Genomic DNA, 57,671 nt, shown 5'->3' with positions numbered 1-57,671 from the left:
TATTCACGCCCGCAAAGCCTGGCTCTCCGGCCTGAGTCCAAAAGAGAACCGCGAGATCCCGCCGCTGGATTACCCCCGCGTCTGGCAGCTGAAGCGCGATTTCCCCCACCTTACGATGGCGATCAACGGCGGCATCAAATCGCTGGACGAAGCCAGAGCACAGCTTGAGCATATGGATGGGGTGATGGTCGGGCGTGAGGCCTATCAGAACCCGGGCATTCTGGCCTCGGTCGACCGTGAAATTTTCGGCGTCGCCGGCGCGGATGCCGATCCGGTAGCGGTGGTGCGAGCCATGTACCCCTATATTGAGCGCGAGCTCAGCAAGGGCACCTATCTGGGCCATATTACCCGCCATATGCTGGGGCTGTTTCAGGGGATCCCCGGCGCTCGCCAGTGGCGTCGCTACCTGAGCGAAAATGCGCATAAAGCCGGCGCCGATATTGCAGTGCTGGAGCATGCCCTGAAGCTGGTGGCAGATAAACGTTAATTTCTGACCAAAACCTGGTGAAATTGACCACGCCTCGCGCACCGTCGCGGGGCGTTTTGTTTTAAAGTCAAAAGCTTATGGTTGGCATGCTTTTTGTAATACCTGCAGAGTGAAGTATTCATTCTTTGGGGAGAGAACCATGCTGGAACTGCTATTTGTCATTGGATTTTTTGTCATGCTGCTGGTCACCGGCGTATCGCTGCTGGGGATTATCGCGGCAATCGTGGTGGCGACGGCGCTGATGTTCGTCGGCGGGTTGTTCGCCTTGATGATCAAATTACTGCCGTGGCTGCTGCTGGCGGTGGCGGCGGTGTGGATTATTCGGGCGCTGAAATCCCCGAACGGAAACGCTTTTCGCGACAATAACCGTTGGCGTTACTAAGGTATTGAGGGGTGCGTCACAACCTGAACAATTTTGCAGACAACCGCGTAGGCATTGCTGCGCAAATCTGTCACTATTAGCGCGTTAACGAATTCATCGCGCTGTACCCTACATACAGCCGAACTAAAAAAAGTAAGGGCTTCCCAGGTGGAAGCCCTAAACTTTTGCCCCTTCTGCCAACTTATGGCAGCAGCAAACTCGAACCCTGCGTCACCCGGCTCTCCAGAACTTCATGCGCCCGCCGCGCTTCGCTCAGCGGATAGATCTGACTTTCAGCCACGTCCACTTTAATCACCCCGCTGGCGATCAGCGAAAACAATTCACTGCAGGCTTCCTCCAGTTCTTCCCGGTTGGTGATATAGCCCTGCAGCGATGGGCGAGTGACGTACAGGGAGCCTTTTTGATTCAGGATCCCCAGATTAACGCCGGTCACCGGACCGGAGGAGTTACCAAAGCTGACCATCAGGCCGCGGCGCTGCAGACAGTCCAGAGAGGCCTCCCAGGTATCTTTCCCCACCGAGTCGTAGACGACGGCCACTTTCTTACCGTCGGTGAGCGCCTTGAGCCGCTCCACGATAGACTCCTCGCGATAGTTAATCACCTGCCAGGCGCCCGCCTCTTTGGCGCGCTGCGCTTTCTGCGCGCTGCCGACGGTACCGATAAGTTTCGCCCCCAGCGCTTTCGCCCACTGACAGGCTATCAGCCCCACGCCGCCAGCGGCCGCGTGAAACAGGAACATCTCATCAGGCTTAATTTCATAGGTTTTGCGCAGCAGATACCAGACCGTTAATCCTTTGAGGAACGACGCGGCGGCCTGTTCGAAAGAGATAGCGTCCGGCAGGACCGCCGCTTTGTCGGCCAGCACATTGTGTACCGTGCTGTAGGCGCCGAGCGCCGACTGGGCGTACACCACCCGATCGCCTACCTTAATATGCGTGACCCCATGGCCAACTTTACTGACGATGCCGGCCGCCTCGGTGCCCAGGCCGCTCGGCAGCGACGGCGGCGGATAGAGGCCGCTGCGAACATAGGTGTCGATATAGTTGATGCCGATGGCTTTGTTTTCGACCTGAATCTCATGTTCTGCGGGATCGCGTGGCGTGAACTCAACCGCCTGAAGCACCTCCGGTCCCCCGTGTTTCGAAAATTCGATGCGTGTTGCCATGTTCGCTCCTGTGTTGTTCCGAGATTATTCAGTAAGCTTAACAGCCTGCGCCGGCGGCGACGGATTTTCTTACCCGCCTCAGGCCTGCCACGCTTAATGGGTTCTTTAGCGGCAATGGCTTTCTCGCTATACTGTCACGCTCTTTTCCGGATCGGTGAAATGTTAGGCTATGGCAGGAAATAAACCCTTCAACAAACCACAGACAGAAACCCGCGAACGCGATCCGCAGCTCGCCGGGCTGAAAGTCCCGCCGCACTCGATTGAAGCGGAGCAGTCGGTGTTGGGCGGTTTAATGCTGGATAACGAGCGCTGGGACGACGTCGCCGAACGCGTCGTTGCCGACGACTTTTATACCCGTCCGCACCGTCATATTTTTACCGAGATGGCGCGCCTGCAGGAGTCCGGCAGCCCGATTGACCTGATTACGCTCGCCGAGTCGCTGGAGCGTCAGGGGCAGCTGGACAGCGTGGGCGGCTTCGCCTATCTGGCCGAACTGTCCAAAAACACGCCCAGCGCGGCTAACATCAGCGCCTATGCCGACATCGTGCGCGAACGCGCGGTGGTGCGCGAAATGATTTCGGTGGCCAACGAGATCGCCGAAGCCGGCTTCGACCCGCAGGGGCGAACCAGCGAAGATCTGCTCGACCTCGCCGAATCCCGGGTTTTCAAAATCGCCGAAAGCCGGGCCAACAAAGACGAAGGGCCGAAGAACATCGCCGATGTCCTCGATGCCACTGTCGCCCGTATCGAACAGCTGTTCCAGCAGCCCCATGACGGCGTCACCGGGGTCAATACCGGCTACGACGACCTCAACAAAAAGACCGCCGGCCTGCAGCCGTCGGATCTGATTATCGTCGCCGCCCGTCCATCGATGGGTAAAACGACCTTCGCGATGAACCTCGTGGAAAACGCGGCGATGCTGCAGGACAAACCGGTATTAATCTTCAGTCTCGAGATGCCCTCGGAACAGATCATGATGCGTTCTCTGGCCTCGCTGTCGCGCGTCGATCAGACCCGCATTCGTACCGGTCAACTGGACGACGAAGACTGGGCGCGGATCTCCGGCACCATGGGCATCCTGCTGGAAAAGCGCAATATCTATATCGATGACTCCTCCGGCCTGACGCCGACGGAGGTGCGCTCCCGCGCGCGGCGTATCGCCCGCGAGCACGGCGGCATCGGACTGATTATGATCGACTACCTGCAGCTGATGCGCGTGCCGTCGCTCTCCGACAACCGTACCCTTGAGATTGCCGAAATCTCCCGCTCGCTGAAGGCGCTGGCGAAAGAGCTGCAGGTGCCGGTGGTGGCGCTGTCGCAGCTTAACCGCTCGCTGGAGCAGCGCGCCGATAAGCGCCCGGTCAACTCCGACCTGCGTGAGTCCGGCTCTATCGAACAGGATGCCGACTTAATCATGTTCATTTACCGTGATGAGGTCTATCACGAGAACAGCGATCTTAAAGGCATCGCGGAAATTATCATTGGTAAACAACGTAACGGCCCGATCGGCACCGTGCGACTGACCTTTAACGGCCAGTGGTCGCGTTTCGATAATTATGCCGGTCCTCAGTATGATGATGAGTAATCCTTCCGCCTTCTTTTATTAAGGAATTCAAATGCAAGCGGCAACTGTAGTTATCAACCGCCGCGCTCTGCGACACAACCTGCAACGTCTGCGTGAACTGGCGCCCGCCAGCAAACTGGTTGCGGTAGTGAAAGCGAACGCCTACGGACACGGTCTTCTCGAGACCGCGCGAACGCTGACCGACGCCGACGCCTTTGGCGTCGCCCGCCTGGAAGAGGCGCTGCGCCTGCGAGCGGGGGGCATCGCCCAGCCGATCCTCCTGCTGGAAGGCTTTTTTGCTGCGGAAGACCTGGCGGTGATCGCCGCCCAGCGCCTGCATACGGCGGTGCATAGCCCCGAACAGCTGGCGGCGCTGGAGCAAGCCGATCTCCCCGAGCCGGTGACCGTGTGGATGAAGCTGGATACCGGCATGCATCGCTTAGGGGTGCGCCCGGAGGAAGCCGAGGCGTTTTATCAGCGTCTGAGCCAGTGTAAAAACGTCCGCCAGCCGGTGAACGTGGTGAGCCACTTCGCGCGCGCCGATGAGCCGACCTGCGGCGCCACCGAACGCCAGCTGGACATCTTCACCACCTTTACCGAAGGCAAGCCGGGCTTGCGCTCTATCGCCGCCTCGGGCGGCATTCTGCTGTGGCCGCAATCGCATTACGACTGGGTGCGCCCCGGAATTATCCTGTATGGCGTGTCGCCGCTGGACGATCGCTCCACCGGGAAAGATTTCGGCTGCCAGCCGGTGATGACCCTGACGTCCAGCCTGATTGCGGTGCGCGAGCATAAAGCAGGGGAGCCCGTCGGGTACGGCGGCACCTGGATCAGCGAACGCGATACCCGTCTCGGCGTGGTGGCGATGGGCTATGGCGACGGTTATCCGCGTGCGGCACCGTCGGGCACGCCGGTACTGGTCAATGGCCGGGAAGTGCCGATTGTCGGCCGGGTGGCGATGGATATGATCTGCGTTGACCTCGGACCGCAGGCCCAGGATAAGGCCGGCGACGCGGTAGTGCTGTGGGGAGAGGGGCTCCCGGTAGAGCGCATCGCCGAGATAACGAAAGTGAGTGCTTACGAACTTATTACGCGACTGACCTCCCGCGTCGCCATGAAATACCTCGACTAAGCCTCTGGCGTACCGGATAGCACAGAGGCTGATCCGGTACGCACCAGGCCTGCGGCGCTCAAAAAAGCGGTTTATACCGCTGCGCGGTCACTTTCCCCTCAACATCCTCTCGACCTGCCGTCATATCCGGTTTATTGTGTAAGAACCTGCCCCATGTAAACCTGGAGATACATCGCGTGTTTCAAAAAGTTGACGCCTACGCCGGCGACCCTATTCTTTCTCTGATGGAACGCTTCAAAGAAGACCCGCGAAGCGACAAAGTCAACCTGAGTATCGGGCTGTACTACAACGATGACGGCATTATCCCGCAGCTGCAGGCGGTGGCGGAAGCGGAAGCACGCCTGAACGCCGAGCCGCATGGCGCCTCGCTGTATCTGCCAATGGAAGGGTTGAGCGGCTACCGTCAGGCGATTGCGCCGCTGCTGTTTGGCGCAGAGCATACCGCGCTTAAGCAAAATCGCATTGCCTCTATTCAGACGGTCGGCGGTTCGGGCGCGCTGAAGGTCGGGGCCGACTTCCTCAAACGTTACTTTCCTGAGTCTCATGTCTGGGTCAGCGATCCGACCTGGGAAAACCACATCGCCATTTTTGAAGGGGCTGGCTTCGAAGTAAGTACTTACCCCTGGTTTGATAAAGCCACCAACGGCGTGCGCTTTGAGGACCTGCTGGCGACGCTGCAAACGCTGCCGGCCCGCGATATTGTGCTGCTGCACCCTTGCTGCCACAACCCGACCGGCGCCGACCTGACGCCAGCCCAGTGGGACCGCGTGGTTGAGGTATTGAAAGCGCGTCAGCTGATCCCCTTCCTCGACATCGCCTACCAGGGCTTTGGCGGGGGGCTGGAAGAGGATGCCTACGCTATTCGCGCCATCGCCAGCGCCGGGATGCCGATGCTGGTCAGCAACTCGTTCTCCAAAATTTTCTCGCTGTACGGGGAGCGCGTCGGCGGTCTGTCCGTGGTCTGTGAAGACAGCGAAACCGCGGGCCGCGTGCTGGGTCAGCTGAAGGCCACCGTGCGCCGCAACTACTCCAGCCCGCCAAGCTTTGGCGCGCAGGTGGTGGCGACGGTGCTGAACGATGCAGCTCTGAAAGCCACCTGGCAGGCGGAAGTGGACGCCATGCGCGCGCACATCCTGACCATGCGCCAGGCGCTGGTCGACGCGCTGCAGCAGGTTGCCCCGGGTAGCAAAGTGGATTACCTGCTCAAGCAGCGCGGGATGTTCAGCTATACCGGATTTAGCGCGGCGCAGGTGGATCGTCTGCGCGACGAGTTTGGCGTCTACCTGATTGCCAGCGGACGCATGTGCGTGGCGGGGTTAAACTCACGTAATGTTCAGCAGGTAGCGAAAGCTTTTGCCGCGGTAATGTAAGCCGCTCTCCAGCAGGTTGTCTCTGCCGGTCAACGGGCAGGGGCAACCCCCTCGGATGTGATCATCCTCTTTTTCTATGACATCTGCGCGAAAAAGGCTTTTCATCCATGCCGCCGGCGGGTAAGGTCGGGACGTTGATAAGCATGCACATTATTGAAAACAATAATGATTGATAGATTTAGGGATAAATATGCGCAAACTTACTCTCGCCCTTGCGGCGGCTTCTCTCCTGTTCACGCTGAACAGCGCCGTTGTGGCGCGCGCCTCCACGCCGCAGCCGCTGTGGGTTGGCACCAACGTGGCCCAGCTGGCCGAGCAGGCGCCGATCCACTGGGTTTCGGTGGCGCAAATTGAGAACAGCCTGCTGGGGCGGCCGCCGATGGCCGTCGGCTTTGATATCGATGACACCGTCCTCTTCTCCAGTCCGGGTTTCTGGCGCGGGCAAAAAACCTTCTCTCCCGGCAGCGAGGATTACCTGAAAAACCCACAGTTCTGGGAAAAAATGAACAATGGCTGGGATGAATTCAGCATGCCGAAAGAGGTGGCGCGCCAGCTGATTGCGATGCATGTGAAGCGCGGGGACAGCATCTGGTTCGTCACCGGCCGCAGCCAGACCAAAACCGAAACCGTTTCTAAAACCCTGCAGGATGATTTTCTCATCCCGGCCGCCAATATGAATCCGGTGATTTTCGCTGGCGATAAGCCTGGCCAGAACACCAAGACCCAGTGGCTGCAGGCGAAGCAGATAAAGGTTTTCTACGGCGATTCGGATAATGATATCACCGCCGCCCGCGAAGCGGGCGCCCGTGGCATCCGCGTGCTGCGGGCCGCCAACTCCTCCTATAAGCCGTTGCCGATGGCTGGCGCGCTGGGCGAGGAAGTAATCGTCAATTCCGAATATTGATGACCGCCTGAACGCGATAAACGGCAGCGACGGCGCTGCCGTTTTTTTATGCAAAATCAGGGGTGGAAGGTTTTACCTTTTCACGTATTGCTGCACACTTAGAAGGATTCATTCGCAAAAGGAGTCAATGATGTGGTATCAGCAAACCCTGACGCTTGGGCCAAAATCCCGCGGTTTTCATCTGGTCACCGACGAAATCCTTGGCCAGATCCGCGGGCTGTCCGGGGTGAAGGTTGGCCTGCTGCACCTCCTGCTCCAGCATACTTCCGCTTCCCTGACGCTCAACGAAAACTGCGATCCCACCGTCCGCTATGACATGGAGCAGTATTTTCTCAACGCCGTACCGGACAATGCGCCGTATGAACATGACTATGAAGGCCCTGACGATATGCCGTCGCACATCAAATCATCGATGCTTGGCGTGTCGCTAATGCTGCCGGTCGAGGACGGGCGCGTCAGGCTGGGAACCTGGCAGGGCATCTGGCTGGGGGAGCATCGGATACACGGCGGTTCGCGGCGCATCGTTGCGACGCTCATGGGGGAATAAAAGATGACAATTTCGGAGTTATTACAGTACTGCATGGCGAAACCGGGAGCAGAGCAGAGCGTCCACAGCGACTGGAAAGCCACGCAGATTAAGGTCTCAGACGTGCTGTTTGCCATGGTGAAGGAGGTTGAGGACCAGCGGCCGGCGGTCGCGCTGAAGGCGAGTCCGGAGCTGGCTGAGCTGCTGCGTCAGCAGCATCGCGATGTCCGGCCCAGCCAGCATCTCAATAAAGCGCACTGGAGCACCGTCTATCTGGATGGCTCGCTGCCGGATTCGCAAATCTACTACCTGGTCGATGCGTCTTATCAGCAGGCGGTGAAAATGCTGCCGGAGCCGGTCCGGCAGCAGCTTACCCGCTAATTATTTCAGCATGGGCTTGAGGAAGCGCGCGGTGTGCGAGGCTTCGCACTCGGCAACGGTTTCCGGCGTACCGGAGACCAGGATTTCGCCGCCGCCGCTGCCGCCTTCCGGGCCGAGATCGACAATCCAGTCGGCAGTTTTAATCACATCGAGGTTGTGCTCAATCACCACGATGGTATTGCCCTGATCGCGCAGCTGGTGCAGGACTTCCAGCAACTGCTGGATATCGGCGAAGTGCAGACCGGTGGTCGGCTCATCGAGGATATACAGCGTCTGGCCGGTACCGCGCTTGGACAGCTCGCGCGCCAGCTTCACGCGCTGCGCCTCGCCGCCGGACAGGGTCGTCGCCGACTGGCCAAGGCGGATATAGGTCAGGCCGACGTCCATCAGGGTTTGCAGCTTACGCGCCAGCGCCGGTACGGCATCAAAGAATTCACGCGCCTCTTCAATGGTCATATCCAGCACTTCGTGGATGGTCTTACCCTTGTACTTAATCTCCAGCGTTTCGCGGTTATAGCGTTTGCCTTTGCACTGGTCGCACGGCACGTAGATATCCGGCAGGAAGTGCATCTCAACCTTAATGACGCCGTCACCCTGGCAGGCTTCGCAGCGCCCACCGCGAACGTTAAAGCTAAAGCGCCCCGGCGTATAGCCGCGTGAGCGAGACTCCGGTACGCCGGCGAACAGCTCGCGCACCGGGGTAAACACCCCGGTATAGGTTGCCGGGTTGGAGCGCGGCGTCCGGCCGATCGGGCTCTGGTCGATATCGATCACTTTATCGAAATGTTCCAGCCCCTGGATATCGCGATACGGCGCTGGTTCAGCGATGGTCGCGCCGTTGAGCTGGCGCTGGGCAATCGGGAACAGGGTATCGTTGATCAGCGTGGATTTACCCGAGCCGGAGACGCCGGTGATGCAGGTAAACAGGCCCACTGGCAGGGTCAGCGTTACATCCTTCAGGTTGTTGCCGCGCGCGCCGGTCAGCTTGAGGACTTTCTCCGGGTTGGCGGGCACGCGCTGTTTCGGCACTTCAATTTTGCGTTTACCGCTCATGAACTGGCCGGTCAGGGATTCCGGGACCGCCATAATGGCCTCCAGCGGCCCTTCCGCTACTACCTGGCCGCCGTGAACGCCAGCGCCGGGACCGATATCGATCACATGGTCGGCGGCGCGAATGGCGTCTTCGTCGTGCTCAACGACGATCACCGTGTTGCCTAAATTACGCAGGTGGATCAGGGTGCCGAGCAGGCGTTCGTTATCGCGCTGGTGCAGGCCGATAGAGGGTTCATCCAGCACGTACATCACGCCAACCAGCCCGGCGCCAATCTGGCTTGCCAGACGGATACGCTGGGCTTCGCCGCCGGAGAGCGTTTCCGCCGAGCGGGAGAGCGTCAGGTAGTTGAGGCCGACGTTGACGAGGAATTTCAGACGATCGCCAATCTCTTTCAGCACTTTTTCGGCGATTTTCGCCCGCTGTCCGGAAAGCTTCAGATTGTTGAAGAAATCCATCGCATGGCCGATGCTCATATCGGAAATGGTCGGCAGCGGGGTGTTTTCCACAAACACGTGGCGCGCCTCGCGACGCAGACGCGTGCCGTCGCAGCTGGCGCACGGACGGTTGCTGATGAACTTCGCCAGCTCTTCGCGCACCGCGCTGGATTCCGTCTCTTTGTAACGGCGCTCCATGTTATGCAGCACGCCTTCGAACGGATGGCGGCGCACCGAGGTATCCCCGCGGTCATTCATGTATTTGAATTCAATACTTTCTTTACCTGAACCGTACAGCACCACTTTCTGCACGTTGGCGCTGAGGGTGCCCCATGGCGCTTCGACGTCGAATTTATAGTGCTCCGCCAGCGACTTCAGCATCTGGAAGTAGTAGAAGTTACGCCGATCCCAGCCGCGGATGGCGCCGCCCGCCAGCGACAGCTCGGGATTTTGCACCACGCGATCGGGATCGAAATATTGCTGCACGCCGAGGCCGTCGCAGGTCGGGCAGGCGCCCGCCGGGTTGTTAAAGGAGAACAGACGCGGCTCCAGCTCGCGCATGCTGTAGCCGCAGATCGGGCAGGCGAAGTTGGCGGAAAACAGCAGTTCTTCCGCTTTCTCATCATCCATATTAGCCACAATGGCGGTCCCGCCGGAGAGCTCCAGCGCGGTTTCGAACGACTCGGCCAGGCGCTGCGCCAGATCGTCGCGCACCTTGAAGCGGTCGATGACTACCTCAATGGTGTGCTTCTTCTGCAGCTCCAGCTTCGGCGGATCCGACAGATCGCAGACCTCGCCGTCGATCCGCGCGCGGATGTAGCCCTGACTGGCGAGGTTTTCCAGGGTTTTAGTGTGCTCGCCTTTGCGCTCTTTAATAATGGGCGCCAGCAGCATCAGGCGCAGGCCTTCCGGCTGGGCGAGGACATTATCGACCATCTGACTGACGGTTTGCGCCGCCAGCGGCACGTCGTGATCCGGACAGCGCGGTTCGCCGACGCGGGCGTACAGCAGACGCAGATAGTCGTGAATTTCGGTAATAGTACCCACCGTCGAGCGGGGGTTGTGAGAGGTTGATTTCTGTTCGATGGAAATCGCCGGCGACAGCCCTTCGATATGGTCGACGTCCGGCTTCTCCATCAGCGACAGGAACTGTCGCGCATAGGCGGAGAGCGATTCGACGTAGCGACGCTGGCCTTCGGCATACAGGGTGTCGAAAGCGAGTGAAGATTTGCCAGACCCGGAAAGCCCGGTGACGACAATGAGTTTGTCGCGCGGGATAACGAGGTTGATGTTTTTGAGATTATGGGTGCGGGCGCCCCGAACTTCGATCTTATCCATTCACCTTTCCCGGTAGGTAGATACACGGATTGCCTGGTTTGCTTGAAGGACAAACGGCAGAAACGGCTAATTATGACACAATTTAACCTGAATGAATATACAGTATCGGAATGCAAATTCGGGTCGAGTGTGCAACAATGCCGTAGCCGGGTACTATCTCTGGAATCAGCCTCGCAGCTATTAAAATGCTACGTGGAAATGGTACACTCGCGCGTTTACACTATTAAGAAACGTATTCAGGAGACACGAACATGGCCAGCAGAGGCGTAAACAAGGTGATTCTCGTCGGTAATCTGGGGCAGGACCCGGAAGTACGCTACATGCCAAGTGGCGGCGCTGTCGCCAACTTCACGCTGGCAACTTCCGAATCCTGGCGTGACAAGCAGACCGGCGAAATGAAAGAGCAGACCGAGTGGCACCGCGTTGTGCTGTTCGGCAAACTGGCGGAAGTCGCTGGTGAGTATCTGCGTAAAGGCTCTCAGGTGTACATTGAAGGCCAGCTGCGTACCCGCAAGTGGACCGATCAATCCGGTCAGGACAAATACACCACCGAAGTGGTGGTGAACGTGGGCGGCACCATGCAGATGCTGGGCGGCCGTCAGGGCGGCGGCGCACCGGCAGGCGGCGGCCAGCAGCAGGGCGGTTGGGGTCAGCCGCAGCAGCCGCAGGGCGGCAACCAGTTCAGCGGCGGCGCGCAGTCCCGTCCGCAGCAGCAGGCCCCGGCAGCGCCTTCCAACGAACCGCCGATGGACTTCGACGACGACATCCCGTTCTAAGGCTTGCCTTAGGCGCACTGTCTGCGCAGTCGAAAACAGAAAGCCCCGGTTTCGCCGGGGCTTTTTCTTTGTTATTCCTGCACCGTCATTTCAGGATGGAATTTGACCTACGGTAACGAGCGATTCAGATGACGGGCACCTGAGCGGTGGCGGCTGTCGCCACGCTGGGCTGCGGTTTGGCTGGCTGCGCCACCGGCTCCTGCCGCGGTACGGCCGTCGCTTTCTGTTTGCGGGCCATGTCATCGACGATCAGCCGATAGGCGATGTAATACTTATAGATATTGCTGACGTAGGTTACCGTCTCGGCGCCAATTTTTTCTGCCGCCATATTTTCGACGTTACCGAACCAGACGTTCGGGTCAAATCCTCGCTGTTTAGTCATGGTGCGCAGGCGGGCGATACGCGCCGGACCCGCGTTATAGGAGGCAAAGGTAAACAGCGCTTTATCGAGCCGGGTCATGGGCTCATCGGCATAGTACCGATCCATCATCCAGCGCATGTATTTCACGCCGGCATGGATATTGGGATCCAGCTGTTTAATATCGCCCACCTTCAGCTCTTTTCCAGTGCTGGGCATCACCTGCATAACGCCGATGGCGCCGACGTGGCTCCGTACCGACTGATTCAGCCGCGACTCCTGGTATCCCTGGGCCGCCATCAGCAGCCAGTCGACGTCGTAACGATCGCCGTACTTGCGGAAGACATCTACCATCGCGAGGAATTTGCGTCGTTCCTTACTCGCCGCGGCATTTTTGACATATTTAGCATTTTTCAGGTAACGCAGCAGGAGAGTATTGCCCAGCGTGGTGCCCTGACGATTCTTTTTGACGAAGTTGTTCAGTACCGTCAGCAGCTGCGAGCTGTCTTTGCGTACCGCCCAGGCAATGTCGCCGCCGTCGCGCAGCACCACATTGTCATGGACCTGAATTTTTGGAAACACCTGTTTCCAGAACAACGCTTTATGCTGATCGACGACGATCAGCGGAATCAGCCCGGCGTTGAGCATTTCCAGCAGATCTTCATCCTCCAGCGCTTCCGGCGCCGCCTCCAGTATCACCGGTGGGCGCGACTCACCGGCAAATCGGGCGTTCAGCGCTTGCAGGCTGTCGTAATAGCTGGAGGAGCGGCGAACAAAGACGGTTTGACCAGAGAGTTGCTCCAGGCTGTCGACCTTCGGTGAAGCCGGGCCGGAGATCAGTAATTCTTTCACGTTGCTGTAGAGCGGCTGGGCGAAATCGACCTGTGCTTCCCGCGAGGGCGTGATAGTCAGATTGGCAGCCGCAATATCGCCTTTACCTTCATTAAGCGCGATAAAGAGATTATCCCGACTGACCGGCACAAAAACGATATGCAGCTTCAGGTGGCGCTGTTTGAGCTTTTTATCCTTCGCTAGCTGTTTATTCAGCTCGTTTTCCAGCGCGATAAAAATGTCGTGCGTCGCCCCGCGCTGGGTGCCTTTATCAATAAAAAGAAGGTCTTGCTGTAGGTGGTTAATACCCGAATGGTACGACGGTCGATCATGCCAGGCAAATCGCCTCTCCATGGCCGTAGCATATCGTCGATATGAATCGATAGCGTGTTGTCTTCGGCTGCTGCCGGCGGCGCTTTTTCCGCCTCTACTGCCGGCAGCAGAGGAGCGAATAACAGTGTCGCGAGGCAGGTGAGCCAGGCGATAAACAGACGTGATAGCGAGTAGGCGTTCATGGAGGAATACTCCGCAGGGGATGTGATTATTTTAGCAGAACGGCCGCCGTTAGCTGGGAACGACAAGGGCGTAAAAAACATAACAATGCCGACAAATAGTTTTCTCCCATTTTATCGCTTACTATTAATGTGTTTTTATCTTTAATTTAACTATGGAGATAATATGGCGAAAATGTGTGTTTTTAATGATAAATAGAAAATAATGATGATGTTTTTATTTTATTTCTCCCCATCTGTTTTGTTGTAACCTTTTGATTGTTAGTGTTTATTTTATTTTTCTCCGATATTGATTATTATCATCTTGATAATGAATCTCATTTTTATTACCGTAACACGGCACATTACTCTAATGACACGCTGTCTGGATTACGCTATCAAAGAATAGCGCGCAGCGCTTTTTCTCTAATGATGAAACAGGGCACTTAATTTTATTATGTCTCACGCTGTTTTTTTATTCCCATTAATGCCGGGAAGGTGCTGACCTGCGCCAAAATCTGGCGAGGCGCTGAGGCAAGTATTTTATCCCATTGTTTTTTCAATTGGGGAAGGCGTTATGCCCGACAGCAACAGAAAACAGGGCATATTCTATGAAATACACGTCTCACTTCCCGCTGGGGATCGTCATTCCTTTGCTCGCCTGTAGCGTGCCGCTGCAGGCGGCAGAGAACATGACCGAACAATCGACGCCTGACGAGAGCGCCGCCACTGCCGAAAATCACGAGGAGACGATGGTCATAACCGCCGCCAGGCAGAACCTGCAGGCGCCGGGCGTGTCGACCATCACCGCAGAAGAGATCCGCAAACATCCCCCCGCCCGCGATGTGTCGGAGTTAATTCGTACGCAGCCCGGGGTAAACCTGACCGGCAACTCCACCAGCGGGCAGCGCGGCAACAACCGGCAAATTGATATCCGTGGCATGGGGCCCGAGAATACGCTGGTGCTGGTCGATGGTAAACCGGTGACCAGCCGTAACTCGGTGCGGTATGGCTGGCGCGGCGATCGTGACTCCCGCGGCGATACCAGTTGGGTGCCAGCGGAGATGATCGATCATATCGATGTGATCCGCGGCCCGGCGGCGGCGCGCTATGGTAATGGCGCGATGGGCGGGGTCGTGAACATCGTGACCAAACCGACCACGCGAGAATGGCACGGGTCGTGGAATACCTATATGAATGCTCCGCAGCACCGTAAAGAAGGGGCGACGAAACGTACTAACTTTAGCCTCAATGGTCCGCTGTCGGACAGTGTCAGCTTCAATCTCTGGGGTAATCTGAGTAAAACCCAGGCCGATGCACAGGATATTAACGCCGGGCATGAAGCGGAACGTACCGGTTCCTACGCCGGTTCTTATCCCGCCGGACGTGAAGGGGTGGTGAACAAAGATATTCACAGTAAGCTGCGCTGGGAGTTTGCCCCGATGCAGGCCCTGGAGTTTGAGGCCGGTTACAGCCGCCAGGGTAATCTCTATGCCGGCGACACACAAAACACCAATACCAGTACGCTGGTGAAGAGTATGTACGGGAAAGAGACCAACCGTCTCTACCGGCAAACTTACGGCGTAACATGGACCGGCGGCTGGGATAATGGCGTGACCAGCAATAGCTATGCCCAGTACGAACACACCCGTAACTCGCGAATGGATGAAGGGCTGGCGGGCGGTACGGAAGGGATCTTCTCCAGTAGCGAGTTTTCAGATATCGATCTGGCCGATGTCCTGCTACATAGTGAAGTGAATATTCCGTTTACGCTGGGGGTCGATCAGAATCTGACGCTGGGGACAGAATGGAATCAGCAGCGGATGAAAGATGGCGTATCGACAACCCAGGCGCTCTCTTACGGCACTATCGATGGCGTATCGGCTACCGGTCGTAGCCCGTACTCCAGCGCCGAGATCTTCTCGCTGTTTACCGAAGATAATATGGCGCTAACGGACAGCACCATGCTGACACCCGCTCTGCGCTTCGATCACCACAGCATCGTCGGCAATAACTGGAGCCCCTCACTGAACCTGTCTCAGGAGCTGACGGACGACTGGACGCTGAAGCTGGGCATTGCCCGCGCTTACAAGGCGCCTAACCTCTACCAGTTGAACCCGAACTATATTCTCTACAGCAACGGTCAAGGCTGTTACGCCAGTAGTTCCGCCTGCTATCTGATGGGGAATAGCGATCTGAAAGCGGAGACCAGCGTTAATAAAGAGATTGGTCTTGAGTACAAGCATGATGGCTATCAGGCGGGGATCACCTGGTTCCGTAACGACTATCACAATAAGATTGAGTCAGGGTATGCGGCGGTGGGTACCGCCAGCAACGGCACCACCAATATCTATCAGTGGGAAAACGTACCAAAGGCGTTAGTGGAAGGCCTGGAAGGAACGCTGAATCTGCCGGTGGGGGAGGCGGTTAACTGGAGCAATAACCTGACCTGGATGCTGCAGAGCAAGAATAAGACGACCGGCGACCGGCTGTCAGTGATCCCGCAGTTTACCCTGAACTCGACTTTGAGCTGGCAGGTTCGTGAAGATCTCTCCCTGCAGAGCACCTTTACCTGGTATGGTCGACAGAAACCAAAACGCTTTAATTATAAGGGCGAGGCGGTCAGCGGCAGCGAACTAAACGAAGTCAGCCCATACAGCATTGTCGGCCTCAGTGCGACCTGGGAAGTGAACAAAAATCTGAGCTTCACCAGCGGGATAGATAACCTGTTTGATATCCGCCACTACCGGGCAGGGAATGCGCAAACGACCGGCAACGCGACGACGGGAGCTTATCTGTATGGCGCGGGTGCCGAGACCTATAACGAATCGGGGCGGACCTTCTTTATGAGCGTTAATACTCATTTCTGATGATCCTGATGAGGAGTAAACCGGGTGCAACGCGACCCGGTTTTTTTATTTCAGATGAGAGCGGAGGAGGCGGTTATAAATCGTGACAAAATCTTCACGCCCTCTACATTATTAGCTCAACATATCCTTTTATACTGATTTCCGTCGCGCAAGGTCGTTGATCCCGACCGGGTTCGATAATAGCATCCTGCTATTTCCCTTCTGTAATATCCCCTGTCCCCCTTCCATTCCCAACCGCAGCGATGCGGAGGAGGGGGACCTCCTTATTTTTGCCGCGTGATCTGATAGCGATACTGAGTGGGCGTGAGCGCATGATATTTTTTGAAGGTACGATTAAACGCACTGAGATCGTCATAACCGACCATCATACAAATATCGACGATTCGGTAACCAGGCGTCGTCAGCAATAAACGGCGACACAGCGACATGCGCTGCTGGCGGATATATTCCATTGGCGAACGATCAAAATAATGACGGAAGAGCCGAAACAAATGCCAGGGGGAATAACCAGAGATATCGCTCAGATCGTCGACGGTCAGTTTCTTATCCAGATTATTATCGATCCACAAGAGCAGGTCGCTTAATACCGATTGCTGGAGCGTTTTGCTACGCATAATTGCGGCCAATCCCATAACGCAGGGCTCCTCAATGAGGAGCCCTGGGGTTTATTGAACAGTGAGTGTGCCGTGGCGAACCTGATAATTTTTTTGATTATCAGGGCCAATATAGTCGCTGGCGGGTTTTGCCAGCTGCAGATGACCAAAGGCGGATGTTTGCTCTGCATGATAATTTTCGCCGTCATTCACGTCGCCGCGCCCGTTATAACGGGCAATGGCCGGGAAGGGATACACCGGACGAGTCGCGATAACAGCTGGAGCGGCGTCAGCGTAAGGCTGACTGACTTTCTGCACGCCGTGAAACTGCGTTTGCGCATCTGGTTTTTCTGTCATCGGCGGCAGGTCGGCAGCGGCTGTTGCCCGTTTGCCGGCCATGATCTCCTGCGGCGCGATGCCTTCCTCGGTCCAGCGCATCAGCGGGGTAAGGAGATCAATTTGATCGTAACCTTCGCCATTACCGCAATGGGCTACCCCAGGCAGCAGGAATAACCGCAGGAAGGTATCCGTTGCGGCATGGCCCATCTCTGCTTCTACGCCGCGATAATAGGCGATAGAAAAGGCCGGACTGACGGAGTCATCGGCCAGACCGTGCCAGAGGATAAGCTTGCCGCCGCGCTGTTGATAGGCATGAAGATTGGTATTTGCCGCGTTATAGAGCGGCGCCAGTTGGGCGACGGCGTCAAAATTCTGCTGGTTAAGCGGGAAATCCCGCATCGATTGGATCTTCTGTTTTTCTCCTGGCAGGAGCACGGATTGCAGAGCCGGTAGTACCATCATTTCCGACATTGAGTGGCCGGTCGGCGTCTCGGGCACCGGCCAGCGTAGCTCGGAACCCAGCGGCAGACCGCCCGCGACGAACTGGGCGCCGTGGCTGTCGTAAGCGCCGCGGTAGAGCTTTTTCACCACCTCGATCTCTTCCTGCGTCAGGCAGGTAGAACGGTCCCGAGCATCGGCAGGACAGCGGGGGAGCCATGACTCAGAGAACTGACAGGCATACGGATTTTGCAGGATACCATCCTGCACGCCGGAAAGCGTCGGGCAGTGAGCCAGCACGGCCTGGTGAATCAGAGGAAGGCGATTTTTCAGCAGGATAGCGGTACCGTCCGGGCGCTGATTGGCGGCCACATTCCAGCCGTGGAAGAAGGAGTTCTGAAACTGGAAAAAGGCCGCTGGCGCGCCAGCGCTGATACCGTCAAAATCCTGCGGAAAGCGCTGCGCTTCCATCAATGCTTCGCGACCGCCGTCTGAGCAGCCCATAAAGTAGGCATACTTTGGCGGCTGGCGGTAAAGCGTCTGCATCACCGCTTTGGCCAGCACGGCGGTCAGGTGGTTGGCGCGCCAGGCAAAATCGATGCGCTTTTGCGGATCTTCGGCCCATGACGCATCCATCATACTGCCATGGTGCCCCATATCGGTTGCTGCCACCACAAACTCGCCGTTCATTGCCGGCAGGCAGCCGCTGGCATTCGACAGACTCAGGTTAATACTCCCGCACAGTCCGCCACAGCCGACCTGCAAAAAACGTTGACTCCAGCGTTGAGTCGGCAGGGCAATCTGCACGCCAATCTCAGGGGCGATAGTGGCGCTCACCTTGCACCAGCTTCCCTGCGCGGAGGTCTGCATTTCAGTGTGATTGATAGTGACCTTTGCGCCAACGGCCGCGCTGAAGTCGGTAGCGCTTAGCGCATCGCATGTCAGCGCGGGAAGAACGATCGGCAGACTGGCGACAGCCTGCGTGGGTGAAGCGAACGATAACCCGAAGAGGGCGCAGAGGATGATGGGCAAGATTGTCTTGAGTAAGCGTGTCATACGCAGTTCCCTGTGGCTGATGATGGGAGGCGGCAGGATGGCGAAACCTATGCCTCACCTTCCCTGGCGAGGCGCCACTGCTTGGCTATTGTAGATAACGATAGACTTTCCTTGATGCCTTGATAAGGCGACCCTACTGTATTCTGCTATTTTGAGGAAAATATGGAGATGTTTGCCAACGGCGTCTGGCGGTGAATTCGGGGTAGAATGTTGTGATATCAGTTGCATAATTTATTCAATTTCTCTTCATTAAATCTGCTGGGTTGCAGGTTATTTTTCTCCCTGTTCCTGGTGATCCCAGAGAGCATCATTCCTAACGAGATCCTTCCCCCTTTCCATTAATAAGAAAGGGGGCTTTTTATTAATAAAACGTTCAGGCAAATCTAAATATAGTACTGGTGTTGGCCATTAGAACCATGCGCTTCAGAAAAAGTTCCATCATTAAATATATTTTTAAAGATGCTTTAATATCCATTTTTTCTCCATTTTGTCGCCATAATTGCATGTAATTCTGCGCCTCGCTCAGGTTATTTTCTGTCGCATATTTTAGAGATGCATCCTGAACAAATAAGCTCAACGCCAGCAGAACACTGCTATTGCTCATTATCTCGTAGACGACACATTCATGTTAAAAAAGACTCATATCATCAGCGGATTATTGATCGCCCCTTTAACGTTATATGCCGCAACATCATATCAAGTTGATGATATCCGTTTTGAAGGGCTACAGCGCGTGACCGTCGGGGCGGCGCTATTAAGTATGCCATTGCACGCGGGAGATGCGGTGACGCCAGAAGATGTCAGCGAGGCAGTGCGCGCGCTGTATGCGAGCGGCAATTTCGAAAATGTGCAGATCCTGCGCGATGGGAAAACGCTGGTGGTGCAGGTTAAGGAACGGCCCACTATTGCCAGCGTCAGTTTTTCCGGGAATAAGGCAGTGAAGGATGATGCGCTAAAGGAAAATCTCACCGCGTCCGGTATTTCTGCAGGTAGTGCACTGGATCGAAATTCGCTTAGCGAAATAGAAAAGGGGTTGCAGGATTTCTATTACAGCGCGGGGAAATACAGTGCGCAGGTTCACGCGGTGGTGACCCCGTTACCGCGTAATCGCGTTGACTTAACGTTCGTTTTTCAGGAAGGCATCTCGGCGAAAATCGCACAAATAAACATTATCGGTAATCAGGCGTTTCGGGAAGAGACGCTCCTGGACCAGCTTCAGCTACGTGATAATGTGCCGTGGTGGAACGTGGTAGCCGATAAAAAATACCAGAAGCAGAAGCTGGAAGCCGATCTGGAAACGCTGCGCAGTTTTTATCTCGATCGCGGCTATGCGCGCTTTGCTATCGAGTCCACGCAGGTCAGTATGACGCCAGATAAAAAATCCCTGTATATCACTATCGCCCTCAATGAAGGCGAACGTTATCGGGTCGACCGAACTCAGGTGACAGGCGATCTGGCTCAGCATGGGCCGGAGATCGAGGCGCTTGCCCAGCCGCTGGCGGGGGCATGGTATAGCGGGGCGCAAGTCACCACGGTTGAAAATGAGATCAAAAAGCATTTTGGTAAGTATGGTTATGCCTGGCCACAGGTGACGACCACACCGGAAATCGATGATGCGCATCACCGCGTGGTGCTGCATATTCAGGTCAACGCGGGCCGCCGCTACTCGGTACGCCAGATCCGCTTTTCCGGTAACGACACCTCCCGGGACGCGGTGCTGCGTCGAGAAATGCGCCAAATGGAAGGGGCGTGGCTCAACAACGAAAAAGTCGATCAAGGGAAAGTACGTCTTGACCGAACGGGTTTTTTTGAGAACGTTGAACAGCAGATCGTTCCGGTCAGTGGGACGGCAGATCAGGTCGATGTGGTCTACAAAGTGAAGGAGCGCAACACCGGCTCATTCAACGTGGGCCTGGGATTTGGTACGGACAGCGGCGTGAGCTATCAGCTTGGCGTGACGCAGGATAACTGGCTGGGTACGGGTAATAGCGTGAGCTTCAACGGGACGCGCAACAGCTACCAGTCTTATCTTGAACTGGGGGCGACGAACCCGTGGTTTACCGTAGATGGCATCAGCCTGGGCGGAAAGATTTTTTATAACAGCTATGATGCTTCTGATGCGGATGCCGGGAGCTATAACCAGCAGAGCTATGGTTTAGGTAGTACGCTAGGGTTTCCCATTAGCGAAAATAACTCCCTGAACCTGGGACTGGATTATGTCCATAATCGCCTGACCAATATGGATCCGGAGCTGACGACCTGGCGCTACCTCAGCTCTCGGGGAATCGAGCCCAGCGTGGTGACGAAAGATGGCGACAGCGGCGCAAAATATAGCGCCAACGATTATTTTGTGAGTCTTGGATGGGGCTACAACGATCTCGATCGCGGCTTCTTCCCGCGTGCGGGAAACAAGAGCAGCCTGAGCGGTAAAGTGACGCTCCCCGGTTCGGATAATAGCTACTACAAACTCTCTTTTGACACCGCCCAGTATCTGCCGCTGAGCGAGAACAAGCGCTGGGTCTGGATGGAACGCCTGCGCGCAGGCTATGCCGGCGGGTTAGACGGCAAAAGTGTGCCGTTCTACGATAACTTTTACGCTGGCGGTTCGTCGTCAGTGCGCGGATTTTCTTCTAACACCATTGGGCCTAAAGCGGCCTATTACCGCTGTAACGGTAGCGAAAGCAGCTATAGCGCCTGCCCGCTGGACGCCTCGTCTGATGCGGTCGGCGGGAATGCCATGGCGGTGCTGAACAGCGAATTTATCATTCCAACCCCCTTTGTGAATGATAAGTACGCCGATAGTCTGCGAACCTCGCTGTTTGTTGACGCGGGGACGGTCTGGAGTACATCCTGGCACAACACCGCGCAGACGCTGGCGGCAGGGATCCCTGACTACGGCGATCCGAGTCATATTCGTCTCTCCGCGGGGATTGCCGTGCAGTGGATGTCTCCCCTCGGTCCACTGGTCTTCTCCTGGGCAGAGCCGTTTAAAAAGTACGATGGTGATAAAGCAGAACAGTTTCAGTTTAATATCGGCAAAACCTGGTAGGGCTCCAACGGGGCCTGATAGACCGGCGTGGCTATATTCTGTGGACTGTCCTCCGACATAGCGATTGAGCAGAATATACTCAACCGCTATGTCGATATTATCGCTAAGGAATACGATCTGGCGGGACACCCGCGACATTTACCCGAGCGCGGTCTGCGGGCCTCGCGGACCTGGTGGCGTACGACGAGGTAACCGCGCAATAAATAGCTGCCTGCTACTATCCTCTCTTCTTGCCAAACCGCGGGTAATACTCAGTGCTGCATCATCTAATACCAATGACTGAGGCCTCATCCAGAGGGACTAAGACGTATTGTCAATTAAGTTTATATTATCTTATTTTTTATTGTATTTTCTTTTTAAGGTTAATCTGGCTGTTTTTCATCAGGCCTAACCATAAATTTAGAGAGGGAGATGAAACGTTACTAATAATGGAGTATGTTGTTAGGAATTGTCTTAAATCACATAATTACCAGGGGCGCTTGCGATTTATAACAATGAATGCTATCACTATATATTGTAATAATTTGTAGCATCTTTATAAGGAAGGAATATGAAATGGACTATTCTTAATACCCTGATCTGCCCGCAATCTGGTATCGCCTTCTCGGCTATATCCAGTCTGCGTTTCTTGAAATTTATCATGTGGTACGAGGCTGATGTAATCCTGTTGCCCGGTGAGTCGATAAGACTCTATTCCTCGAGAGTTTTAATTAATGACCAGTATCATTCATTAAAAATCTATAATATTACGGTGTACGACGAGGCGCAGTGGGAAAAATTACGTGAGCGACCATCGTGCCCTTACCATGCCGGTGGCGAGCGGTCTGACTCCTGTTTTTACCAGTCCTTTTGCACGATTAAGCGTTGCCCGAATAATATTCCCCGCAGTGAACCCTGGCGTTAGCCAGTCCACGCCGCCGGTCAGACACCGGCGGCGTGACGTCATTTCGCCAGCAGGGCGGCCAGTCGAGGCTGGACGCTTGCGCAGCCGGCCAGCACGAGGTTGCCTCGCCGCAGGCCCGCATTGGCGAGAAACGCATTGCACGTTCCGCCCGCCTCCTCAATCAATAGCATGCCTGCCAGCGCATCCCAGCTGTTCATATGCGCTTCATAATAGGCGTGGAGCTGACCGGCGGCGACATGCGCCAGCATCAGGGCGCCCGCGCCAAAACGGCGATACTCCAGACCGGCGTCGAGCAGCGTGTCGATGGCCCGGGCGTAGTCGCTGGCCGGGGCCCGGCTGGAGCGCCCCATGCCGATCACCACCGCATCGGGCTCCGGCTCGCGTAGCGTCAGGCGCCGACCGTTGAGATACGCGCCTTCGCCGCGGGCGGCGAAGAAAAATTCATCGCGATCGGGGGCGTAAATGATGCCGAGCGACAGCTCGCCCTGGCACACTCGCGCCAGTGAGATGCACCAGTAATCCATGCCGAGGATAAAGTTGGTGGTGCCATCGACAGGATCCAGCACCCAGACGGTCTGGTCGTTGCCTTCAAAACCGCTCTCCTCGCCGAGGAAACCCTCCTCGGGAAAGTGGGCCTGCAGCCAGCCTTTAATCTCTTGTTCTACCGTGAGATCCGCCTGCGACACAAAGTCCTGGCGCGCTTTTTTATCGACCTGTAATCCCGCATCGCGCAGCGCCTGGGCGTGGGCGCCTGCCTGGCGAATCAAGGCGCATAATGACTCTCGTTGTGCTTCCGTCATAGTCCTGCTCTCAGATAACAAAGGGCGACGTGCGCCGGTGAATTAAGGTTACCTCCACCCAGGTGGTGCGTGAAGGTTGCGAAGGGTCGGCGGCGCGCTCCAGAAGCCGGGCGAGCGCCTGGCGGGCGATCGCCGCCACATCCTGATGTAGCGTGGTGAGCTGATAGCTATATTGCGCGGTCGTCGGCGTGTTATCAAAACCAATCAGCTGAAAATCCGCCGGAGCCTCTCTGCCGCGCTGGCGCATTCCATCGAGAAAGCCACAGGCAAGCTGGGCGTTGGCGCAGAAGATCCCCTCCAGCGCCTCGTCGGCGAGCGCCGCAGCCTGTAACCCGCCCGCGTAACCTTCTTGCTGACAGGCGAGGATCGCCAGGTGGCGTTCAACGTCCACTCCGCGCGTTTGCAGCGCCCGGCCGAACGCTTCCCCGCGCATGCGGCCGGCCCAGGTGGAAGGATGGTGGTTGAGCCAGCCAAAGCGCTGACAGCCGCTGCGCAGCAGTTGGTCGGCGGCCAGTTTGGCGCCGGCGGCGTTGTCAGAACAAACGTAATCCACGCCGGGGATCGTCGGCTGTCGATTAATGCCCACGACCGGAATATGCTGCTGGACGCAATCGTTCACCAGCGCCTCCGGCGGCTGGCCGGAGGTGACGATAACGCCGGAGACGCGAAACTGAGCGAAACGGCGCAAGGTCTGCGCCAGATCCTGCTCGCTGTGGATCTCGCTCACCAGCGCCTGAAAGCCTTGGCGCTGGATCTCGTTAAGCAGCGCATCAAGCAGGGTACTGCGAAAAGGATCGCTGATGCGCGAGACGATCACGCCGATTAAGTGGCTGCGCTGGCGGTTCAGCCCCTGGGCGAGGAAGTTAACCTGATACCCCAGCTCTTCGGCGGCGCGCAGTACCCGCGCCCGGGCGTCGGGAGAGATGCTGCCGTTGTTGCTCAACGCCCGGGACACCACTGCCCGGGAGACGCCCGCTCGCCGGGCAACATCCTGGGCGGTGACGCTGGGTTTGCGTGGGTTCATAGGAGGTACGTCTCGTCAGTGGGCGTGGGACGCGGCAGCGTTAAGGTGAGTCCATCCCGGGAAACGAATAAGCCCGGCCACGGCTGACAGGCCTGCTTTAGCGCCGACAGAGAAGCATCCTCGCAGTGATAGAGCCCCATCGCCGGGAGCTGCAGCGTTCTGAACAGCATCAGGCAGGAGGGGAAATCGCCATGCGAGGCGTCATCGTCCAGGGCTGCTACCGAGGCGCACTCCTGAAACGCCAGCCCGGCGCCGGCCATCAGGGCTATCGAGTCGGCGGTCGGTCGGCCATCGCCGCTGTAAAACAGCGTCTGCCCGGCAATGGTGATGCGGATGGCACGATTACTCAGCTCATGCTGGGTGGGGGCAGTGCGGATCTGCCAGTCCTGCCACGTCCAGGCTTCGCGGCATTCCTGCCAGTCGATGGTGAAACCAAGGTCCGCCTGCGGCCAGTTCGCCAGCGCGGCCAGCTGCATGAGCACCGGCTGCTGCGCCGGCTGGCAGTAGATAATGACTGGCTTCTGACGGGAATAACTTTTCCAGTGGTTCAGTAGCGCCGTCAGGCCGGTGCAGTGGTCCGGGTGAACGTGGGTGAAGTAGATCGCGTCGATATCGTTGACCTCGCCGCCGCGCTGCCAGAGCGCGCGGGGAACGGTGGGGCCGCAGTCGATTAACCACTGTTTGTTGTCCGCATCGATCACCCGCAGCGCGGAGGTATTTTGCGTGCAGGAAAAGGCGCTCCCGCAGCCAAGCACATCTATTTTCATTTACCCTCGCCAAAATTTTTTGCCGCTTAATTAAATTGTCATAAATACCCGACAAAGTAGGCTCACATCATGTCGAGTCAACGTTGCATTTTTTTTACAGCCAAATGAACACGTGTTCACCTTGCTAAAAAAAATGCCGCAGCAGCGCTTTCAGGTAGCGAATATGAGTTATTTACAGATCTCCGGCCTTAAAATTAGTTATGGCGATAAGGTGGTTTTACATAATATCGATCTGGCGGTAGAGCAGGGAGAGATGATTGCTCTACTGGGCCCGTCGGGATGCGGAAAAACCACGCTGCTGAACGCCCTCTGCGGCTTTATTCCGGTGCAAAGCGGCGAGGTGGCTATTGCCAGCCGAACGATCACTCATCTTGCGCCGGAGCAGCGCAATATCACCATGGTATTTCAAAGCTACGCCCTGTGGCCGCACCTGACGGTAGCGCGCAATATCGGCTATGGCCTGAAGCTGCGCAAATGGCGCGGGGCGGATATCGCGCGGCGGGTGGCGGAGCTGCTGCGAATAGTCAATCTCGAAGGGCTTGGCGAGGTGAAAGTGACCGAACTGTCGGGCGGCCAGCGGCAGCGGGTGGCGCTGGCGAGAGCCCTGGCCATAGAGCCCCAGGTGCTGGTGTTGGATGAGCCGTTATCTAATCTGGATGCCAAAGTGCGCCTGAATGTGCGCCATGAAATTAAATCTCTGCAAAAGAGACTGGGGTTCACGTCATTAATTGTCACCCACGATCAGCAGGAAGCCTTAGTGATGGCGGACCGCATTGCGGTATTAAATCAGGGGCGTATTGAACAAACCGGCACGCCGGAAGAAATATATCAACGCCCCGCGACGCCCTTCGTCGCTGATTTTATGGGGGCCGATAATAAAATAATTTCCGGTGAATTATCCGCTGCCGCAATATCCGGTTTATCTGCCGCTCAGCAGGGTGACAACGTTATTTATTTTCGCAGCGCCGATGCCGCGCTCGCTGAATTAACGCAGCCTGCGCCGCAGGAGGGGCTGGCTCTGGAAGGCGTGGTGGAGCAAAGCGCGTTTCTGGGCAATCTGTATCGTCACAGCGTGCGCTGCCATGACCGCCTGCTGCTGGCGGATGCCGCGCAGTGCTGGCCGACAAAAAGCCGCGTTCGGCTCCATGTGCCAACGCCGGCCCTGCATATTTTTCCTTTACCACTATCACAGTGATATCAGCGTGTTCATTCTGGGGACAATCCATGTTGACTAAGACGAAAGCAGCGATCGTAACGACCCTCTTCCTGAGCCTTGGCGCACAGGCCGACACCATTCTCAACGTCGCCACCGCGGGCGATCAGAATATGGTGGATTATGTAAAAACCTGGCTGGGGCCAAAATTTGAAGCCGCTCATCCCGGCGTCAAGGTGCGGGTGATCGGTACCGGCCCCGGCGACGCCGGGTCGAATAAAATTAGCGAGAAGCTAACGGCCCAGCAGGAGAGCGGCGCGCAGCAGTGGGATATCGACGTCGCGGTAGTGCACCAGAAGGCGGGCGGTGAGCAGGTGGCAAAGGGATTGCTGCAAAAATACCGTCAGGATATTCAGACCGGCGGCATGGTGAGTTCGCCGAGCGCCACCCAGGCGCTGGGCGTTAACGTTGACGGATACGTGATGCCGATGTTCTTAAGCCAGACCGCTATCGCCTGGAACAGCGATCTGGTCACTACCCCGCCGGCGTCGTATGACGAGCTGGTGGCCTGGACGCAGAAACACCCGCAGGCTTTTGGCTATAACGGCATCAAGAACGGCATGTCCGGCGTCAGCTTTGTGGTGGGCTGGATCTACGCCTACGGGACCGACGCCCAGCGTCTCTCCGCCGGGCCTTATGATAAAAGCGTCGAAAAAGGCTGGCAGCAGGCCTATGAGAAGCTAAAGGCGTTCAATAAAAACGTAACTTTCACCCCGGGCAACGCCGGGACGCTCGATATGCTGAGCCGGGGGGAAATTGCCATGGGCCCGGTGTGGGTCGATATGTTCTATAGCTGGAAAGATCAGGGCAAGCTGCCGCCGTCGATCAAGCTTGCTTTACTGGCGCCGGGCATGCCGGGCCAGCCGATGTATTACGTCATCCCGGCGAAGGCGGCGAATCCGCAGCTGGCGCGCGACTTTATCGCGCTGGCCACCAGCCCGGAAGTGCAGGCGCAGGGGATCGTCAAGCAGTTCAACTGGTATCCGGGCATCGACGCCGGGCAGGTGAAGCCGAAGCTGGATGCGGCGACCTGGCAAAAGCTGTTTGCCGAAATCTCGCCGGAAGCGCTGGCGAAGTATGGCAAAAGCTTCCCGATCGCCCCCTACTTTGACGATATCAAAGAGGGTTACGAAAGCCAGGTGGCTAATTAAACCTTTTTCCAGCCCGGGCCGCCGTCCCGGGCGCTTGCTTGTGCTGACGCCAGGTTTATTATGTCCAGTTCATTAAAATATCTGCTGCTGGTTGCCCCGGCAGCGCTGATGATCGCGATCCTGTTTTTGTATCCGCTGGGGTTTTCGCTGGTCTCGGCGTTTACCGCGCCGGGACAGCCGTTCACCCTCGATCACTTCCGCAAGGTCTATGCGCTCTACGCCAGCGATGTGCTCTTTTCGCTGCTTATTGTGCTGATCTCGGTGGCGCTGTTAGCGCTGCTCGCCATTACCCTGTCGGCAGTGATTGCGCTGTCACCCTGCCGACCCGTTGTGCGTCTGCTGGGTTTTTTGTATCGCCTGCCGCTGTTTATTCCTTTTATCGTTGTTGCCCAGATGATGCGCACTTTTCTCGCCAAAAATGGCCTGATGAACAATGCGCTGGTGGCGGCCGACCTGGTCACGCCGCTGGAGACGCTCTCCTGGCTGGGATGGAAAGGGATAGTGATCACCTTTGTCTGGAAGCAACTGGCCTTTGCCACGCTGCTGATCTGCGGGGCGATGGCGGCGCTGGAGTCGTCGCAGATCCTTGCTGCACGTAATCTTGGCGCCTCCCGGCCGCGGATCCTGTTCGATATCATGCTGCCGCAGGTCCTGCCGACTATCGGCGTGGCGCTGGTGCTGTCGACGGTGACCATGATGTCGGTGCTGTCGGTACCGTTGATGATCGGCGTGGGAACCCCGACGATGCTAACCGTGGATATGGCGTTTCGCGTCAATTCCTATGGTGATTACGCGGTGGCGAATGCGCTTGGCGTGGTGTCGCTGGCGATCTGCGGCGCGCTGTCGTGGTTTTACCTGCGCCACAGCCTGCAGCAAAAAGGCGGTGAATCATGAAAGCGCTGGCCCTCGTATCAACCCCGGCATGGTGGGTGAAAGGGCGCCGTAAAGTGCGCGCCAGTCCGGTGCTGCAGACCCTGCTGCTGCTGTTTATGCTGCTGGCGATGTTTGGTCCGCTGCTGAACCTGTTGATCTGGACCGTAGCGGAAAGCTGGTATTTTCCCCATTCGCTGCCCAGCCGGTGGGGGCTGAAGTACTGGTATCAGGTTTTCAATCCATACAGCGATGTCTCCAGCTCGCTATTAACCAGCGTGCTGATCGCTCTGTTATCGGTGGGGGTCTGTTTGCTGATTTCCGTACCCGCCGGCTATGCGCTTTCCCGGCGGAAAATGCCATTACGGATGCTGTTCATGCTGCTATTTCTTATCCCGCAGGCCTTTCCTAACCTGACGGTATACATGAATGTTGCCCGATTGTTTTATCAGTGGGGATTGAACGGCAGTATCGCAGGGGTGGTGCTGGTGCATAGCGTCCACGGTCTGATGTACTCGGTGTGGATCTGTGTGGCCGCGTTTTCAGCCATCGACCCGCTGCTGGCGCGGGCATCGCGTAACCTTGGCGCCGGGCCAGTGTATACCTTCTGGCACATTGTGCTGCCGCAGGCGGCGCCGGGGATCGTTGCCGCCAGCATCTTTGTTTTTCTGGAGTCGCTGGATGAGTTTACCGGCACTTTCTTCGTCGGGGCGCCGGATATCACCACGCTGCCGCTGCTGCTCTATAACGCCAGCATGTCGGGTAACTATCAGGTCTCGTCGATTACCGCGCTGATTTTGCTGGCCCCATCGCTGCTCTTTATGGTGGTGATCCATAAATTTATGCGTCCGGAGATGATGGCCAAATTAGGGAAATAAGGGCTGCAGAAAACGAAAAAGCTTCCCGTCGGGAAGCTTTTTAACCTCAGGTCATCATCATTGGCCATTCTGGCGGTGTCTGACTCATGACTTCAATCATCACATCTTTGATATTGTCCCAGATTTTGGCCATATCAAGCAGGGTGATACCGAGCAAACCGGTGGCGAACCAGCAGGCGGCGGCCAGGCCGAGGCAGCTGCAGATCACCGCCAGACCGGCGTAATCGCTTTTGCGAAGCTGAATATTCAGTGAGCTGGCGAGAAACATCAGTACCGCGCTCACCAGGGGCCAGCGCAATAATACGACACTGGTAGTAATGGAAGCCATTAACCTATCCTCAAAGAAAGTCGGGAGCCATGGACGACCTGACGCGACTGACGATGGCATAGCGCTCTGGTCTCAACTGGCGTACTAGAGAGTGATGAAACGCCATTTCTGTTTCATCAACTTGTGTGAACTATATCACACTTGGCGCTTTATTCACCAGTCAAAAAATGAGCTTTTGCTGCGTTTAATAACTATGAGGTTTGTGTGGATATTGGTGAGCAACCCCGGGAAGCATATTTTCATTCACTGCCTAATGATTATTATTCTGCGGGTTTTATTACCTGTTCTTGTTTATTACACGGAGAAACCGAGTCAGATGCGCGTCTATTCTTAAACTTGCCGGAATATCTTCCGAATACCTGATAAATAAGTATTATTCATCACCATCAGAGGTAAAACTGACGCTCGTGAGGGCTGTCGGATGTCAGCTGATGTCTATCGCAATCGCGATTGCTAACGTGTTCGGGCTACCTTAATTAAGGCATATCGCATGGATGTAAGCGTAAATGGGTGACAGTGCGCCGCATAAGGCGCTAAGACTCATCGGAACAGGTTTGGTTATTTTATTGCCAGTGGTGCTGGCATTGTGGTTTGCCCAGCTGCGGGCTAAAGCCGAAACCATTGATCAATTACACTCATTTTCGCAGTTGGCGCTGCAAAAAACGGAAATGGTCATCCGGGAAGCGGATCAGGCTCGGGCTAAAGCCAGCCAGTATCGCGGTGAGTTGTGTTCAGCGGATCACCAGCGTTATTTACTGCATATTGTGCGCGGCCTGCTGTATGTGGAAGATCTGATCTACGCTAACGGCCAGCGCTTTATCTGTTCAACGTCCGTTCATCAGCAAACCGGCTGGCGGATGCCGGCGGCTAATTACACCAAAAAGCCGGATGTCGCGATTTACTATTACCGGGACACGCCGTTTTATCCGGGCTTTGCCATGAATTATATGCAGAAGGGGCCCTATGTTGTGGTGGTTAATCCCTTCTCGTACAGCTCGGTGATCGCCAGCGACCGCGATTTAGCCTATGGCGTTTTCGATACCAAAACCAACCTCTTTTTCTCGGTAAGTAACAATGTCGAGCCCGCGGAACTCCATGCGTTAATTCGCGAAGGCGATACCTTTTTTAATCAGAATGGCCGGGTGTATACGATCGCCCGCTCCGCTATTCGCCCCATCGCCGTCATTATGTCCACCTCGCGGGCCAGCTACTATCACAACTTTTGTGACCAGGCCAGTCTGACGCTGCCGCTGGGGATAATTTGCAGTATTTTACTGGTGCTGGTGTGGTCGCGCACCCGCCGACAGTATCACTCGCCGCGCAATATGCTGCAGCGGGCTCTGAGCTGCCGCCAGCTGCGCCTGCACTACCAGCCGATTATCGATATTAAAAATAACCGCTGCGTTGGGGCGGAAGCGCTGCTGCGCTGGCCTGGGTTTGACGGTCCGGTGATGAACCCGGCGGAGTTTATTCCGCTGGCGGAAAATGAAGGCATGATTGCCCAGGTCACGGACTACGTGGTGGATGAACTGTTTTATGAAATGGGTGAGTTTCTGGCCAGCCATCCACAGTTGTATATAGCCATCAATCTCTCTGCGTCGGATTTCCATTCGGCGCGGCTGATTTCACAGATCAGTGAGAAAGCGCACAGCTACGCGGTCTGTATCGGACAAATCAAAATCGAAGTGACCGAGCGCGGGTTTATCGACGTACCGAAGACCACGCCGGTGATCCAGGCGTTCCGCGAAGCAGGCTATGAAATTGCCATCGACGATTTCGGCACCGGCTACTCGAATCTGCATAATCTGCACGCGCTGAACGTCGATATCCTCAAAATCGATAAAACCTTCGTCGATACGCTCACCACCAACAACACCAGCCACCTGATTGCTGAACATATCATCGAGATGGCGCGCGGGTTGCGGTTAAAGACGATTGCAGAAGGCGTGGAGACGCCGGAGCAGGTAAGCTGGCTCTACAAGCGCGGCGTACAGTATTGCCAGGGCTGGCTGTTTGCGAAAGCGATGCCGGCGCGGGAGTTTATGCAGTGGTTAGCCAATGCTCCCGCGCCCGCGAACGTGCCTCAGCCGCCGCGTCACGCGGAGATCTGATGGCGATAGTCGCTGGGAGTGCGGTCAAACTCGCGGCGGAACACCCGGGAGAAGGTTTGCTGCGAGACGTAGCCCAGATCCATGGCGATATCAAAGATCGGCCGCTGGGTGGTTCGCAACGCTTCCGCCGCCAGCAGCAGGCGGCGCTGGCGAATATAGTCCCCCAGCGTCTGATGCATCACGGTACGGAACATCCGCTGCAGGTACCACTTCGAGTATCCTGACTTTCTGGCGACTATATCAATGTTAAGTGGTTGATCGATATGTTCATCAATCCATTCAATCAAAGTTTGAATAATATCCTGATGGGACATAAAGCGGCCTCTCTCAATTCTCGATTCGTCGTTTTGTCTGCAGGCGAGTATAATTCCTCAAGTTAACTTGAGGTAAAGCGCTTTATGGAAAAGAAATCACCCCGCATCAAAATGCTGTTGACGCCTGGAGAAGTGGCAAAACGAACCGGCGTGGCGGTCTCGGCCCTCCATTTTTATGAGAGTAAAGGATTGATCCACAGTCAGCGGAATGCCGGCAATCAGCGGCGCTACCGGCGTGACGTTCTGCGCGCGGTGGCGATTATCAAAATTGCGCAACGTATTGGCATCCCGCTGGCCACTATCGGCGACGCGTTTGGCGTGCTGCCGGAAGGGCACAATCTCAGCGCAAAAGAGTGGAAGATGCTGTCATCGCAGTGGCGTGAGGAGCTGGATCGGCGCATTCATACCCTGACGGCGCTACGCGACCAGCTCGACGGCTGTATCGGCTGCGGCTGTTTATCGCGACGCGACTGCCCGCTGCGCAACCCGGGCGATAAACTGGGGGAAGAGGGAACCGGCGCCCGGCTGCTGGAAGACGAGTGATAAAACTAAAGCGCCACAACTGGGCGCTTTAGTTGTTTTCCGGTCTTGGTCTTTCGCATTATCTCGCTGGTTCGCGAGAGGGTTTCCCCCGACGTCGACGTCCCTCAGTATTGCGCAATCTGTTGATGGAGGTTCCGGTTTGCGTCGACACTTTAACTATGGCATCTGCCGTCGCTTTTTCCTCACTATTTTGCTGAAATTTTCCCGGCAATGAGCGCCTGTTCCTATAGTTAATTTGAACAAACTACGGGAGAGGCTCATGCTGACGGTACATCATCTTAATCAATCACGATCGCAACGCGTACTGTGGGCACTGGAAGAGCTGCAGCTGCCTTATCAGATAGTCCGCTATCAGCGGGAGAAAACGATGCTGGCGCCGGCGGCGCTGAAAAAAATCCATCCGTTGGGCAAATCACCGGTACTGGAAGACAACGGCTATGTGCTGGCGGAGTCCGGGGCGATCCTCGAGTATTTGCAGGAAACCTGGGACAGCGGCGGGTTGTTGAAGCCGCAGGGAATTGACGACAAACTGCAGTACCGCTTCTGGCTGCACTATGCCGAAGGCTCGCTGATGCCGCTGTTGTTAATGAAGCTGGTGTTCGCCAGCCTTGGCAAACCCCCTGTGCCCTTTGGCGTTCGCTCGCTGGGTTCGCTGCTGGGCAAGGGGATACAGAAAACGTGGCTCGATCCGCAGCTGGCCACCCATGCGCGGTTCATTGACGACCATCTTGCCGCGCGGCCATGGTTCGCTGGCGAGCGGCTGAGCATGGCCGATATCCAGATGAGCTTCCCGGTGATGGCATTGTTGGCGCGCGGCGGCATGCATGACCTCGTCCATATCGAGGCCTGGCGTCAGCGAGTGGAACAGCGACCGGCCTGGCAACGCGCCATCGAGCGCGGCGGCCCCTTCACCTTACCCGGCGCCTGAGATATCAGCGGATCCGATGACGTCGATAAATGAAAGCAACTCACTAAAAAATTGTTAGCGGATTGCGCATGGACGATAACGTTTGCGCATCGTCTGGTTATTTTCTGTTCGTCATAAGCGAAATTTAGCGAAATACGATAAACATCGGTTGAAAAGGGTTATCTAAAGGCCGGATAATCGTTTGCCTTTCTGTTTCGCTCCCCCTTTTTTCTGCTGTCCGGGGGAGGCGATAAGGTTGACCACCGTAGTGTATGCGCGGAGTTAAACGTTTGCTTTTTTGCGGCCCCCCTGGCGCTGCGATTCGGTACATGGAGATCGCGTTTAACTGGCAGTGGACGGTCCACCACGCATATCAACGAACGATAAAAATTTTCAGGGGAAGTTTTCTATGTCTACGCCTTCAGCGCGTACCGGCGGTTCATTGGACGCCTGGTTTAAAATTTCGGCGCGCGGCAGCACCGTGCGTCAGGAGATTGTTGCAGGTCTTACTACCTTTCTGGCGATGGTGTACTCCGTCATCGTGGTGCCGGGCATGCTCGGTAAAGCGGGCTTCCCGCCGGCCGCGGTGTTTGTCTCGACCTGTCTGGTAGCGGGCGTTGGCTCGCTGGCGATGGGATTATGGGCGAATCTGCCGATGGCGATCGGTTGCGCTATCTCGTTGACCGCCTTCACCGCCTTCAGCCTGGTGCTGGGGCAGCAGATCAGTATTCCGGTAGCCCTCGGCGCAGTATTCCTGATGGGGGTCCTGTTTACGGTGATCTCGGCAACCGGCATCCGCAGCTGGATCTTGCGTAACCTGCCGCAGGGCGTGGCGCACGGTACCGGGATCGGCATTGGCCTGTTCCTGCTGCTGATCGCCGCCAACGGCGTTGGTCTGGTGATCAAAAACCCGCTGGACGGTTTGCCGGTGGCGTTGGGCAACTTTGACAGTTTCCCGGTGGTGATGTCGCTGATTGGCCTCGCGGTGATCATTGGTCTGGAAAAAATGAAGGTGCCGGGCGGCATTCTGCTGACCATTATCGGCGTGTCGATTGTCGGCCTGATTTTCGATCCCAACGTCCATTTCTCCGGCATTTTCGCTATGCCATCCCTGAGCGATGGCCAGGGTAATTCCCTGATCGGCAGCCTGGATATCGTCGGCGCGCTCAACCCGGTCGTGCTGCCAAGCGTGCTGGCGCTGGTGATGACGGCGGTCTTTGACGCCACCGGTACCATCCGCGCGGTGGCTGGCCAGGCGAACCTGCTGGATAAGGACGGACAGATCATCAACGGCGGTAAAGCGCTGACCACCGACTCCCTGAGCAGCGTCTTCTCCGGTTTAGTCGGGGCGGCGCCGGCGGCGGTTTATATCGAATCGGCGGCGGGTACCGCGGCCGGTGGTAAAACCGGTCTGACCGCGGTGACGGTCGGTGTCCTGTTCCTGCTGATCCTGTTCCTCTCCCCGCTCTCTTATCTGGTGCCGGCCTACGCGACCGCGCCGGCGCTGATGTACGTTGGCCTGCTGATGCTGAGCAACGTGGCGAAAATCGATTTCAATGACTTTGTTGACGCGATGGCTGGCCTGATCACCGCGGTGTTTATCGTGCTGACCTGTAACATCGTGACGGGCATCATGATCGGTTTCGCGACCCTGGTTATTGGCCGTCTGGTCTCCGGCGAGTGGCGCAAACTGAACCTCGGCACGGTGATTATCGCTGTGGCGCTGGTGGTGTTCTACGCCGGCGGCTGGGCGATTTAAACCCTTCGTGCTCCTCACGGGCGGCTCAGGCCGCCCGTTTTATTTTTAAGCCACATCCTGTTTCCATTTGCGTTAATCTGGGTAGCGTATGATTCACAGGCACGACGCCTTACAGGTATAAAAGAAAACGCAGCAAACAGGGAACACATGGAAATATTCTTTACCATCCTCATCATGACCCTTGTGGTCTCACTCTCCGGGGTAGTGACGCGCGTACTGCCCTTTCAGGTTCCACTTCCACTGATGCAAATCGCCATTGGCGCGCTTCTGGCGTGGCCGACCTTTGGTTTGCACGTTGAATTTGATCCAGAGCTGTTTCTGGTACTGTTTATCCCGCCGCTGCTATTCGCCGACGGCTGGAAAACGCCAACCCGCGAATTTATTGAACACGGGCGCGAGATCCTCGGCCTGGCGCTAGCGCTGGTGGTCGTGACGGTGGTCGGCATCGGCTTTCTGATCTACTGGATTGTACCGGGCATTCCGCTGATCCCGGCGTTCGCGCTGGCGGCCGTGCTGTCCCCGACCGACGCCGTGGCGCTTTCGGGCATCGTTGGGGAAGGGCGGATACCGAAGAAAATCATGGGCATTCTGCAGGGGGAGGCGCTAATGAACGACGCCTCCGGCCTGGTCTCGCTCAAGTTTGCCGTCGCGGTGGCGATGGGCACCATGGTCTTTACCGTTGGCGGCGCCACCGTAGAATTTCTGAAGGTGGCGATTGGCGGCGTGCTGGCCGGGTTTGTGGTGAGCTGGTCGTATGGCCGCTCGATGCGCTTCCTCAGCCGCTGGGGCGGGGATGAACCCGCCACGCAGATTGTCCTGCTGTTCCTGCTGCCGTTTGCCTCCTATCTGATTGCCGAACATATCGGTGTCTCCGGCATCCTGGCGGCGGTGGCGGCGGGGATGACCATCACCCGTTCCGGCGTGATGCGCACCGCGCCCTTGGCCATGCGCCTGCGCGCCAACAGCACCTGGGCAATGTTGGAGTTTGTCTTCAACGGCATGGTCTTCCTGTTGTTGGGCCTGCAGCTGCCGGATATCCTCTCCAGTTCGCTGGTGGCGGCGGAGGCCGACCCCAACGTTGAGACCTGGATGCTGTTTACCGACATTATCCTGATCTATGCCGCGCTGATGCTGGTGCGTTTTGGCTGGCTGTGGTCGATGCGTAAGCTCAGTCAGCGCTTCCTGAAGAAGAAGCCGATGGAGTTTGGCTCCTGGACTACGCGCGAGCTGCTGATCTCCTCCGTTGCCGGGGTGCGCGGGGCGATTACCCTCGCCGGTGTGCTCTCCATTCCTCTGCTGCTGCCTGACGGGAATGTCTTTCCGGCGCGCTATGAGCTGATTTTCCTCGCCGCCGGGGTGATCCTGTTCTCGCTGTTCGTCGGGGTGATTGCGCTGCCGATCCTGCTACGTCACATTGAATCGAGCGATAATGTGCAGCAGCGGAAAGAGGAGCGTCTGGCGCGCGCGGCAACGGCTGACGTGGCGATTGTGGCGATCCAGAAGATGGAAGAGCGTCTGGCGGCGGATACCAAAGAGAATATCGATACCCAGCTGCTGACCGAAGTTAGTTCGCGGGTGATCGGTAACCTGCGCCGGCGCGCCGATGGGCGTAACGACGTGGAAACCTCTATGCTCGAAGAGAGTCTGGAACGCCGCTTCCGCCTGGCGGCGCTGCGCTCTGAGCGCGGCGAGCTGTATCATCTGCGCGCCACCCGGCAGATCAGTAACGAGACGCTGCAGAAGCTGCTCCACGATCTCGACCTGCTGGAAGCGCTGTTAATCGAAGATCAATAACCTGTAATCCGGATAGCGCGACGCTTATTCGGACTACTGGCGAGACTGCAGTAAATGTGTAGCCCCGGTAAGCGTTAGCGCGACCGGGGGAAACCCGGGCAGCGGCGCAAGCGCCTGACCCGGGCTACCCCTTCCCTTGCGGAACGCGTTGTCACCAGGGAATTATTCCAGCCAGAACGCTTTGCTGCACGCCAGCCAGGCCTCAGCGCTACGCGACATATATACGCCTTCCCGCCAAATCATCCCCAGCTCCCAGCGCAGCTCGCTTTGCAACGGGATCCAGCAAAAATTCTGCCGGTCGAGACGCTGGCAAATCGGTTCCGGCAGGATCGCTACGCCAATGCCCGCCTGCACCATGGCGGCGAGAAAATCCCACTGGCCGCTGCGCACCGCGATACGTGGCTTCACGTCATGCTCGGCAAACAGCCGCATCAGCTGCTGGCTAAGGGCAAATTCCTCGTTGTAGATAACCAGCGGATGCGACGCCAGCTCGGCCGGCGAGAGCGAGGTTTTACCTTCCCACTCCGCGGTCCTTGGCGTCAGGACGCACAGCGGGTGATTGAACAACGGCAGAATGGTGAGGCTGCTATCCTCCTCGACAGGCAGGGCGGTCATCGCCATATCAAGTTCGCCATTGCTGACCGCCTGCTGGACCGTCAGGCCGCCAAACTCGGCGATCTTCAGCTCGACGCCCGGATAGCGCTGGCGGAAGCGACTGATCGGCTCAGCCATCAGCATCCCGACCATCGGCGGAATGCCAAGCCGCAGCACCCCTTTATGCAGGTGGTTGATATCGCTCAGCTCTGACTCCAGCTGGCTGAACTCGCCCAAGATCGCCTGGCCGCGTTCAAAAACGACGCGCCCGGTATCGGTGAGCAGTAGTTTGCGGCCGTCGCGGATCAACAGCGTGCAGTTCAGCTCATCTTCGAGATTCTTGAGCATCTTGCTGATGGTGGGCTGTGTGACAAACAGCTTTTCCGCCGCGCGAGTAAAACTCTGCTGACGAACCACTTCAACGAAATAGCGCAGCGTTCGGATATCCATAATTATTCCCTGAGACTATACCTGCGATGATTTTAATTCATTTCTGTCCGCTTCGGCGGCTCTCTATACTGCTCGCCTGACTTCTTTTTTTCAGGACTATCGCACATGGCCTTCGCGCCAGCTCGCGTTGCCCCCGCCGTGGCGCAACGACTTCAGATCCCGGTACAGGTACTTCTCTACGTCGGGTTATTCATCTTCGCACAATATTTGGTGAACAGGTGGCAGGTACCGCTGCCGGCTAACCTGGTCGGCATGGTGATGCTCCTGCTGCTGATCGTCTGCCGGGTGATACCGGTAAGCTGGGTGCGCGCCGGCGCCCGCTGGCTGCTGGCGGAGATGCTGCTGTTTTTCGTCCCGGCAGTGGTCGCGGTGGTGAACTACGCCCAGCTGTTGATGGTCGATGGTTGGCGGATTTTTCTGGTGATTGCCTTAAGCACGCTGATGGTGCTAGGCGCCACCGCCTGGGTCGTTGACAAGGTCTATCGTTACGAAGTGGGCAGGTTAAAAAAATGAGCGATGCCGTACTGAGTATCCTGTGCCTGGTGGCGACGCTGGTCCTCTATTACGCCAACAAAAAACTGTATCGCCGTTTTCATAAACTCCCTCTGATGCCGCTGGTGTTCACGCCGATCCTGCTGGTGCTGATTCTGGTGGTAGGCCACATCTCTTATCAGAGCTATATGGGAGAGACCCACTGGCTGCTGTGGCTGCTGGGCCCGGCGACCATCGCCTTTGCCGTTCCGGTGTATGAAAATGTCGCGGTGATTAAACGCCACTGGATGTCGCTCAGCGCCGGGGTGGTGACGGCGGTAGTGGTGGCTGTCACCAGTTCCGTATGGCTGGCGCGCGGGTTTATGTTGTCTGATGAAATTCAGCGTAGCCTGGCGGTGCGCTCGGTGACCACGCCCTTTGCGCTGGCGGCGGCGAAACCGCTCGGCGGACAACCCGATCTGGTGGCGCTGTTTGTGGTGATCACCGGCGTGTTTGGCATGGCGGTGGGAGATATGCTGTTCTTACGTCTTGCTATCCGGGAGGGGATGGCGAAAGGAGCCGGGTTCGGCGCGGCTTCCCATGGTGCGGGAACGGCGCGCTCGTATGAGCTGGGCCAGCAGGAGGGCGTGGTGGCCAGCCTGGTGATGATGCTGTCAGGCGTAGTAGTGGTGCTGGCTGCGCCGGTCGTCCGCTGGCTGCTGTTTTAACATTATCGCCAGAGTGAATGTTAATAAATATTGAGGAGAGGAATAGCTATCGGCTATTCCCTGTTTTTGTTATTGATGCATTTAACGGTTCATCATAAAAGATTAAGCCAATTCTTATATCAGCACTGACTTTGTAACTAAATGTTTCTCTGCATGCCCGTATTTAATTATGGGGTAAATATTATATAAATATCCAATTATCTTTGCGAATTTTATAACTTTATAACTATTTGATTTTTATGGTTTTGAGTATGGCCACTCATGCGTTGCGATGTTATGTCGCAAAAAATCAATTTTTACATTAATAATTGAGTTCTTACCTCATGCTAGTTATTATTTTTACGCGAGCTTGTATTATTGAATGGATTCAAATGCTGGTCGTTTATTTATGAATAATATTAATTGTCATAAACCATATGTCATGTAAATACATGCATGACGCCGCGCTGCTTGAATTTCATTCTCTAATATCGCTGCATAAAACAATTGACGGACTGATTGTCGTTTATAATGGATATGGGAATAAATATGAAGATGAGTAAAAAATTTCTGGCGGGTGCCCTGATTTTCTCTGCCTGCAGCGCGCTGTCTACCGTTGCGCAGGCTGATAACACCATTACCTTTAATGGTATTGTTTCCGATACCACCTGTACGGCGACCATTGATGGCGGTGTAACGGCTATTGATATGGGCACCACCTCAGTGGCGGATCTGAAAGCGTATACCTTCGGCGCTGCCAAGAACTTCTCCTTTAGCTTAGCTGATTGCCCGACCGCGGAAGAAGGTGGCAACAGTATCGCCCGCGTCACTTTTGGCGGTGTTTCCGATACCGCGAACAGCGATTATTTTAAAAACCAGGCAACTGATGAGCCGGCAACCGGCGTCGCTGTGGCCCTTTTCGACGAAGCGGGCAATGTGATGAAGAATAACGAAGAGGGTTCTGATGTTGATATCTCTTCGGGTGCAGCAACCATTCCGTTCACCGTAAAAATGGTGAAATCGGGTGATGCTGATCCGACGAAAGGTACCGTTCAGACAACCGTGACTTATAACGTGACCTATCATTAATTCGGCTTCTTGTTGAATGGAGAAAGGGGAATCGCCTGCTATTCCCCTTAAATTAAACATATGAGATATCCTTTTTTTGCGATCGGTTTATTGCTGTCTTCTTCCTTCGCGCAGGCCAGCGTGGTCGTTGGCGGTACGCGTCTGGTTTTTGATGGTACGAAAAATAACGCTGTAATAACGGTTGAGAATAAAGATCAGAACAGCAATATCGTTCAGTCCTGGCTCTCGGTGGTTGATGCAGCCTCACCCGCCAAAGACGCATTTATTATTACGCCGCCGCTGTTTCGTCTCAAAGCCGGGGAGAAAGGATTTGTCCGCGTAGTTCGATCAGGAAAGAAATTACCCGACGATCGCGAGTCGATGTTTTGGCTCAATATTAAAGGGATCCCGGCAACAGAGTATGTACCTGATAAAAATGTCGTACAGTTTGCGATTAATTCGAAAATAAAATTGATTTATCGACCCGCTGCGTTAAAAGGTAATACACCGGAATCGTACGCTGAAAAATTACAGTGGGGGAAAGAGAGGACGTCGGTGACGGTAAAAAATAACTCACCGCTGTATATGAATTTCTCACAGGTTAGCCTTAACGGTAAAAATATTTCTGGCGCATGGTTTGCTGCCCCGTTTTCCACCTTAAAAATACCCGTGCAGAGTAGCCTGTCGGCGACAGGAAAAAAAGAGATCACATGGAGCGTGATTAATGATTATGGTATGTCAGGGAAGAAATATACCGCTATCATTCAGTAGCGTTGAGCTGCTATTTTCAACTAAAAGTATCTGCGTCGCTATTATTCTGTGCCTAAGTACTCTGCCCTCTCGCGCGGAGGCCGGCGAATATTTCAACCCAAATTTACTCGAAGTCGCCGAGAGTCCTGCGGCTTCGGTTGATCTATCCTATTTTTCGCAAGATGGCATACCGCCGGGCACCTATCACCTGGATGTTTACATCAATGATAAGTACGTCAGTTCAGACTCGCTGACTTTTCAGGAAATTAGCCATGACGCAGGCGCGACTGCTTCTCCCTGCCTGTCCGCGGAGTATCTGAATTCATGGTTGATTAATACCACCGCCTATCCGCAGTTGTTCGAGGCAGGGGAAACCTGCGCCCGGCTGTCGGCGATCCCCGGGATGACGTTCTCGGTATCTCTTGCCCAGCAGCGGATTGATTTTACCGTGCCGCAGGCCGCCATGCTGAATCGCCCCAGAGACTATATTCCCGAGAGCCAGTGGCAACAGGGGATCAATGCCGGTCTTCTTAACTATAGCGTCACCGGGCAGCGTAATGCGCCGCGGCATAACGGCGCCACTATCGACAGTCAGTTCGTCAGCCTGCAGCCTGGGCTGAATCTGGGACCATGGCGCCTGCGCAACTACAGCACCTATAGCCACAGCGATAACAACAGCCGCTGGGAGTCGGTTTACTCCTATCTTGCCCGCGATATTCACACCCTACGCAGCCAGCTGGTGGTCGGTAATACGTATACCTCTTCCGGCATTTTCGACAGTTTGAGTTTTACCGGTCTGCAGCTCAGTTCGGACAAAGAGATGCTGCCGGATAGCCTGCATGGCTTTGCGCCGACGATTCGAGGGATCGCGCGCACCACCGCGGAGGTCTCGGTTTATCAGAATGGTTACAGCATTTATAAAACCACCGTCGCTCCCGGCGCCTTTGAAATTAACGATCTGTACGCCACCGGCAGCGCCGGCGACCTGTACGTCAACATTAAAGAGTCTGACGGCAGCGAGCAAAACTTTGTGGTGCCTTTCGCGTCGCTGGCGATCCTGCAACGTGAGGGCCAGCTGGACTATGCGCTGAGCAGCGGCAGGACGCGATCGGGCAGCTCCGACGATAAAGAATATAACTTTATTCAGTCTTCCCTGGCCTATGGCGCCACCAGCAACATCACTTTTTATACTGGTTTCCAGCAGGCGGAAGATAAATACACCAACCTGTTGTTAGGCGCTGGCTTTAACCTCGGTACTATCGGTGCGCTGTCGTTTGATGGCTCTCAGTCGTGGGCCGACGTGAAAACCAGCGATACGGCCTCGTCAACCAGTAAAGAGCAAGGGCAATCGTATCGCGTCCGCTTCAGTAAAAGCTTTCTGCAGACGGGCACCAGCTTTTCCGTGGCCGGTTATCGCTACTCCACCTCGGGATATTATTCGTTTCAGGACTTTGTCGATAACTCTTCCACACAGCGCGACTGCTGTACGCAGAGCGGCAGAACGAAAGGCCGGTTTGACGCATCGCTGTCGCAGACGCTGTTTGGCTATGGTTCGCTCTCGCTTTCGTTGGTCAATGAGACCTACTGGGACAGTTCGCGTATGGAATCGGTGGGCGTGGGTTATAGCGGGTCGATCGGTAAAGCGTCTTACTTTATTAACTATTCCTATAACCGCAATGTGCAACGTACCGATGACAGCAGCAATAACCGGCCGGCCAGCGATACGGTCGTCTCCCTGACGTTAAGTATTCCGCTTGGCGAGACGCTCTCGGCAAATTACACCATGAACCATGGTCGGCATAACGATACCACGCACAGCGTGGGGCTCAACGGCTCGGCGTTCGAGGATCGTTCCCTGAACTGGAGCGTACTGGAAGGGTACAACACGCAGGATAAAAGCACCTCCGGCAACCTCAGCGTCAACTACCAGGGCTCGAAAGGGGATGTGGCTGGCGGCTATGGCTACGACCGCTACAGCAATCACTACAACTATTCGCTGCGCGGGGGCATGGTCGCCCATGCGGGCGGACTCACGCTATCACGCTTTCTTGGCGAGAGTTCTGCGCTGGTCGAAACGCCTGGCGTCAGCGATGTGACAGTGCGCGGTCAGACAAACGTGACGACGGATGCCGCCGGATATGCGGTGGTGCCTTACGTCCGTCCGTACCATCGTAACAGCCTGGCGCTGGATGAACAGGAAATACCTGGCGCTGAAGTGGATAACGTCGCCAGAACGGTGGTTCCGACGCGCAATGCGATCGTCAAAGTGAAGTACGACACGCGAATTGGCTATAAGGCGATGCTCACCCTGCGTACCCGCAATGGCGTGGTGCCTTTCGGCGCGCTGGTGACCCTCGATAATGATCACGGTAGCGCGTCGCGCAGCAATATCGTTGGCGATGAGGGGCAGGTGTATCTAACGGGGCTGCAGAAAAAAGGCCAGCTGTTAGCGCGCTGGGGGGAGAAAAGCAGTGAGCAGTGCACCGTTCATTATGACTTCTCCGGCATGGCCCTTGGCGACGATATTCTGTTCTATCAGGCCGAATGTCGGTAATGGATGCAGGTTTTCAACATGGAAGAGGGGCTGATATGAATATGCGAGACGGCAGCACAAGGGGCCTCCTGGCGGCCAGCCTTTTGCTGCTCTCCCTTCCGGCGCTGGCTTATGAGGGCAGCAGCACGGTCAATTTTAACGTCACGGGCACCATCGAAGCGCCTTCCTGTGAGGTGGCCGTGGAGCCGTCGAACAGTATCGATTTAGGCACCGTCTCCTCGCAGACGTTCTCCGGACATGCCGGGGCGAGCGGCGCCAGCGTGCCGGTTAAGCTGGTCTTTTCCAGCTGTTCCGCCGATGCGTCGGCGGTGACCATCGCGTTTAGCGGCACCAGCTTCGATAGCACCCACGCTTCAATCTATAAAAACTTCCAGACTGGCAGCAACGGTGCCAGCGGCGTCGGTTTGCAGCTGCAGAGCATGGCCGACCAGCAGCCCCTTGGCCCCGGCGACCAGTATCTCTATACCTTTGGGGACGATGCGGATATCCATACCTTTAATATGGTGGCACGTATGTTTTCGCCTTATGGCCAGGTAAGGTCCGGGATGGTCGGGTTTACCGCCACGTTCGATGTGGCCTACAAATAACGTTTCGACAGGGATGGGTATGAAAAAACTGATCTTATTGCTCATATTGGCACTGTGTCCCGTCTATAGCTGGGCGGCCTGCACGGGAACCAACTATGGCGATGTCTCGATGACCAACCTGCCGGAAAAGATCCTGGTCAATGCCGGGAGCTATACCGCAGGGACGGTACTGTATGACTCGGGGAAGATTACGCGCTCGCAAACGGAATTGCTTAACTGTGAGGGGAGCACCTACGCGGTTTTTGCCTGGTCCTCGAACAATGCCGGGGCACTGATAGGGGATAATATCTATGCCACCTCGGTGCAGGGGATCGGTATCCGCGTCAAGGTGTGGCTCAATATCAGCGGTGAATATGGCGATGACACCGATGATTTCAGCCCCGACTCGCAGGTGCATTATATTGGTGATGTGAATTATTACCTCGGAAAGCCGACAGGTCTTTTCGACTCTTTCGCGTCGACTCATTATACCCCAGCGTATCAGCTGCAGCTGGTGGCCACCGGCGGCGCCATCGCCAGCAAGAGTCAATTATCGTTCAGCGACCCGGTGGCCACGGTATCGGCCAAGGATAAAAAGGGGACCATCGCTATTTCACAACTGCACATCAGCGGCACCACCAGCATCCAGCTAATCCCGATGGGGTGTATTGTCGGTAGCAATAATCTCAGTTTTTCCATGGGCAGCATCAATGCCAGTGAGTTTAATACCGCGACGAAGGTGGGTAGCGCGCGGCAGTCTCTGAGCCTCTCCTGCGAGCCGGGAACTAACGTTTCGATGCGTGTGGCGGCTGCTTCTGCAAGCGGGGATAACCCTGACAATACGGTGATGGCCCTCACGGCGGAACAGAATGCCGCCACTGGCGTGGGAGTGCAGTTAAATTTGAATGGCAAAGCACTGCCGTTAAATACCGATATCAGCCTCTATACTTCGAGCCGCGCGACGGTGACCAACAGCGGCGCGGATGCCAGCTACAGCTATTTCACCAACCCCGACAGCCCCGGAGGCGCAGCGGCCATGCAGACGCTCGCCTTATCCACTAACTATTACAGGACGGGGAGCGCGGTGACCGCGGGGACAGCTAACGCCACCGGGGTGATCACCTTTACTTATAACTGAGGGGGAGAATCCCTTCCCCGAACGATGCCGGGGAAGGTAGAGGACAATTAATGCGCCTGGCCGCGTTCGATACCGATCCCGGTTTGTGAACGGATAAACTGGGCGCGGAACTGCTCGCGCTCGCGCATCCCTTCCGGTGAGTTATCGGTGGCGGAGAAGACCCAGATGCCAATGAACGCGATGGCAATGGAGAACAGCGCCGGATATTCATACGGGAACAGCGCTTTCTCATGGCCGAGGATCTGCACCCAAATGGTAGGGCCGAGGATCATCAGAATGACCGCAGTCAGCAGGCCCAGCCAGCCGCCGACCATCGCGCCGCGGGTGGTCAGCTTCGACCAGTACATCGACAGCAGAATAATCGGGAAGTTACAGCTGGCGGCGATGGAGAAGGCCAGGCCGACCATGAAAGCAATATTCTGATTTTCAAACAGAATACCCAGCAGAATGGCCACCACCCCAAGGATCAGCACGGTGATCTTGGAGACCTTCAGCTCCTGACGCTCGGTCGCGCCCTTGCGGAAGACGTTGGCGTACAGGTCGTGCGACACCGCTGACGCGCCGGCGAGGGTCAGGCCCGCCACCACCGCCAGGATAGTGGCGAAGGCTACCGCAGAGATAAACCCGAGGAACAGGTTGCCGCCAACCGCATCCGCCAGGTGCACCGCCGCCATGTTATTGCCGCCGATAAGCTGTCCGGCCGCGTCTTTAAACGCTGGGTTCGCGCCGACCAGCATGATGGCGCCGAAGCCGATGATAAAGGTCAGGATATAGAAATAGCCCATAAAACCGGTGGCGTAGAAGACGCTTTTACGCGCTTCTTTGGCGTCGCTCACGGTAAAGAAGCGCATCAGAATATGCGGCAGGCCAGCGGTACCGAACATCAGACCCAGACCCAGAGAGAGCGCGGATATCGGATCTTTCACCAGTCCGCCGGGACTCATAATCGCCGCCCCTTTCGGGTGGACCGCCATCGCCTCGGTAAACAGGTTATTGAAGCTGAAGCCGACGTGCTTCATGACCATAAAGGCCATAAAGCTGGCGCCGCACAGCAACAGAACCGCTTTAATAATCTGCACCCAGGTAGTCGCCAGCATGCCGCCGAACAGGACATAGAGCACCATCAGCACGCCAACCAGCACTACGGCGACATGGTAATTAAGGCCGAACAGCAGCTGGATTAGCTTGCCGGCGCCCACCATCTGGGCAATCAGATACAGGGCCACCACCACCAGCGAACCGCAGGCGGAGAGGGTGCGGATCGGCCCCTGCTTCAGGCGGTAAGAGGCGACATCGGCAAAAGTATAGCGGCCAAGATTGCGCAGACGTTCAGCAATTAGAAACAGGATAATCGGCCAGCCGACGAGAAAGCCCAGCGAGTAGATCAGCCCATCGTAGCCGGAGGTATACACCAGCGCGGAGATACCGAGGAACGACGCCGCTGACATAAAGTCGCCGGCAATCGCCAGCCCGTTCTGGAAGCCGGTAATATTGCCGCCGGCGGTGTAGTAATCGCTGCGCGAACGCACCCGTTTTGAGGCCCAGTAGGTGATGTACAGCGTTAGGGCGACGAAAATCAGGAACATGACAATCGCCTGCCAGTTGGTCGGCTGGCGCTGTACCGCGCCGGTAATAGCGTCTGCGGCGTGAGCGCCGAGGGGCAGCAGCGTGGCGGCGAGCGCCGTCAGGACTCTCTTGATCATGCTTTTACCTCGTTGAGAACGCTTTTGGTCAAACGGTCGAATTCACCGTTAGCTCGCCAGACATAAATACCGGTCAGGATAAACGAAATGACGATCACGCCAATGCCGAGCGGGATCCCGCGGGTGACGCTGGTTCCGGCGTGCAGCGGGGTGCCGAGCCAGCCGGGTGCAAAGGCGATAAGCAAAATAAAGCCCACATAGATCACTAACATAATCACTGACAGAATGGCGGCAAACCGTTGCCGTGATGCAACTAACTCCCTGAAATGCGCACTATTTTCTATCCGCTGACAAAGTTGTTCATTCATCTTAGCGTCTCCAGAGGTCTCCCTTTCGTCATCCACTCGGCGGACGCTGGCGACAGCAACCCCTCCGGCGACGGAGCCGGGACAGGTGTTGCTGACGGCGTTCCTGCGAGTGAAATCCTGGGGGAGGGACTTATTTTTATCCTCTCCCCGGAAGGGGAGAGGGTGTAGGGAATCGGTCCTTACTTACGATGGCATGGTAATGGCCTGCTTCTCTTCGAGCAGTTTTTCCACGACGCCAGGATCGGCGAGGGTCGAGGTATCGCCGAGGTTGCTGGTGTCGCCTGCGGCAATCTTACGCAGAATGCGGCGCATGATTTTGCCCGAGCGGGTTTTCGGCAGCGAATCGGTCCAGTGCAGCACATCCGGCGTCGCCAGCGGACCGATCTCTTTGCGTACCCAGTTACGCACTTCGGCATACAACTCCGGCGTCGGTTCTTCGCCGTGATTGAGCGTCACGTAGGCATAGATGGCCTGGCCTTTGATGTTATGCGGGATCCCCACCACCGCCGCTTCGGCGATTTTTGGGTGCGACACCAGCGCCGATTCGATCTCGGCGGTCCCCAGACGGTGTCCGGAGACGTTCAGGACGTCATCCACCCGGCCGGTGATCCAGTAATAGCCATCTTCATCACGACGCGCGCCGTCGCCGCTAAAGTACATATTTTTGAAGGTGGAGAAGTAGGTTTGCTCAAAGCGCTCATGGTCGCCGAACAGGGTACGCGCCTGGCCGGGCCAGGAGTCGGCGATGGCGAGGTTGCCCTCGGTGGCGCCATCCAGCGGCAGGCCTTCGTTATCCACCAGCACCGGCTGGACGCCGAAGAACGGACGCGTCGCGGAGCCGGCCTTCAGCTCAATCGCGCCCGGCAGCGGGGTGATCATAAAGCCGCCGGTTTCGGTCTGCCACCAGGTGTCCATCACCGGGCACTTCTCGTTACCGATCTTCTTCCAGTACCACTCCCAGGCTTCCGGGTTAATCGGTTCGCCGACCGAGCCAAGAATGCGCAGCGAGGAGCGGTCTGTGCCTTCGATAGCTTTGTCGCCTTCCGCCATCAGGGCGCGAATAGCCGTCGGGGCGGTATAGAGAATGCTGACCTTATGCTTATCGACGACCTGGCACATGCGCGCCGGCGTAGGCCAGTTCGGCACCCCTTCGAACATCAGGGTGGTGGCGCCGCAGGCCAGTGGGCCGTACAGCAGATAGCTATGGCCGGTGACCCAGCCCACGTCGGCGGTGCACCAATAAATATCGCCCGGATGGTAGTCGAAAACGTATTTAAAGGTGGTGGCCGCATAGACCAGATAGCCGCCGGTGGTGTGCAGCACCCCTTTCGGTTTACCGGTGGAGCCGGAGGTATAGAGGATGAACAGCGGATCTTCGGCGTTCATTTCGACGGGCCGGTGTTCGGCGCTGGCGTTCGCAATCAGGTCGCTCCACCACAGATCGCGGCCTTCCTGCCAGTCGATATTGCCGCCGGTGCGTTTCAGGACCACCACGTGCTCAATGCTTTTCACGTTCGGGTTTTTCAGCGCGTCATCGACGTTTTTCTTCAGCGGGATGGCGCGACCGGCGCGCAGCCCTTCGTCAGCGGTGATCACCAGGCGTGAGCTGGAGTCGATAATGCGTCCGGCCACCGCCTCCGGCGAGAAGCCGCCGAAAATGACCGAGTGGATTGCCCCGATGCGGGCGCAGGCCAGCATCGCCACCGCGGCTTCCGGCACCATCGGCATATAGATAGCAACCACGTCGCCTTTTTTAATCCCGAGGTCGAGCAGCACATTGGCGAAACGGCACACGTCGGCATGCAGTTCACGGTAGGTGATGTGCTTGCTTTGGCTGGCGTCGTCGCCTTCCCAGATGATGGCGGTTTGATCGCCGCGTTCGGCGAGGTGGCGGTCGAGACAGTTAGCGGCGAGGTTCAGGGTGCCATCTTCATACCATTTGATGGAAATATTACCCGGTGCGAAGGAGGTGTTCTTTACACGGGTATAGGGCCGCATCCAGTCAAGGATCTTGCCCTGCTCGCCCCAAAATGTATCAGGGTCGGTTATGGATTGTTGGTACTGCGCCTTGTACTGATCCGGGTTAATCAGGCAACGTTCCGCAATATTAGCGGGAATAGGGTGTTTGTGAATTTGGCTCATGGCTTTTTTTCTCCTTTGAACTTGTTAAATATATGTCAAACAAACGTTAAGAGTAGGGGTTTTGACAGCTTTGTTTGTTAATTGGGGGGCAGATCACGCAATGATTAAACTGGGTGAAATTTCATCAAATGAAACTTTGAAGCGAAATAATTACGCAAATGAATTTATAGAAACGGAAGCTGTGAAAATTTTTTTATTACAAATACTTATGCAATATAACTGGGGGAAATTCGCTGCTTTATGCATAAAAGCAGAGGAAAGCCCTGTTCTTAAAGGCTTGCGCAGCATGCCGTGCAAATGATACTGATATTGCGCGTTAAATAACCCCACAAAGCAACGCAACACAATTCATACCCCCTGCAGTGGGTACCATGACGAAAAGGAATGGTGCCTTTCATTGAGGAAGTCAGTAGTGAAGAAAACAAAAAAAGTCAGTCTGGCCTGGCAAATTTTGCTAGCCCTGGTGCTGGGTATCCTTCTGGGCAGTTATCTGCATTACCACGCTGAAAGTCGCGATTGGTTAATTAGCAATTTGCTGACGCCGGCGGGCGATATCTTTATCCATCTGATTAAAATGATCGTGGTCCCGATTGTCATTTCGACCCTGGTGGTCGGGATTGCCGGCGTGGGTGACGCCAAACAGTTAGGGCGGATCGGTGCCAAAACCATTATCTATTTCGAAGTGATCACCACGGTGGCGATTGTGCTGGGTATCACCCTGGCCAACGTCTTCCAGCCGGGGACGGGCATTGATATGTCGCAGCTGGCGGCAGTTGATATTTCGAAATATCAGAACACCACCGCCGAAGTGCAGAGCCATGCGCACGGCCTGATGGGCACCATCTTGTCGCTGGTGCCGACCAATATCGTGGCATCGATGGCGAAAGGCGATATGCTGCCGATTATCTTCTTCTCGGTGCTGTTTGGCCTGGGGCTCTCCTCGCTGCCGGCGACCCACCGTGAGCCGCTGGTGACGGTCTTCCGCTCTATCTCCGAGACCATGTTTAAAGTCACCCATATGGTGATGCGCTATGCGCCGGTCGGGGTATTCGCCCTGATTTCGGTAACCGTCGCCACCTTCGGTTTCGCCTCGCTGTGGCCGCTGGCCAAGCTAGTGTTGCTGGTTTACTTTGCGATCCTGTTCTTCGCGCTGGTGGTGCTGGGGATTGTCGCGCGCCTTTGTGGTCTGAGCATCTGGATCCTGATCCGCATCCTGAAAGATGAGCTGATTCTGGCTTATTCTACCGCCAGTTCGGAGAGCGTACTGCCGCGCATTATTGAGAAGATGGAAGCCTACGGCGCGCCGGCGTCGATCACCAGCTTTGTGGTGCCGACCGGTTACTCCTTCAACCTCGATGGTTCAACGCTGTATCAGAGCATCGCGGCGATCTTTATCGCCCAGCTGTACGGTATTGACCTCTCTATCTGGCAGGAGATTACCCTGGTGCTGACCCTGATGGTGACCTCGAAAGGGATCGCCGGCGTGCCGGGCGTCTCCTTCGTGGTGCTGCTGGCCACCCTGGGTAGCGTCGGGATCCCGCTAGAAGGGCTTGCCTTTATTGCCGGCGTCGACCGTATCCTCGATATGGCGCGTACCGCGCTGAACGTGGTGGGTAATGCGCTGGCGGTGCTGGTTATCGCCAAGTGGGAGCATAAGTTCGATCGCAAAAAAGCGCTGGCCTATGAACGCGAAGTGCTGGGCAAGTTTGATAAAACCGCCCAATAAAACACAAAGCCCGGCGCGATAGCGCCGGGCTTTTTCTTATCCTTTACTAATCCGGTCAAACTCTTCGCAGCCGGTATCAAACCCCTCCAGGCAACTGACGTTGAGCCAGTGCAGCGCCTTCTGCTTATTCGGTTCGATAAAGCCTTTCTCTCCCTGCTGGAACATCATCCCGGCCCAGTATTCGGCATAGCCGGTGCGGGAAAGTGATGAACTGCCTTTAAAGTATTCACTTGCTTTCACATCATCCTCCGGGCCGTGTACGCCGCTGGCGTAGATCAGCCCCAGCAGCATCTGGGCATCTACCGCCGCATCGCTTTCGCTATCCCGGGCAGCATCCTGCAGCAGCGTGATGGCGTGCGCTACGTCGGTGGCGCCAGCCTGACGGTTGACCAGCACCCGCGCGAGGACGATCTCTCCGGATTTACTGCCGGCCTCGACGGCTTTTTCCGCCAGCTGGCGGGCCTGCGGATAGTCCGCCTGTTGGGGGTTACGGATTTTGAGCTGCGCCAGCAGCGCCAGCGCATCGCCATCGCCCTGGGCGGCCGCCTTCTGCGCCCAGTATTCGGCTTTTTGATAATCGCCGGAGCTGACCCAGGTATCGGCAAGGTAATATTGCGCGCGTCGATCGCCGGCTTCGGCCTGCTGTTGATACTGACTGCCAGGTTCGGTGGCCACCGCTGCGCCGCTGGTGAAAACCAGTAGAAATAAAAAGAGGTATTTCATTTGTATTTATTATCAGTAAGGAACATAGCGCGCAGTATAAAGGGAGGCGAAAAAGAAGAAAATGGCGGGTATCGGTAGGTAGGGCCGATTTGCGCTACCTGACCGTAGGCCCGCGCAAGCGCAGCGCCGCCGGGCGGCAGACTGTGGACACGGAGCCGTTTATGTGTCGGGTGGCGGCTGCGCCTGACCCGGCCTACGCATCGCGCGAGCCGGGTCAGACCGCCGAACCTTAACCCATCGCGCTTTCGCGCAGGCGGGATTTCAGCTTGTTGTACTCGTCGATCACGTACTGTTCCGCGGCACGCTGATCGGCAATCCGCTCAACGTTGACCGCGCAGTACTTGTACTCCGGCGTTTTGGTTATCGGACTCAGGTTCTCTGAGACCAGCTCGTTACAGGCGCCGATCCACCACTGGTAGGTCATGTACACCGCGCCTTTATTCGGCCGATCGCTGACCTGCGCGCGGGTGATGATGCGCCCCTTACGCGAATTGACCCATACCAGCTCTTCATCTTCGATGCCTAGCCGTTCGGCGTCGGCGGTGTTGATTTGCGCATAGCCTGGTTCATCCGCCAGCGCCGCCAGCGCCGCGCAGTTACCGGTCATTGAACGGCACGAGTAGTGGCCGACCTCGCGCACCGTCGACAATACCATCGGGTACTCATCGGTAAGCTTATCGATCGGCGCGACCCAGTCGCAGGTGAAGAACTGCGCCAGTCCGTTCGGGGTATCGAACTTCTCTTTAAACAGATACGACGTTCCCTGATCGGCGTCGGACTCATCGCGGCACGGCCACATGACATAGCCGAGCTCACCCATTTTCTCGTAGGTGGCGCCGTAGAAGTCCGGGCACAGATGCCGCAACTCGTCCCAGATCTCCTGGGTGTTGTTGTAATGCATCGGATAGCCCATCCGGGTGGCGATTTCGCTGATGATCTGCCAGTCGGTTTTCAGGTCCCACTTCGGCTCCACCGCTTTAAAGAAGCGCTGGAAGCCGCGGTCCGCTGCGGTATACACGCCTTCGTGCTCGCCCCACGAGGTGGACGGCAGGATGACGTCAGCCGCGGAGGCGGTTTTGGTCATGAAAATGTCCTGGACGATAACCAGTTCCAGATCGTCGAACGCTTTGCGGACCGCCGAGAGTTCGGCGTCGGTCTGCAGCGGATCCTCACCCATAATGTACGCCGCCCGCACTTCACCGTGCGCCGCGCGGTGCGGCAATTCGCTGATGCGATAGCCGGTGTGCGCAGGCAGGCTTTCCACGCCCCAGGCTTTGGCGAATTTTTCGCGGTTCTCCGGGAACTTGACGTACTGATAGCCCGGATAGGTATCCGGTAGCGCACCCATATCGCAGGCGCCCTGAACGTTGTTCTGGCCGCGTACCGGGTTGACGCCGACGCTCGGCTTGCCGAGGTTGCCGGTGAGGATCGCGAGGCTGGTCAGCGACCGCACCGTCTCCACGCCCTGGTAGAACTGGGTGACGCCCATGCCCCACAGGATGGCGGCGGATTTGGCGCTGGCATACATCCGGGCGCAGGCGCGGATCTCCTGGGCGCTGACCCCGGTGATCTCCTCCACCGACTCCGGCGTATAGCCTTCAACGATTTTGCGATACTCCTCGAAGCCTTCGGAACGGCTGGCGACGAAGGATTTATCGTACAGATCCTCTTCAATAATCACGTGGCCAATGGCGTTGAGCAGCGCGATGTTCGAGCCGTTCTTCAGCGCAATGTGCATATCGGCGATGCGCGCGGTTTCAATTTTGCGCGGGTCGCAGACGATAATTTTCGCCCCGTTGCGTTTAGCGTTAATGACGTGATTCGCCACGATAGGGTGGGAATCCGCCGGGTTGTAACCGAAGATAAACACCAGATCGGTGTTATCAATCTCCGTGATGGCATTACTCATGGCGCCGTTACCGACCGACTGGTGCAGACCTGCAACCGAAGGGCCGTGTCAGACGCGAGCGCAGCAGTCGACGTTATTGGTACCAATAACGGCGCGCGCGAATTTTTGCATCACATAGTTGGTTTCATTACCGGTGCCGCGGGAGGAGCCGGTGGTTTGGATCGCATCCGGGCCATATTTGGCTTTAATGGCGCTGAGGCGGGTGGCGACGTAATCCAGCGCCTCGTCCCAGGAGACGGCTTCCAGCTTGCCGCCGCGTTGACGGCGGATCATGGGGGTTTTCAGGCGCGGCGTTAGGATCTGGGTATCGTTAATGAAGTCCCAGCCATAATAGCCCTTCAGGCACAGGGTTCCCTGGTTGGTTTTCCCCTGCGCCGCTTCAGCCCGAACGATTTTGCCGTTATCGACCACCAGGTTGATTTTGCAACCTGATGCGCAATACGGGCAAACCGTGACGACTTTTTTCATCGGTCTTGCTCCAGTTATTCAATGGGCGCGTTTGCGCTATCGCGCCGTCACTATGCATCTTCTATGCCATATTTTCATTGTGGGTATTCCTTGATGATACGCGGGTTTTTTGGGCGGAATGCTGACGAAAAACAGCCTGTCGACAGATTTGACGTGTCGATACCCTGGAGATGTGACGGCGCTTGAAAAAATGTCACCGGGAGAGGAATTTGTCGGCGCAGGCTTGCAGAATCGATCAGACTGACACTAATTCCCGGCGGGCAGAGGCAAAAATGAAACCAGTCATTTTAGTGGTGGATGATGACAGGGCGATGGGCGAGCTGCTCAGCGATGTGCTCGGCGCGCACGCGTTTGAAGTGCTTGTCAGCCAGACCGGCAACGACGCGCTGACGACGGTGGCGCAGCGGGCGGATATCGCGCTGGTCTTACTGGATATGATCCTGCCGGATACCCATGGCCTGCAGGTGCTCCAGCAGCTGCAGCGCACGCGGCCTGAGCTGCCGGTGGTGATGCTCTCCGGTCTGGGCAGTGAGTCTGATGTGGTGGTGGGCCTGGAGATGGGCGCCGATGATTACATCGCCAAACCGTTCAGCTCGCGGGTGGTGGTCGCCCGGGTGAAAGCGGTACTGCGACGCAGCGGGGCGCTGGCCGGCGAGGCGTCGGGCGCCGGTGCTGGCCTGACGTTTAACGGCTGGCGGCTGGATACCACGCGCTGTGAACTGTATAACCCGCAGCAGCAGGCGATCCCGCTGACCCAGGGAGAATATGGCCTGCTGCTGGCGCTGGCGCAGAACGCGCGCCGGGTATTGAATCGCGAACAGCTGCTGGCGCTGACTCATAACGAAAGCACCGAGGTATTCGACCGGACCATCGATGTGCTGATCATGCGCCTGCGGCGCAAAATTGAGCTCAACCCGCATCAGCCGACGTTGATTAAAACCCTGCGCGGTCTGGGCTATGTCTTTTCCGCCGACGTGACCCACAGCGAGAAGGCGGCGTAGGGCGGGTTTGCTGCCAACCCGCTGTTGACTTTATTTGGCGCAGGGAGTTTACTTTTTTTATTAAAGTGACACTCTGGGTTAATCTATGGCAACAAAATTAAACTGGCTGCTGCAAAACAGCGCTCCCGGAGATGTGATCCTTCAGTCCTGGTTAAGCCAGCATGCCATCTCTCCCTCTCTGGCCTTTAAATACGCGCAAAGTGGCTGGTTAAAAAAAAGAGGCAACGGCGTATATGCGCGTGCGGGACGTGAGCCGGAGTGGAACGATGCATTAGCATGTTTGCAAAATCAGCTTGCCGCTCCGGTGTATGTTGCGGGGCTCAGTAGCTTAGTCTGGCAGGGCCGTTCACACTATCTACAGCTAAAACAAAACCAGTGCTGGCTTAGTGTGGAAAATAAAGCGCTGCTGCCGAAATGGTTCAGGGAATTCCCGGGTGTGGAGTGGATAGTCATATCGGGGAAAAAACTGCCGGTGCTGGATGATAGATACCGTGTAACGCTTGATATAAAAGGGAAAAAACTCATCGGCAGTGCGCCAGAACTGGCTGCTTACGAGTTGCTGAGCGCGGTGCCGGGGACCCTCTCATTTAACCACGCTGCAGAGCTTTTCCAGGGGCTGGTTAATCTTAATCCTCGTAAAGTAGAGTATCTTCTTTCCGTCAGCCAGTCCGTGCAGGCCAAGCGTTTGTATCTCTTCTTCGCCAGTTTTTACGAGCATGGCTGGCTCAAACGAATCGATAGCCAAAAAATCGATCTGGGAGCGGGCAAGCGGCAAATCGTGGAAAATGGAAAGTTCAATGCTCAATACCAAATCACAGTGCCTGAACGCTTTCAAAAGGAATAAAAAATATGGATATACAGGCGCCTTATTATCGGCAGGTTGCTCTGCTAATGCAGGTTTTACCCTATGTTGCTGTCGAACGGGAATTTGCGCTGAAAGGTGGCACTGCAATCAATCTCTTTATCCGCGATTTCCCTCGATTATCGGTGGATATCGACCTCGCCTGGGTGCCCCTGGAAAGCAGAGCCATCGCTTTACCTCATATACGGGATGCGCTTGCACGTATTGCCGCCAATCTGCAACAACAGGCAGGTATGAGCGCTGTATTACAAGCTAATCGTTCAGATGAGATGCGTGTCATTGTTACTACCGATAGCGCACAAATAAAGATAGAGGTTTCACCGGTCGCCCGGGGAACATTATATCCACCACAGGAGCGAGAAGTGGTGGGGGAGGTAGAGGACGTTTTTGGCTATGCCAGCCTTCCAGTGGTTTCGTTGCCTGACCTCTACGGTGGAAAATTATGCGCGGCGCTGGATCGCCAGCATCCCAGAGATTTTTATGACGTGAAATTACTTCTTGATGCGCAGGAGCTTGACCGTCCCATTTTCAATGGGTTTATCGCGTATTTACTGAGCCATAATCGGCCTCTGGCTGAAGTGCTGAGTCCTCGCTGGAAAGATATTGCTGAACCTTTTTACCGTGAATTCAGCGGGATGACATTTGAGACGATAGCCCTGGAGGAACTGACAGCAGTCCCCAACAGGATGATTGCTGCGTTAAAATCCTGTTTCACACAACAGGATGTCTATTTTTTACTGTCATTTAAACGAGGCGAACCAGACTGGCGTTTAGCGCCGGAAATGCGTATTCAGGATTTGCCTGCCGTGCAGTGGAAATTGCGCAATATTCATCAGATGCCAGCGATAAAACGCGCTGAGTCATTAGATAAACTGGAAAAGGTGCTGGCCGAGTGGCGCAGTTAGTTACCTGGCCCGCCCTTGTTGAACTCAGCGTAAAACAGGCGTGATTTGAATAAACCGTATCCCTTTTCTCGCCATGACACGCCGTTCTCCTGTGGCATCGCCCTGATAGCGGGATCTACTCGATCTAAACATTCTGCAACTGAATAAACGCCTGCAGCTCAGGGAGCGTTTTGGCGCCGTCGATCGCATTGGCGGCCTGCAGGCTGGCGCGGGCGCAGGCGTGAGCCAGCTGCAGACTGGCGGTTAACGGCCAGCGTTCGTGGCTGCCGTACAGCAGGCCGGCGCAGAAGGCGTCCCCCGCGCCGACGCTGCCGATAATCTCCTCCGGCGGTAGCCGCCATGACGGTACCCAGCGCCCGGCTTCGGTACGGGAGACGCCCCATGCCCCCTCCGGACAATGGATCACTACCCGCTGGCGTACGCCGGCGTCAAGCAATGCGCTGGCGGCGCGGGCGATATTGGCGACGTGCGGCTCGCCGTTGGGTAGACGAATCTCCAGCCCGCTAAACTCGCTGGCTTCCAGTTCATTGATGGTCAGGTAGTCAAGATGCTTCAGCGCCGGCAGGACCAGCGGCCGGTAGCGCGGGTCGCCCTTGCGCGACACCAGATCGAGGGACACCTCATAGCCTCGCTCGCGCATCTGCGCCAGCAGTCGCGCGCTGCGGGTGCCGTACACTTCATCGGGGCGATCGAGGCTTTCGAGCAGCAGCAGATAGCCGAGATGG

50 protein-coding genes and 1 pseudogene (1 of these 51 cut by a window edge) are annotated in these 57,671 nt (G+C 56.3%); 33 read left to right on the top strand and 18 right to left on the bottom strand.

Translation table 11 applies throughout. From position 1 onward, the window contains the following. On the top strand, window positions 1-487 hold the 3' portion of the coding sequence (gene dusA / locus HMPREF1024_RS05470) for a tRNA dihydrouridine(20/20a) synthase DusA (protein ID WP_025368550.1). It extends 512 nt beyond the left edge of the window; the window shows 487 of its 999 coding nt (coding positions 513-999); the start codon falls outside the window, past its left edge; the stop codon is at window positions 485-487. Window positions 488-626: 139 nt separating this feature from the next. Continuing rightward, window positions 627-869, top strand: coding sequence for an envelope stress response protein PspG (pspG, locus tag HMPREF1024_RS05475; RefSeq protein ID WP_004178271.1), 243 nt, complete (start codon window positions 627-629; stop codon window positions 867-869). Between the two features lie 181 nt (window positions 870-1,050). On the opposite strand, the gene HMPREF1024_RS05480 is transcribed toward pspG, so the two are convergent. Continuing rightward, complete coding sequence (locus HMPREF1024_RS05480) at window positions 1,051-2,034, bottom strand: quinone oxidoreductase (RefSeq protein WP_002884941.1); 984 nt, start codon at window positions 2,032-2,034, stop codon at window positions 1,051-1,053. 169 nt (window positions 2,035-2,203) lie between these two features. Between HMPREF1024_RS05480 and dnaB the strand changes: the two genes are divergently transcribed. From dnaB to HMPREF1024_RS05510, 6 genes are all read left to right on the top strand, one after another. Beyond that, window positions 2,204-3,619, top strand: a complete 1,416-nt coding sequence (dnaB, locus tag HMPREF1024_RS05485) for a replicative DNA helicase (RefSeq protein WP_002884942.1) — start codon at window positions 2,204-2,206, stop codon at window positions 3,617-3,619. 31 nt (window positions 3,620-3,650) lie between these two features. Next, on the top strand, window positions 3,651-4,730 hold the full coding sequence (alr, locus tag HMPREF1024_RS05490; RefSeq protein WP_002884943.1) for an alanine racemase: 1,080 nt from the start codon (window positions 3,651-3,653) through the stop codon (window positions 4,728-4,730). Window positions 4,731-4,906: 176 nt separating this feature from the next. Beyond that, window positions 4,907-6,100: an aromatic amino acid transaminase gene (gene tyrB, locus HMPREF1024_RS05495; protein WP_002884946.1), complete on the top strand. Its 1,194-nt coding sequence runs from the start codon at window positions 4,907-4,909 to the stop codon at window positions 6,098-6,100. 190 nt (window positions 6,101-6,290) lie between these two features. Then, entirely contained in the window at window positions 6,291-7,004 is a 714-nt protein-coding gene (gene aphA, locus HMPREF1024_RS05500) for an acid phosphatase AphA (RefSeq protein WP_004151745.1), read from the top strand. 130 nt (window positions 7,005-7,134) lie between these two features. Beyond that, entirely contained in the window at window positions 7,135-7,551 is a 417-nt protein-coding gene (locus HMPREF1024_RS05505; protein WP_002884951.1) for a secondary thiamine-phosphate synthase enzyme YjbQ, read from the top strand. 3 nt (window positions 7,552-7,554) lie between these two features. Continuing rightward, on the top strand, window positions 7,555-7,911 hold the full coding sequence (locus HMPREF1024_RS05510; protein ID WP_002884953.1) for an MmcQ/YjbR family DNA-binding protein: 357 nt from the start codon (window positions 7,555-7,557) through the stop codon (window positions 7,909-7,911). Here HMPREF1024_RS05510 and uvrA read toward each other — a convergent pair whose 3' ends face one another. Further along, a complete protein-coding gene (gene uvrA / locus HMPREF1024_RS05515) occupies window positions 7,912-10,737 on the bottom strand; it encodes an excinuclease ABC subunit UvrA (RefSeq protein WP_004146620.1) in 2,826 nt (941 codons plus the stop codon). It lies immediately after the preceding gene. A 251-nt stretch (window positions 10,738-10,988) separates the two neighbouring features. Between uvrA and ssb1 the strand changes: the two genes are divergently transcribed. Further along, on the top strand, window positions 10,989-11,513 hold the full coding sequence (gene ssb1 / locus HMPREF1024_RS05520) for a single-stranded DNA-binding protein SSB1 (RefSeq protein ID WP_004151744.1): 525 nt from the start codon (window positions 10,989-10,991) through the stop codon (window positions 11,511-11,513). 124 nt (window positions 11,514-11,637) lie between these two features. Here ssb1 and HMPREF1024_RS05525 read toward each other — a convergent pair. Continuing rightward, window positions 11,638-13,217 (bottom strand): annotated as a pseudogene (locus HMPREF1024_RS05525) (transporter substrate-binding domain-containing protein). 587 nt (window positions 13,218-13,804) lie between these two features. Between HMPREF1024_RS05525 and HMPREF1024_RS05530 the strand changes: the two are divergent. After that, a complete protein-coding gene (locus HMPREF1024_RS05530; RefSeq protein ID WP_004186492.1) occupies window positions 13,805-16,063 on the top strand; it encodes a TonB-dependent siderophore receptor in 2,259 nt (752 codons plus the stop codon). 263 nt (window positions 16,064-16,326) lie between these two features. Here the strand turns inward: HMPREF1024_RS05530 and HMPREF1024_RS05535 are convergent, their stop codons facing one another. From HMPREF1024_RS05535 to HMPREF1024_RS0127295, 3 genes are all read right to left on the bottom strand, one after another. Further along, window positions 16,327-16,695: a helix-turn-helix transcriptional regulator gene (locus HMPREF1024_RS05535; RefSeq protein WP_004177844.1), complete on the bottom strand. Its 369-nt coding sequence runs from the start codon at window positions 16,693-16,695 to the stop codon at window positions 16,327-16,329. Window positions 16,696-16,728: 33 nt separating this feature from the next. Continuing rightward, on the bottom strand, window positions 16,729-18,489 hold the full coding sequence (locus tag HMPREF1024_RS05540) for a tannase/feruloyl esterase family alpha/beta hydrolase (protein WP_009309441.1): 1,761 nt from the start codon (window positions 18,487-18,489) through the stop codon (window positions 16,729-16,731). A 373-nt stretch (window positions 18,490-18,862) separates the two neighbouring features. Further along, the gene (locus HMPREF1024_RS0127295; RefSeq protein ID WP_032412573.1) at window positions 18,863-19,093 is read right to left on the bottom strand and encodes a potassium:proton antiporter; all 231 of its coding nucleotides are present in this window, start codon (window positions 19,091-19,093) and stop codon (window positions 18,863-18,865) included. A 21-nt stretch (window positions 19,094-19,114) separates the two neighbouring features. On the opposite strand from HMPREF1024_RS0127295, the gene bamA reads away from it, so the two are divergent. Together bamA and iraM are read left to right on the top strand one after the other, a co-directional pair. Then, the gene (gene bamA / locus HMPREF1024_RS05545) at window positions 19,115-21,538 is read left to right on the top strand and encodes an outer membrane protein assembly factor BamA (protein ID WP_009309439.1); all 2,424 of its coding nucleotides are present in this window, start codon (window positions 19,115-19,117) and stop codon (window positions 21,536-21,538) included. Window positions 21,539-22,088: 550 nt separating this feature from the next. Next, complete coding sequence (gene iraM, locus HMPREF1024_RS05550; protein WP_002885039.1) at window positions 22,089-22,442, top strand: anti-adapter protein IraM; 354 nt, start codon at window positions 22,089-22,091, stop codon at window positions 22,440-22,442. Window positions 22,443-22,480: 38 nt separating this feature from the next. On the opposite strand, the gene HMPREF1024_RS05555 is transcribed toward iraM, so the two are convergent. The 3 genes from HMPREF1024_RS05555 to HMPREF1024_RS05565 are packed head-to-tail and all read right to left on the bottom strand — an operon-like array spanning window position 22,481 to window position 25,033. Further along, window positions 22,481-23,242: an inositol monophosphatase gene (locus tag HMPREF1024_RS05555; protein WP_009309436.1), complete on the bottom strand. Its 762-nt coding sequence runs from the start codon at window positions 23,240-23,242 to the stop codon at window positions 22,481-22,483. Between the two features lie 10 nt (window positions 23,243-23,252). Then, on the bottom strand, window positions 23,253-24,266 hold the full coding sequence (locus tag HMPREF1024_RS05560; protein WP_009309434.1) for a LacI family DNA-binding transcriptional regulator: 1,014 nt from the start codon (window positions 24,264-24,266) through the stop codon (window positions 23,253-23,255). Then, window positions 24,263-25,033, bottom strand: a complete 771-nt coding sequence (locus tag HMPREF1024_RS05565) for an MBL fold metallo-hydrolase (RefSeq protein WP_002885048.1) — start codon at window positions 25,031-25,033, stop codon at window positions 24,263-24,265. The genes HMPREF1024_RS05560 and HMPREF1024_RS05565 overlap by 4 nt, the downstream gene beginning before the upstream one ends. 163 nt (window positions 25,034-25,196) lie before the next feature. Here HMPREF1024_RS05565 and HMPREF1024_RS05570 point away from each other — a divergent pair, with 163 nt between their 5' ends. Genes HMPREF1024_RS05570 through HMPREF1024_RS05585 form a run of 4 tightly spaced genes read left to right on the top strand, consistent with a single transcriptional unit; the run spans window position 25,197 to window position 29,145 of the window. Continuing rightward, entirely contained in the window at window positions 25,197-26,228 is a 1,032-nt protein-coding gene (locus tag HMPREF1024_RS05570; RefSeq protein WP_004177837.1) for an ABC transporter ATP-binding protein, read from the top strand. 29 nt (window positions 26,229-26,257) lie between these two features. After that, entirely contained in the window at window positions 26,258-27,397 is a 1,140-nt protein-coding gene (locus tag HMPREF1024_RS05575; RefSeq protein ID WP_004177835.1) for an extracellular solute-binding protein, read from the top strand. 60 nt (window positions 27,398-27,457) lie between these two features. Further along, window positions 27,458-28,291, top strand: a complete 834-nt coding sequence (locus HMPREF1024_RS05580) for an ABC transporter permease (protein ID WP_004177833.1) — start codon at window positions 27,458-27,460, stop codon at window positions 28,289-28,291. Then, complete coding sequence (locus HMPREF1024_RS05585) at window positions 28,288-29,145, top strand: ABC transporter permease (RefSeq protein WP_004186517.1); 858 nt, start codon at window positions 28,288-28,290, stop codon at window positions 29,143-29,145. Before HMPREF1024_RS05580 ends, HMPREF1024_RS05585 begins: the two co-directional genes overlap by 4 nt. A gap of 46 nt (window positions 29,146-29,191) precedes the next feature. Here HMPREF1024_RS05585 and HMPREF1024_RS05590 read toward each other — a convergent pair whose 3' ends face one another. Beyond that, on the bottom strand, window positions 29,192-29,473 hold the full coding sequence (locus HMPREF1024_RS05590; RefSeq protein WP_009309430.1) for a YjcB family protein: 282 nt from the start codon (window positions 29,471-29,473) through the stop codon (window positions 29,192-29,194). 506 nt (window positions 29,474-29,979) lie between these two features. Here HMPREF1024_RS05590 and HMPREF1024_RS05595 point away from each other — a divergent pair. Beyond that, window positions 29,980-31,584 (top strand): EAL domain-containing protein, encoded by a 1,605-nt coding sequence (locus HMPREF1024_RS05595; RefSeq protein WP_004177824.1) that lies wholly within the window; start codon window positions 29,980-29,982, stop codon window positions 31,582-31,584. Here the strand turns inward: HMPREF1024_RS05595 and soxS are convergent. Beyond that, entirely contained in the window at window positions 31,569-31,898 is a 330-nt protein-coding gene (soxS, locus tag HMPREF1024_RS05600) for a superoxide response transcriptional regulator SoxS (RefSeq protein WP_004151738.1), read from the bottom strand. The two genes, HMPREF1024_RS05595 and soxS, sit on opposite strands and share 16 nt — an antisense overlap. 84 nt (window positions 31,899-31,982) lie before the next feature. Between soxS and soxR the strand changes: the two genes are divergently transcribed. The 4 genes from soxR (at window position 31,983) to HMPREF1024_RS05620 (ending at window position 36,901) form a co-directional block, all read left to right on the top strand. Continuing rightward, window positions 31,983-32,441 (top strand): redox-sensitive transcriptional activator SoxR, encoded by a 459-nt coding sequence (gene soxR, locus HMPREF1024_RS05605; protein ID WP_002885077.1) that lies wholly within the window; start codon window positions 31,983-31,985, stop codon window positions 32,439-32,441. A gap of 259 nt (window positions 32,442-32,700) precedes the next feature. Next, window positions 32,701-33,369: a glutathione S-transferase family protein gene (locus HMPREF1024_RS05610; RefSeq protein WP_002885078.1), complete on the top strand. Its 669-nt coding sequence runs from the start codon at window positions 32,701-32,703 to the stop codon at window positions 33,367-33,369. Between the two features lie 388 nt (window positions 33,370-33,757). Then, window positions 33,758-35,107 (top strand): NCS2 family permease, encoded by a 1,350-nt coding sequence (locus HMPREF1024_RS05615; RefSeq protein WP_002885079.1) that lies wholly within the window; start codon window positions 33,758-33,760, stop codon window positions 35,105-35,107. A gap of 147 nt (window positions 35,108-35,254) precedes the next feature. Continuing rightward, entirely contained in the window at window positions 35,255-36,901 is a 1,647-nt protein-coding gene (locus HMPREF1024_RS05620) for a Na+/H+ antiporter (RefSeq protein ID WP_002885082.1), read from the top strand. Between the two features lie 162 nt (window positions 36,902-37,063). Here HMPREF1024_RS05620 and HMPREF1024_RS05625 read toward each other — a convergent pair whose 3' ends face one another. Beyond that, entirely contained in the window at window positions 37,064-37,945 is an 882-nt protein-coding gene (locus tag HMPREF1024_RS05625) for a LysR family transcriptional regulator (RefSeq protein WP_004177821.1), read from the bottom strand. A 105-nt stretch (window positions 37,946-38,050) separates the two neighbouring features. Between HMPREF1024_RS05625 and HMPREF1024_RS05630 the strand changes: the two genes are divergently transcribed. The 7 genes from HMPREF1024_RS05630 (at window position 38,051) to HMPREF1024_RS05660 (ending at window position 45,199) form a co-directional block, all read left to right on the top strand. Beyond that, on the top strand, window positions 38,051-38,458 hold the full coding sequence (locus HMPREF1024_RS05630) for a CidA/LrgA family protein (protein ID WP_002885086.1): 408 nt from the start codon (window positions 38,051-38,053) through the stop codon (window positions 38,456-38,458). After that, on the top strand, window positions 38,455-39,144 hold the full coding sequence (locus tag HMPREF1024_RS05635; protein ID WP_002885088.1) for an LrgB family protein: 690 nt from the start codon (window positions 38,455-38,457) through the stop codon (window positions 39,142-39,144). The genes HMPREF1024_RS05630 and HMPREF1024_RS05635 overlap by 4 nt, the downstream gene beginning before the upstream one ends. A 510-nt stretch (window positions 39,145-39,654) precedes the next feature. Then, a complete protein-coding gene (locus tag HMPREF1024_RS05640) occupies window positions 39,655-40,212 on the top strand; it encodes a fimbrial protein (RefSeq protein WP_004192602.1) in 558 nt (185 codons plus the stop codon). 60 nt (window positions 40,213-40,272) lie between these two features. After that, the gene (locus tag HMPREF1024_RS05645; protein ID WP_004151735.1) at window positions 40,273-40,962 is read left to right on the top strand and encodes a fimbrial assembly chaperone; all 690 of its coding nucleotides are present in this window, start codon (window positions 40,273-40,275) and stop codon (window positions 40,960-40,962) included. Next, the gene (locus HMPREF1024_RS05650; protein WP_009309428.1) at window positions 40,916-43,495 is read left to right on the top strand and encodes a fimbria/pilus outer membrane usher protein; all 2,580 of its coding nucleotides are present in this window, start codon (window positions 40,916-40,918) and stop codon (window positions 43,493-43,495) included. The genes HMPREF1024_RS05645 and HMPREF1024_RS05650 overlap by 47 nt, the downstream gene beginning before the upstream one ends. Window positions 43,496-43,530: 35 nt before the next feature. Continuing rightward, on the top strand, window positions 43,531-44,082 hold the full coding sequence (locus HMPREF1024_RS05655; RefSeq protein WP_009309426.1) for a fimbrial protein: 552 nt from the start codon (window positions 43,531-43,533) through the stop codon (window positions 44,080-44,082). A gap of 19 nt (window positions 44,083-44,101) precedes the next feature. Then, on the top strand, window positions 44,102-45,199 hold the full coding sequence (locus HMPREF1024_RS05660) for a type 1 fimbrial protein (protein ID WP_002885139.1): 1,098 nt from the start codon (window positions 44,102-44,104) through the stop codon (window positions 45,197-45,199). A gap of 47 nt (window positions 45,200-45,246) precedes the next feature. Here the strand turns inward: HMPREF1024_RS05660 and actP are convergent, their stop codons facing one another. From actP to acs, 3 genes are all read right to left on the bottom strand, one after another. Beyond that, entirely contained in the window at window positions 45,247-46,899 is a 1,653-nt protein-coding gene (gene actP / locus HMPREF1024_RS05665) for a cation/acetate symporter ActP (protein ID WP_024623073.1), read from the bottom strand. Beyond that, window positions 46,899-47,210, bottom strand: a complete 312-nt coding sequence (locus tag HMPREF1024_RS05670; RefSeq protein WP_004177812.1) for a DUF485 domain-containing protein — start codon at window positions 47,208-47,210, stop codon at window positions 46,899-46,901. Before HMPREF1024_RS05670 ends, actP begins: the two co-directional genes overlap by 1 nt. A gap of 183 nt (window positions 47,211-47,393) precedes the next feature. After that, entirely contained in the window at window positions 47,394-49,352 is a 1,959-nt protein-coding gene (acs, locus tag HMPREF1024_RS05675; RefSeq protein WP_002885145.1) for an acetate--CoA ligase, read from the bottom strand. 100 nt (window positions 49,353-49,452) lie between these two features. Here acs and HMPREF1024_RS0127280 point away from each other — a divergent pair, with 100 nt between their 5' ends. Further along, window positions 49,453-49,653 carry a hypothetical protein gene (locus tag HMPREF1024_RS0127280; protein ID WP_004226113.1) on the top strand — a complete coding sequence of 67 codons (201 nt, stop codon included), beginning with the start codon at window positions 49,453-49,455 and terminating at the stop codon, window positions 49,651-49,653. 111 nt (window positions 49,654-49,764) lie between these two features. Next, the gene (gene gltP / locus HMPREF1024_RS05680; RefSeq protein WP_004146659.1) at window positions 49,765-51,078 is read left to right on the top strand and encodes a glutamate/aspartate:proton symporter GltP; all 1,314 of its coding nucleotides are present in this window, start codon (window positions 49,765-49,767) and stop codon (window positions 51,076-51,078) included. Window positions 51,079-51,114: 36 nt separating this feature from the next. Here the strand turns inward: gltP and HMPREF1024_RS05685 are convergent, their stop codons facing one another. Together HMPREF1024_RS05685 and HMPREF1024_RS05690 are read right to left on the bottom strand one after the other, a co-directional pair. Further along, entirely contained in the window at window positions 51,115-51,801 is a 687-nt protein-coding gene (locus HMPREF1024_RS05685) for a tetratricopeptide repeat protein (RefSeq protein ID WP_004151733.1), read from the bottom strand. A gap of 229 nt (window positions 51,802-52,030) precedes the next feature. Continuing rightward, window positions 52,031-54,178, bottom strand: coding sequence for a formate dehydrogenase H subunit alpha, selenocysteine-containing (locus tag HMPREF1024_RS05690; protein ID WP_012737173.1), 2,148 nt, complete (start codon window positions 54,176-54,178; stop codon window positions 52,031-52,033). Between the two features lie 272 nt (window positions 54,179-54,450). On the opposite strand from HMPREF1024_RS05690, the gene HMPREF1024_RS05700 reads away from it, so the two are divergent. From HMPREF1024_RS05700 to HMPREF1024_RS05710, 3 genes are all read left to right on the top strand, one after another. After that, entirely contained in the window at window positions 54,451-55,179 is a 729-nt protein-coding gene (locus HMPREF1024_RS05700; RefSeq protein ID WP_002885152.1) for a response regulator transcription factor, read from the top strand. 85 nt (window positions 55,180-55,264) lie between these two features. Continuing rightward, window positions 55,265-56,023 (top strand): type IV toxin-antitoxin system AbiEi family antitoxin, encoded by a 759-nt coding sequence (locus HMPREF1024_RS05705; protein WP_004177809.1) that lies wholly within the window; start codon window positions 55,265-55,267, stop codon window positions 56,021-56,023. 5 nt (window positions 56,024-56,028) lie between these two features. After that, complete coding sequence (locus HMPREF1024_RS05710; RefSeq protein WP_009309420.1) at window positions 56,029-56,946, top strand: nucleotidyl transferase AbiEii/AbiGii toxin family protein; 918 nt, start codon at window positions 56,029-56,031, stop codon at window positions 56,944-56,946. A gap of 124 nt (window positions 56,947-57,070) precedes the next feature. On the opposite strand, the gene HMPREF1024_RS05715 is transcribed toward HMPREF1024_RS05710, so the two are convergent. Further along, window positions 57,071-57,671: PfkB family carbohydrate kinase (locus HMPREF1024_RS05715; RefSeq protein WP_009309418.1), on the bottom strand; the 601-nt coding region annotated here is incomplete at its 5' end.

It is taken from the genome of Klebsiella sp. 4_1_44FAA (assembly GCF_000238715.1).
GTDB lineage: Bacteria > Pseudomonadota > Gammaproteobacteria > Enterobacterales > Enterobacteriaceae > Klebsiella > Klebsiella pneumoniae.
Note: the sequence above shows the minus strand (reverse complement) of the source record. Positions and strands in the feature narration are given on the sequence as shown.

Excerpts from the sequence above, each read along its gene's own strand:
- pspG (WP_004178271.1), top strand. The coding sequence starts at position 627 with ATGCTGGAACTGCTATTTGTCATTGGATTTTTTGTCATGCTGCTGGTC.
- HMPREF1024_RS05480 (WP_002884941.1), bottom strand. The coding sequence starts at position 2,034 with ATGGCAACACGCATCGAATTTTCGAAACACGGGGGACCGGAGGTGCTT.
- dnaB (WP_002884942.1), top strand. The coding sequence starts at position 2,204 with ATGGCAGGAAATAAACCCTTCAACAAACCACAGACAGAAACCCGCGAA.
- alr (WP_002884943.1), top strand. The coding sequence starts at position 3,651 with ATGCAAGCGGCAACTGTAGTTATCAACCGCCGCGCTCTGCGACACAAC.
- aphA (WP_004151745.1), top strand. The coding sequence starts at position 6,291 with ATGCGCAAACTTACTCTCGCCCTTGCGGCGGCTTCTCTCCTGTTCACG.
- HMPREF1024_RS05505 (WP_002884951.1), top strand. The coding sequence starts at position 7,135 with ATGTGGTATCAGCAAACCCTGACGCTTGGGCCAAAATCCCGCGGTTTT.
- HMPREF1024_RS05510 (WP_002884953.1), top strand. The coding sequence starts at position 7,555 with ATGACAATTTCGGAGTTATTACAGTACTGCATGGCGAAACCGGGAGCA.
- uvrA (WP_004146620.1), bottom strand. The coding sequence starts at position 10,737 with ATGGATAAGATCGAAGTTCGGGGCGCCCGCACCCATAATCTCAAAAAC.
- ssb1 (WP_004151744.1), top strand. The coding sequence starts at position 10,989 with ATGGCCAGCAGAGGCGTAAACAAGGTGATTCTCGTCGGTAATCTGGGG.
- HMPREF1024_RS05530 (WP_004186492.1), top strand. The coding sequence starts at position 13,805 with ATGAAATACACGTCTCACTTCCCGCTGGGGATCGTCATTCCTTTGCTC.
- HMPREF1024_RS05535 (WP_004177844.1), bottom strand. The coding sequence starts at position 16,695 with ATGGGATTGGCCGCAATTATGCGTAGCAAAACGCTCCAGCAATCGGTA.
- HMPREF1024_RS05540 (WP_009309441.1), bottom strand. The coding sequence starts at position 18,489 with ATGACACGCTTACTCAAGACAATCTTGCCCATCATCCTCTGCGCCCTC.
- HMPREF1024_RS0127295 (WP_032412573.1), bottom strand. The coding sequence starts at position 19,093 with ATGAGCAATAGCAGTGTTCTGCTGGCGTTGAGCTTATTTGTTCAGGAT.
- bamA (WP_009309439.1), top strand. The coding sequence starts at position 19,115 with ATGTTAAAAAAGACTCATATCATCAGCGGATTATTGATCGCCCCTTTA.
- iraM (WP_002885039.1), top strand. The coding sequence starts at position 22,089 with ATGAAATGGACTATTCTTAATACCCTGATCTGCCCGCAATCTGGTATC.
- HMPREF1024_RS05555 (WP_009309436.1), bottom strand. The coding sequence starts at position 23,242 with ATGACGGAAGCACAACGAGAGTCATTATGCGCCTTGATTCGCCAGGCA.
- HMPREF1024_RS05560 (WP_009309434.1), bottom strand. The coding sequence starts at position 24,266 with ATGAACCCACGCAAACCCAGCGTCACCGCCCAGGATGTTGCCCGGCGA.
- HMPREF1024_RS05565 (WP_002885048.1), bottom strand. The coding sequence starts at position 25,033 with ATGAAAATAGATGTGCTTGGCTGCGGGAGCGCCTTTTCCTGCACGCAA.
- HMPREF1024_RS05570 (WP_004177837.1), top strand. The coding sequence starts at position 25,197 with ATGAGTTATTTACAGATCTCCGGCCTTAAAATTAGTTATGGCGATAAG.
- HMPREF1024_RS05575 (WP_004177835.1), top strand. The coding sequence starts at position 26,258 with ATGTTGACTAAGACGAAAGCAGCGATCGTAACGACCCTCTTCCTGAGC.
- HMPREF1024_RS05580 (WP_004177833.1), top strand. The coding sequence starts at position 27,458 with ATGTCCAGTTCATTAAAATATCTGCTGCTGGTTGCCCCGGCAGCGCTG.
- HMPREF1024_RS05585 (WP_004186517.1), top strand. The coding sequence starts at position 28,288 with ATGAAAGCGCTGGCCCTCGTATCAACCCCGGCATGGTGGGTGAAAGGG.
- HMPREF1024_RS05590 (WP_009309430.1), bottom strand. The coding sequence starts at position 29,473 with ATGGCTTCCATTACTACCAGTGTCGTATTATTGCGCTGGCCCCTGGTG.
- HMPREF1024_RS05595 (WP_004177824.1), top strand. The coding sequence starts at position 29,980 with ATGGGTGACAGTGCGCCGCATAAGGCGCTAAGACTCATCGGAACAGGT.
- soxS (WP_004151738.1), bottom strand. The coding sequence starts at position 31,898 with ATGTCCCATCAGGATATTATTCAAACTTTGATTGAATGGATTGATGAA.
- soxR (WP_002885077.1), top strand. The coding sequence starts at position 31,983 with ATGGAAAAGAAATCACCCCGCATCAAAATGCTGTTGACGCCTGGAGAA.
- HMPREF1024_RS05610 (WP_002885078.1), top strand. The coding sequence starts at position 32,701 with ATGCTGACGGTACATCATCTTAATCAATCACGATCGCAACGCGTACTG.
- HMPREF1024_RS05615 (WP_002885079.1), top strand. The coding sequence starts at position 33,758 with ATGTCTACGCCTTCAGCGCGTACCGGCGGTTCATTGGACGCCTGGTTT.
- HMPREF1024_RS05620 (WP_002885082.1), top strand. The coding sequence starts at position 35,255 with ATGGAAATATTCTTTACCATCCTCATCATGACCCTTGTGGTCTCACTC.
- HMPREF1024_RS05625 (WP_004177821.1), bottom strand. The coding sequence starts at position 37,945 with ATGGATATCCGAACGCTGCGCTATTTCGTTGAAGTGGTTCGTCAGCAG.
- HMPREF1024_RS05630 (WP_002885086.1), top strand. The coding sequence starts at position 38,051 with ATGGCCTTCGCGCCAGCTCGCGTTGCCCCCGCCGTGGCGCAACGACTT.
- HMPREF1024_RS05635 (WP_002885088.1), top strand. The coding sequence starts at position 38,455 with ATGAGCGATGCCGTACTGAGTATCCTGTGCCTGGTGGCGACGCTGGTC.
- HMPREF1024_RS05640 (WP_004192602.1), top strand. The coding sequence starts at position 39,655 with ATGGATATGGGAATAAATATGAAGATGAGTAAAAAATTTCTGGCGGGT.
- HMPREF1024_RS05645 (WP_004151735.1), top strand. The coding sequence starts at position 40,273 with ATGAGATATCCTTTTTTTGCGATCGGTTTATTGCTGTCTTCTTCCTTC.
- HMPREF1024_RS05650 (WP_009309428.1), top strand. The coding sequence starts at position 40,916 with ATGATTATGGTATGTCAGGGAAGAAATATACCGCTATCATTCAGTAGC.
- HMPREF1024_RS05655 (WP_009309426.1), top strand. The coding sequence starts at position 43,531 with ATGAATATGCGAGACGGCAGCACAAGGGGCCTCCTGGCGGCCAGCCTT.
- HMPREF1024_RS05660 (WP_002885139.1), top strand. The coding sequence starts at position 44,102 with ATGAAAAAACTGATCTTATTGCTCATATTGGCACTGTGTCCCGTCTAT.
- HMPREF1024_RS05670 (WP_004177812.1), bottom strand. The coding sequence starts at position 47,210 with ATGAATGAACAACTTTGTCAGCGGATAGAAAATAGTGCGCATTTCAGG.
- acs (WP_002885145.1), bottom strand. The coding sequence starts at position 49,352 with ATGAGCCAAATTCACAAACACCCTATTCCCGCTAATATTGCGGAACGT.
- HMPREF1024_RS0127280 (WP_004226113.1), top strand. The coding sequence starts at position 49,453 with ATGATTAAACTGGGTGAAATTTCATCAAATGAAACTTTGAAGCGAAAT.
- HMPREF1024_RS05685 (WP_004151733.1), bottom strand. The coding sequence starts at position 51,801 with ATGAAATACCTCTTTTTATTTCTACTGGTTTTCACCAGCGGCGCAGCG.
- HMPREF1024_RS05700 (WP_002885152.1), top strand. The coding sequence starts at position 54,451 with ATGAAACCAGTCATTTTAGTGGTGGATGATGACAGGGCGATGGGCGAG.
- HMPREF1024_RS05705 (WP_004177809.1), top strand. The coding sequence starts at position 55,265 with ATGGCAACAAAATTAAACTGGCTGCTGCAAAACAGCGCTCCCGGAGAT.
- HMPREF1024_RS05710 (WP_009309420.1), top strand. The coding sequence starts at position 56,029 with ATGGATATACAGGCGCCTTATTATCGGCAGGTTGCTCTGCTAATGCAG.